The sequence below is a fragment of the Asaia sp. SF2.1 genome, assembly GCF_000505765.1.
Classification (GTDB): domain Bacteria; phylum Pseudomonadota; class Alphaproteobacteria; order Acetobacterales; family Acetobacteraceae; genus Asaia; species Asaia bogorensis.
Genome location: NZ_AYXS01000050.1, coordinates 57,672 through 115,342, shown reverse-complemented (window position 1 = coordinate 115,342; position 57,671 = coordinate 57,672). Strand labels below are relative to the sequence as shown.

Below are 57,671 nucleotides of genomic sequence, written 5' to 3'. Positions count from 1 at the left end.
TGATGAAGAGACGACACAAATTCATTTCGCCTCCATAGCAAAAAATCCGAAGGAATACTTCGTATCAGCGTGTAACCCGGTTATCTTTTCGTCATCTTGTCACAATGACACACTGCAAGGGGGGGCGTGTCGGTGCCCGCCCTGTCTTCAGATGGCCGCATCCGGATGGTCAATCAGGCGGTCTTGGGGGTCGGCGGGGGCATATCCTTGCAGGCCGGATTGTCGATGCCCGGCATGGAGCCCGGTCGGCCTGTTGGCTGATGCAGATAATACAGCTCGGCCAGACGCACGGGCAGCATATCCATGAAGCGCGACCCAAGGACCAGCCAGGAGGGGAAGATGATCCGCCTTTTGCGTCTGGCGAGGCCATGCAGGATATGGGTGGTCGCTTTCTCGACGCGCATCAGCCCGGGCATGGGAAAGCGGTTCTGCGCGACCATGGGGGTCGCTACAAAGCTGCAGCACACGCTTGAGAGATAGATACCGGCACGGCGGCTATAGGCCCCGCTGGCAACAAGAAAACGGTCGAGCGCTGCCTTGGAGGCCGAGTAGGAAGGGGTGCCGGGATAGGAGACCAATCCGGCCACCGAGGCAATGGCACAGATCTGTCCGCGCTGTTTGCGAAACCGCCCCGCCTTGCGCAGGGGCTGTTCGCGCATTCGCGCCATCATGGGCAGGATGGCATTGAGTGCGCCATCCATATTGACCGCCATCATGCGCCTGATCTGGTCGCCTGTCTCAAAAGCCGCGCCGTCCTGGTCCATTGTGCTCACGCCGCCGGTAACTCCGGCGCAGACCAGAACAAGATCGACATCGCGTTCCGGGTCCTGTGCACACCATTGCGTCATCGCCTCGCGATCCGTCACGTCGAGACAGGTGATGTGGGCGGTTGCCCCTTTCTCCATGCAGCCCTGCCGGGTGGCTTGCAGCCCGGTGGCATTGCAATCGGCAAGGTAGAGGACGCAATCGGGCGCAGAGAGCGCAAGGGCAAGGGCACGGCCGATACCCGAGGCCGCGCCGGTGATGAAGATCGTACGATAATCCATGTGCCTCAGCCTATACGCTGTGTCGTGTCGCGCCAAATGAGGCGGCCATGTCAGCCAGATGGGCGTGATGGGTCAGAAACAGGATCTGGTTGCGCTGCGATTGCGCGGCGAGCGTTCTGAAACCGGCCTCGGCACGGGCCTCATCGAAGGTGATGAACAGGTCATCGGCAATGAAAGGCAGGGTGATGCCGCGCGCCTGCGCCTGATCGAGGGCCGCAAGTCGCAGGCTCAGAAAGAGCTGGTCGCGTGTGCCTTCGCTCATGGCACCGGGGCGGATCAGTTTTTCATCTTCCAGCATCGCAGCCAGTTCAGGCGCCTTGCCATCCTCGGCGATGGTAAGCCTGCGATATCGCCCGCAGGTCAGCGCGGTAAATATGGACTCTGCCGATTTCAACAGGGGGTTGGTGTTCTCGTCGCGCTGAAGGCGCGCCACATGGCTCAGGATCATCGACTGGATACGCGCGCTGGCCCAGGCCTCGGCGGCATTAGCCATCTCGGTGCGGCAGGTCTCGATATCCAGGGCGGCATCACGGGCATTATGAGCCTGTTCGATCTGGCGCATGTCATTGGCGAATTCACCCTGACGTTTGAGGTTCTCCTCACGGCGGCGCTCGGTGGCTTCATAGTCACTCGTGAGTTCAGAGAGGCGGAGGCTTACGAAATCGGGCGGCAGGGTTCTGGCCTGTTCCTGAAGCTGATCGAGACCGGGGGCATCGCGCTCCAGAGCGATACGGCGCTCAAGGGCTGTTTTTTCATCCAGCGCTGCCTGCCGGGCTTTTTCATGCGTGATCCGCACGCGAAGCTTTTCGATCATGGCCGCATCCACGCTCGCTGTTGCGGGTTCGTAATCCGGCATCCTGCGGGCGAAAGAGAGGAAGGCCTGCCGCAGCACGTCGCAGGCGTTCCGTGCCTCGTTGAGGGCTGTGAGGTTTCGCGTCAGATCGGCATCATGAGCGGCTGCCTTGTCACGATCCGTCCGGGCAGTGCGCAGCAGGGTGGCAAGACGGTCGAGACAGGCTGCGCTGTCGAGATGGCTGAGTGCTTCATGCCCCGGCAGGTTTTTGGCGAAGGCGGCAATGGCACGGCGGAGCGCGTTATCAGCCTGTTTTTGGGCCTTCAGGGCCTGATGCAATCGGGCCGCTTCGCTTGCAGCACCGCGCAGGGCCGAAAGACGGTCGATGGCTTCTACCGATTGCAGCGGGATGATTGCCGTTGTGCTGCTGTCGGTACCGGCCTGCAATGACCATTCCTCTTTCAGCGCGGCCTGTTCGTCGTGCAGGGATTGGGCTTTTCTGAGTTCGCTCTCCAGGCTGCGCTGTTCCTGCTCGATATCGGTCCGGATGCGGGCCAGACGATCGGCTTCATGCTGCCAGGTCTGGCGGCGTGCCTGAGCCCAGACCAGCGCATCGCTGACAAGGGTGAAGTCTGGCATGTCAGGCAGGACATTGCGCAGGATGTCGAGCGCAGTGCTGTGTTGGGCGGTACGTTCGGTCCAGCGCATGATCACCTGCTGCAGGGCGTCATGGTTCCTGAGTGCCGTGGCACGCAGGGCCAGCCAGCCGCGCAACCGTTCCGGCTCAAGCACCGGCAGGGCACGATTTGCACATTCTTCATGCCAGGATGCGGTCGTCTTTTCGGTTTCCGCCCCAAGGGCATCGCGCTGTGTGACGAGATGCGCACGATCGAGGGAAAGGCGCTCGATCTCCTGTTCGATCTGGGTGAGTTTGGCCGATTCCTCAGCCTCGTCGAAGCGTTTGTCGGCCAGATGATCGGCATGGTCGCGTGCCTCGATGAAGGCACTGCGTGCTGATCTGTCACGGGAATCATGGGCGAAGGCCTCGAACAGGGTGTCGCGCTGGGCTCTCGCTTCTTTCAGAGCGCCGAGCGAGACGATCTGCCGTTGCTCCAGATGGGTTCTGGCGAGATTTTGCCGTGCCAAAGCATGACCGACAGTGTCGAGTGTTTCGCCCAGAGCCGCATCGCGGCTCTTGAAATCACGGAATAAAAGGCTCTGCGCTTCCAGTGAGGGGGCATCGGGGATAGCCATGCCCTGCAGCACGTCGATCGTGCCTTGCCAGGGGGCGAGGTCGCGCCATGACTGGGCGAGGGAGGTCTCTGCGGCCTGTTTCTCACGATCGAGGCTGGCAAGTTCGGCGTCGATGCCATCGCGCCTTTCAGCCTGCTGCAGGGCGATCAGCAGCGAGGAAAGCGGGCGTGTTTCCTCAGCGCCGGCGCGCGATTTTGCCAAGGCGAGACGCTCCTCGGCGGCGAGACGCGCCGTACGGGATTCGGCCTCGCGCTGGATCAGCATGTCGTGACGCAGGGCGAGGGGGCGCAGCCTTGCGAGGTATTCAGGTGTGGGAAGGGCTGAAAGAATTTCCTCGTATTCTCCGCGCAGCCCTTCGCGACGCAGTGAGAAATCGAGATCGGCCAGTGTCTTCTCCTGCTCGGGCCAGCGACGTCTTGCCGGGGCAAGGTCGCGCTCCTGCCTTTCCAGCGCGTCGATTGTCGCTTCATGGGATAGAAGGGCGAGATCGGGAGTGCAGGCCGCCCGCATGGAGATAAGGCTTTCGCGCAGCTCCGCCAGCCGGTCGGCTTTTTGCTGCGCAGCGACAAGACGCCCCAATTGTTCGTCAAACAGGGTGTGATCATTGGGCGAGAAAACCGGGAGTGGTTCAGCTTCCAGCGAGGCTGTCAGGGCAGCATGTCGTTCGAGGTCGCCTCGCAGCCGGGTCAGGCGCTCGAGCCCACTGCGCTCGGCCAGGGTCTCGCGCAACAGGGCCTGGATCTGGCCAAGTGACGCTGCCACCTCATCAGATTCGCGGTTGAGCGCAGTCCAGCGCTGGCTGTCCTTTTCTGCGGCGATCAGGCGTGTGCGGGCATCGGTCAGGCGCGTACGCAGGGCATTGAGCCGTGTGCCGCGTCCGTTCTTCTTCCAAAGAGCACCTGATTCAGCGTCAAGCTGGTCGAGCACAGACTGAACGTTCTCAAGCCCGAACCCCGCGGCCAGAAGCTGCTGGCCCAGATCATCCTCAAAACGTGCCATGGCATCGCCACCAAGGCGCAGGCGCTGATGATCGAGGCTCCACTGGCGCTCGAACGCTGCACGGTCCACGCCGCCGAGACAACGGATGAGCCCGTTTTCATCAAGCGGTGTCGTGCCATCGGGGGCCAGAAGGGTCTGCTTGGTGCCGCGCTTGCGGATCGCGCCGAAAGAGTGCCCGTCATGCTCCATCACACCGCCGATGCGCAGCTGGGCAGCATCGAAACGCCAGTCCTGTGCCTTGTTGTGCGGAAAGCCGAAAAGCAGATCGCCTATCGCCTGTAGTGTCGTGGATTTTCCTGCCTCATTCGCCCCGTACAGCACGTGCAGATCAGTTTGAGACGCCGTGAAATCGTAGTGGCGGTCGGCAAAGCGGCCATAGCGGATCAGATCAAGCTGCGCGATTCTCATGGCGTCTCTCCCTGCGTACCGCCACGCAAGGTGGAGAGGCCCTTGGGATCGTATTCCGCCTCATGGGAGGCCTCGTTCCCCGAATGGCCGGAGAGCTTCTCACAAAGCGCATTTTCCAGCCCCGGCAGGATCGCGGCCCAGTCGCGCCGCTCGATATGATCGAGCAGGGAATCGGGCGCGATCTCACCGAGATTCAGCGTCTTGAGGCACAGATCAAGATCGCGGCTGATATCGTCCAGAAGTGCCGCGTCCTGCGTGGCGCGATGGATCAGGGCAGAAAGGGCGCTGTCATCCGGCAGGACGCCATCGGGAGTACCTGAACCCGGCGCGGTAAGCGGGGCTGTGTCCAGAACGAGTTTTTCCAGCTCGATCTCGCCGCCACTCATGGCCGCAAGATGCTGGATTGTTTCGCGTAGCGACGCCCCCTGACGCCTGAGCGTGTCATGCAGGGCGGTCTGGCCGCACAGGACCAGACGCAGCACGCAAAGATGATCGGGATGAGCGCGGGCGATATCCTGAAACAGGGTCCCGAGATGCTGATGCAGATCAGGCTCATGGGTGAGATTGGCGCAGTCGAAACGCGTTTCGACCCAGCGCACCACATCGCAGGGGAGTGGATCGATCGAGGTCACACGGTGATTCTCGACCGTGACGAGCACGACGCCTTTCTCGCCTGTTTCGCGTATGTGACGCCCCTGAAGCACGCCGGGATAGACGATGGGCGTGCCGTTATCGAGAATCATGCGCTCATGGACGTGGCCCAGCGCCCAGTAATCATAGGCTTTGGCACGCAATCCGTCTGGCGTGCAGGGGGCATAGGTCTCGTGCTCGCCATGACCTGAAAGTGACGTGTGCAGAACCCCGATATTGAAATATCCCTCCACCGGTGCGGGATAGGCAGGGGTCATATCATGCGGGACATGGCGATCGGCAAAACTCTGGCCATGCAGGGCGACGCCAAGGGAATCGATGAGAAAACTGCCCGGTTTGCGCGAGGGAAAACGGTCGATCCCCTGTTGCAATGGCAGGTCGCGCGTCAGGATCGAAGCGGCATCATGATTGCCCTGAAGCAGAAAGACGCGGATGCCGTGCCGGATAAGCCGGCCCAGCGCCTGGGCCATGTAGCGTCCTGTGCTGATCGTTTTCCAGTTGCCGTCATACAGGTCCCCCGCAATGACGACGAACGCCACATCATGGGAGATGGCGATCTCCACCATGTTGTCGAGTGCTCGTCGCGAGGCATCGCGTATGCGCTCCATGGACAAACCGTCATGACGTTCAAGCCCGCGAAGTGGGCTATCGAGATGAAGATCGGCGGCGTGCAGAAAGCGGAACGAGCTCATTACCGCATTGTAGCGCATTCATGGGCGTTGCGCGCCGTCGGAAAGAAGGAAGCGCTGCATGCCGTGCGGCGGGACACCCGGAAGTCGCCTCAGTCATGATTCCTGCCGATAATATCCTGATTCTTCTCCTGTTCGCTGCGGCAAGCAGTCTGCTGGCCAAAGCGCTGAAAACCCGCATTCCCCTGCCGCTCATCCAGATCGTTCTGGGTGTGGCGGCGGCCCTTCTGGGCGTCAGGATCGGCCTGCGCCCTGACCTTTTCATGCTGGTCTTTCTGCCGCCACTGCTTTTTGCCGATGCGTTTCGTATGCCACTGCGTGAATTCCATGAATTGCGCGGCACGATCTTCTTTCTGGCCTTCGGGCTGGTCGTGTTCAGCACCATCTGCTGTGGCTACGCCATTCACTGGCTGATCCCGACGCTCGATCTGCCCTGCTGTTTTGCGCTTGCCGCCGCACTTTCACCCACCGATACGGTGGCGGTGTCGAGCCTTCTGGCGGGAAAGCATGTGCCAGAGCGGATGATCCATGTGCTTTCCGGTGAAGCGTTGTTCAATGATGCTTCCGGGCTGGTCTGTTTCCGCTTCGCCACGGCGGCCGCCATGACGGGGGAATTCTCCTATCGTCAGGCCTTCGATTCATTCCTGCTCGTGGCGTTTGGTGGCCTCGCGATCGGGGCGGTCATTGCCTATGTCTCGGCGCGCCTCAACCGGATTCTGCTACGACGCGGCTTTGATGACCCGCCCTTGCAGATCACGCTCATGATCCTGCTGCCTTTCGTGACCTATATCGTGGCCGAGCGGGTGCATTGCTCCGGTATTCTGGCTTCTGTTGCGGCGTGCATGGTCATCAAGATGATGGGCATGATCGAGGAGACCAATACCGCCACGCGGCTTCAGGCCACCACGGTCTGGGGTATGGTCAATTACATATTCAATGCGCTCATCTTCCTGCTGCTCGGGCTGCAATTGCCGGCGCTGATGCGGGGTGGGGTGCAGATGGCGCATGAGCGGCAGGTTTCCATCCTGCAATTGCTAGCCCTGATCGGCGCGATCTATCTGATCATGACCCTGCTGCGCTTCATCGGTATCTGGTGCTCCATCCTGCGCCGCTGGCTCGTGGCCCGATGGAGCCATACGCCGTTTGTCTGGCCCGATTTTCTGGGATCCGCACTGCTCACCTTTGCAGGGGTGCGCGGGGCCGTGACACTGGCGGCTGTATTGTCATTGCCTGCGCTCGGGAGTGACATGGGGGCGTTTCCCTCACGTGACCTGCTGATCACCATCGCGGCTGGAGTCATTGTAATCTCGCTAGTCGGTGCCGGGCTACTCATGCCGCTTTGTATCCTGTTTCTGCCCAAACGCGGCATGGAGCGCCATGCGGCAGAGGAGAATACGGCCCGTCAGGCCCTGCTCCATACGGCCGTTACCCTTCTGCATGATGAAAAGACGCGTTGCACACAGGACAGCCAGGCGGAGCCAGCCGATAATGCGCTCAGGATTGATGTGCTGGACCGGCTGGAGCAGAATTATCAGAACCGCCTGAGCCAGATCGATGAGGCGCCACAGGCTTCGCTCATGAGTCGCAGCCTGTCATTGCGCCGGGAGAGGCTGGAGCTCGCGACCCGTCTGCTGCTGCTGCGGGCCCAGCGCCAGACCCTGCACCGGCTGTTTGTGGAGCGGGGAATCAACGATCAGACAGAATGGGAACTGCAGCAGGAACTCGATTTCGAGGAACAGCTTCTGCGCTCGCGCGTGCAGCGCCTGCCGAAGGACATCTGACATCCGGCGCGGTACTGGGGTAGGCCGCGCCGGGGGCGTGCATCGTCACATCATGCCGCGTTGGGTCAGTTCCTTGCGCATGGTGCTGAGCATGAAGCGCGTAGAGTCCTCTGCCCTGTCTTCCCAGGCAAACACACAGGAGGAAAGAACCCCGTCAAAACGGATTTCGGCCAGCGTGTCGAAGAACGTAGTCCAGTCGATTTCGCCCTGCCCGATATCGAGATGCTGGTGCACCCGCACCTTTGCGCCCGGCGGGTTGACGATGTAGCGCAGCTCTGACGACTTGCGGTGGTCAAATGTATCGGCCACCCGGATGTGCACCAGAATATCTGCCGCCTCACGCAGCATGGCCGCCATATCCTCACCGTAAAAAAAGGTGTGCGGCACGATGTAGGACATCCTGACCGCGTCCGAGCCGATATTGCGGATGATATCGATGGCCGGATGGAAGGTTTCGACCCAGTCTTCCGGATGCGGTTCGAGAGAGAGCATGATGCCCGAGCGCTCCAGCAGGGGCACCAGATCATCCATAGAGCGCCAGAAAGCGGCTTCGCAGGTTTCGGGCGTGGCGACACCGGGCGGCAGACCGGCTGCGCGTTCGGGTGAGGTGCCGCGACCGAACTCGGACACCATGATCCTGCATTCCATTTCCGAGGCAATCTCGATGGCGCGGCGCCAGTAGCGCATGGCGGCCTGACGTTCTTCCTCGATCGGGCTGGACCAGCGATACATGGGCTGGAGCGTGGTGAGCTCGGTTCCGTTATCGCGCAGCGCTTTCCTGAAGTCGCGTACGCGTTGGGACGTGGCACGCGGCATCACCCACCAGTCCAGAAAATCGGCACGGGGCGAGAGCTCGATGCCATCAAATCCGTATCCCGCCGTCGCACGGGCGATATCGGGCAAAGAGAGATGGCGCTGCATATAGGGGTCGAGAACCAGTTTCACCTTTGGGCTCCTCCTTCAGGACAAACCCGCTCTGGCTGCTTGCTCCCTTGCATACGCAGGCGAGAGGCTTGTGTCAGCGTCGGGTTCGACTGCGAGACCCTAGGCAGAACGTCTGTCGCGGCAGGGTGAAAAACTGATCGAAAACCATCATTTTTCACGCCGGGCCCCGTGAAGAGTGCGTGTTATGCTGGGAAACTGCCGGTGAGGCATGTTGGCCTCACGAAGGATTTATCCCAAGGGCGCCTCGGTGAGCCTTCATCAGGGCCTGTGGCGTGATGATCAGCGCCGCTGATGAAGCGCTGATCCTTATGGAACGCGTGTCTGATCCTGTTCGACGTCAACCAGTGTCGCAGCGGTCAGGGTCAGCGGCGTGTCTGGATATCGGGCCCGTTATACTGGCCACTGCCCATGACGCCGCCCGGACCGGGCCGGTTGACCGGAGGTGATACCAGCGAGTCAGGCCAGGCAGGCTCAGCGGGTGCGCCGGGCACGATAGCCGTCCGGCCACGTGGCAGGGCTTGCGGGAGTTCCTCACGCAGGCGCTTAAGCAGGCGCTCGCGCAGGTCGCAGCAGAGATTCCACATGCCATTGGCGTCAAAAGCACCCGCAATGAGGCGGATGGAGATCACCTGCGCATTGCTGTCAGCCACCTGACAGCCAACCGAACTCATGTCGCGGTCCCAGTCGGGAGATTTCTCAAGCTCTTCGTGAAAGAGGCGACGGACCTCATCGACCGGCGTCTGATAATCGAGCCACAAGAACAGCGAGCCGATGAGCGAAGGAGAGCTGTGCGTCCAGTTCTGGAACGGGTTCTCAAGGAAATAGGCAATGGGGACAATATAGCGTCGGCGATCCCATGTACGCAGCACCACGTAGGTCGCGTTGATCTCTTCCACATAGGCCCAGTCACCATTGAGGATCAGCATATCCTCCATGCGTATGGGCTGGGTGATGGCAATCTGGATGCCTGCAATGAGGTTGGACAGGGCAGGACGGGCCGAGAGACCGACGACCAGTGAGGCGGCACCTGCCGAGGCGAACAGCGACACGCCATACTGACGCACGGATTCGAACACCATGAGCGCGGCACCCACGGTGATCACCCCGCAGGTAATCTCGATCAGGCGGCGCAGGATGCGGATCTGGGTCTGATGCGAGCGAACCGTGATGTCATCCACATGCTCGCGGTTGGCGATGCGATCGAGATATTTGTCAGTGCCGAAGCGGAACGCCTTGATCAGCCCGAAACCGATGGTGATGATCACGGCAAAAGCGAAGAAATGCGCCAGAAACTGGATGGTGGTGGGGGCAAAACCCGTCGTGGCCGGCAGGGCTGCAGAGGCCGCCACGATCATCAGCAGCAGGCGCACATGATTTTGCAGCCTGGCGATTGTCTCGTGAATGAAGGCGATGCGACGCAGTCCCGGCAGACGCGGCAACGCCTCGGTAATCAGGCGACTGAAAAGCAGGGCAATGAGCGCGGCGGCAACCAGCAGGAGTGTTGACGCCACTGATGGCGGGAGCCAGTCGAACCATGCGAGAAGTCTCGACATGGAGTGCACATAGTCTTGCTTGATCACAGGCTTTCCTTCTTCACTCGAAACGACGGGGCGTTTTGCTATCACGTTGCCGTGATGTCGCAAAACCGGCGCATGAGAGGGTTAACCCCTGATGTCGCCAGCGTTTCCCATGAAAGAGCGGTAAGGAAAGGCGTGCGGGTGACGGCGTCCGGATAGGAAGCGCCGCTCCAGCCCTGCGCCTGGTATCTGTGCGTTACGCCTCTGGACGAGAGGCCAGGCGTCGAGCCAGCAACGTGCAAACGAAAAGCTGGATCTGGTGATACATCATGAGGGGCAGCACGACCGTGCCGACCACGGACATCGGAAACAGGATATTGGCCATCGGCACACCGGTGGCGAGCGACTTCTTCGAGCCGCAGAGCATGAGCGAGATGCTGCTTTCTTCCGAAAAGCCAAGAGCACGGCCCATCAGGCGCGACAGGAGCAGAACCAGCCCCAGAAGCACGATATCGAGCCCGGCGGTCAGGGCAAGGTCAGGGAGCGATACGCGATGCCAGATTCCTTCCACCACGGCATGGCTGAACGCCGTATAGACCACCAGCACGATGGAGCCGCGATCGCTGAGCGAGAGCAGTTTCTTGTTGCGGTGCGCCCAGGCCCCAAGGCGCTTGTGCAGCAATTGCCCGATGCCGAAGGGCAGCAGAAGCTGGGTTGCGATATCCACAATGGCGTGGGCCGACCAGATATTGCCTTTCTGCACGATCAGCCCAACCAGAACAGGCGTGGCCACAATACCGAGCAGGTTCGACAACGTGGCTGCACAGATCGAGGCAGGCACATTGCCTCTCGCGATAGAGGTCAGCGCAATCGAGCTCTGCACGGTTGAGGGCAGGCAGCACAGAAAAAGCACCCCATGCCACATATCGGGCTTGAGCAGACCCGGCATGAGGGCATGAAGCACAAGACCCAGCACGGGAAAGAGCAGAAACGTGCAGGACAGCACGCTGCCCTGAAGCCGCCAGTCACGTACGCTTTCCAGCACGGCCTCGGGCTTGAGCCTCGCGCCCTGCAGAAAGAACATCAGGGCGATAAGCAATGTGGTCAGTTTCGAAAGGATGACCGCCACAGGCCCCGAGCAGGGGAGGAAGGTGGCCAGCACGATGGCGGCGATCAGACTGAGCAGAAAGGGGTCGAGTTTGCGCATGGTGAGCGATTTCCACCGCAACACCTGTCTTTGGCAAGAGGGAGAAAACGCCCCGGACATCTGGAGGGAAATGCAGGTCGTGCCTGTTGTGCTTCAGAGTGGCGCCGGATGCCCTCCTCCGAAGCGATTGTCCCAAGCCGGAACCGTGCAACGCGTAAGGCTGGAAGCCTCGAGAATGACGGCTCTGTAAGGTTTGTTCAAAGACAGGAAAGGGTCATTATTATGATTTTGATGTATAAAAATATATTATCTATATTATGATAGTAAAACATAAAATTTATCATGTTTATATTTTGAATATTATTTTCATATCACGCGGGTGATATTACGAAAAGACAACTATTCTGCTGGTGATGTGTCTTTGCGGCTCTGGTAAGAGTGAGGGCTTACTCCTCACCAAGATATTATCGACAGCCCATGATCAAAAGTATCCCCGGTTTCTTCAAGGTCTCAACGCTCTTCGATCTGTTCGAGGAATGCGCCATGCTGATTCTCACGCTCTGCGTCATGGCCGTGGCGACGCTTGGGCTTGTGCATGTCGTCTATGCTGTTTTCGAGATGGTGCGCTCGGCAACGCTGGTTCCATCCAACCCGGCTGTCCTGCAATCGCTGTTCGGCCTTTGCTTTACAGTGCTGATTGCGCTGGAGTTCAAACATTCCATTCTCGTTGCACCGGATACACCCTCTCATAGCCTGGTCAGGATGCGTTCCGTACTGCTGATCGGCATGATGGCGACCGTGCGCAAATTCATCGTGCTCGACCTGAGCGCAGTGGATGTCATGGGGGTTCTGGCGCTGTCGGCCTCGGTCCTGTCTCTCGGTATCTGCTACTGGCTGGTACGCAGCCGCAAACCTGTTGCCGATAGTGCGGCACCCGGCGTCATGCTTCCCGGTGCAGTCGCGACCGTTATGCCACCGGGGGCCGGTCATCCCGGCTCGACGCACGAGACAGTCTGAGCCTTTCCATCGCCGCGATGCGGCCAACCGGCCCTCGATATGCCGCGTCAGACCTGTTTCCTATCCATGCCATGCAGCCCCGAGTTCCCTATGCGAGGCAGGGTGTGCGAAGGTTGTTCTCACCCGGATGTCCGATCCCGGGCAGGGTAGGGGATGTGAGCTTGCGGGCGCAGGCCGTGACACGCAGAGTCGGGCAGAGGGATTGATCGCCATGACAGGAACGCCTCCTGACAAGCCTGATCGCTTTGGTGACGAGGTTGTGCCCGGCAAATGTCCAGATGATCGTATCACGATCCTCTCGACCCGGCTTCTGGCCAATGACTGGGGCGTTTTGACACGTTACACGCTGAGCTATCGACGCAGGAACGGCACGACTCAGGTCTTTACGCGAGAGACGTATGATCGTGGCGATGGGGCCGCGATCCTGCTTTACGATGACGAGAGGCAGGTGGTCCTGCTTACCCGACAGTTCCGATTTCCAGCGTATGTCACAGGGCATCGTGAGGATCTGATTGAGGTTTGCGGTGGCCTGCTCGATCAGGATGACCCGGCCACCGCCATGCGCCGTGAGGTTGGTGAGGAAATGGGAGTCGAGATTGGTGAGATAACCCCCATAGGGTGCTATTATATGAGCCCCGGATCGGTGACCGAGCGCATCCATTTCTTCACCGGGGCTTACAGGCCCGGGATGCGGATCGGGCCGGGCGGCGGCCTGGAGGGAGAGGGTGAGGAAATCGATGTGATGGAAGTCGCGTTCCCTGAAGCCCTGCGCATGATCGATGACGGACGTATTCTGGATGCCAAGACGATCCTGCTGTTACAGCATGCGGCAATCAAGGGGCTTCTGAGCGTTCGAGGCGCAGGGCGATAGGGTGGTTTTCGGCTCAGCGGTTGACCCGATGATAACGGACCAATGTGCATATCCTGACACAAACCTGTGATGGCCCGTCTTAACTGCTGACAAGCAAAAGACGATGACTTACAAAACGAAAGATAGGTTTTCGTTTTGAAAGATTCTTGACCATGTCGATGGGCGTGAACAGCGCGACTCTCAAACGCCGTCTGGGAATTGTCGATGCCGTAAGGCGCGCCGGATTCATACGGACCGAGGCGCTGGCGAGTCAGTTCGACGTTTCCATGGTGACGATAAGGTCAGACCTTGCCTATCTGCAAAGCCAGAATCTCGTCATCAGAACAAATGGTGGTGCTCAGCCGGCTCACGATTATGCTGTCGATGCGCCTCTGGATGAGGGGCCCACCCTGTATGAGGCCCGGGCCCTGGCGCGCGCTGTTGCTTTCAGGCTCAAGCCAGGGCAGTGCGTTTTTCTGGATAACACCCAGGCCGCTTCTTTCGTGCCGGTCTATGCGACGGCCGAAAACCTGCGTTTCGTCGTCAACAGCTTCGAAACCTACCATATGGCGAGCCGGACCAGCGATGCGGCGGTTTCGTTGCTAGGTGGCGAGTATGACCGGCTGGGATACCCGCTGATCAGCCCCGCTGCCGATCATGCCTTGTCTTTCTATGATCTGGATCTTGCGGTCATTTCGGCAGCCCAGATCAGCAAGCGGGGTTTCACCTGTCTCGATCAGACAGGCAGCTGTCTGGAGAGTGCCATCATCCGGGCGCGGCAGGTCTTTTTGCTGACTGACCGTCTCGATCGGTCGGACGAGGATGGTCATGTTCTGGCCTGGCGCAAAACCATGTCGGTTCTGCATGGGGGCACACCGCCCGATGGCGCGGTGCTGTGTGAGGACTGGTCGGTTTTTGCAGATGACACCGCACCCTCCGGCTGAGCACCCCGCTGGGCCCTTTTTCTTACCTTCTGTCTTCCCCTGCGATGGATAACCGATCATGGCATCCAGTTTTCTGATGGACCAGTCCCCGGACGCGCCGCGTTGCATCATCACAATCGGTGAGATTGTGGTCGAGATCATGGCCGAGACCCAGGGGACGGGTTTTCTTGAACCGATGGCCCTCAAGGGGCCTTACCCTTCGGGCGCACCGGCGATCTTCATTGATCAGGTCGCTCGTCTGGGTGTGGAGTGCGGTATTGTCTCGGCGGTCGGGCGTGATGATTTCGGCACGCTCAATATCGAGCGCCTGAGGCGTGATGGTGTCGATGTTTCCGCCATTCTGAGCGTGGACAGTTTTGCAACAGGCAGTGCGTTTGTGCGCTACCGGCCCGATGGCAGTCGCGATTTCGTCTATAACATCCGCCAGTCTGCCTGCTCGCAAACGGGCCTCCACGAGGCAGCGCGTGGACTGCTCAAGCGCGCGACCCATGTCCATGTCATGGGGTCCTCACTGTTTTCCTTCCCGATCATCGATGCCGTGACGACCGCTGTGCATCAGGTCAAGGCGCAGGGTGGAACCGTTTCATTCGACCCGAATATCCGCAAGGAAATGCTCGACATCCCCGATATGCGGGCAGCCCTGCAATTGATGCTTCAGGAATGCGACATCTTCCTGCCAAGCGGTCCCGAGCTGCTCCTGTTCAGCAGTGGCACCACGCAGGAGGCCGCCATTGCCGAGATCCTCGACATGGGTGTTTCTGAAATCGTGCTCAAACAGGGCAGTGAGGGCGCGACCTGCTTTTGCGCCGACAAGACCGTCCATGGTGCGCCGTTTCCAGCGCAGGAAATCGACCCGACAGGCGCGGGTGACTGCTTTGGCGCGACCTATGTCACATGCCGCCTGCTCGGCAAGACGCGCGAAGACTCGTTGCGCTATGCCTGTGCCTCCGGGGCGAGGGCCGTTTCGTTTTTCGGCCCGATGGAAGGTACGTCCGATTTCGCGGCGCTCGATCAGCTTATTGCAGGCCAGAACACGGGAGAAAAAGCATGACCGGTTCGCTCATCTCGACATTGCGGGCGCGTTTCGATCAGGGCGACAAGATAGCTGTCACCTCGGTATGCTCGGCTCATCCGCTTGTCATTGAGGCCGCCCTTCTTCATGCGGCATCGCATGGCAAGGCCGTGCTGATTGAGGCGACCTGCAATCAGGTCAATCAGGAGGGCGGCTATACCGGCATGACGCCTGCCGATTTTCGCGATTACGTATACGGTATCGCCGATCGGCTGGGCTTTGCGCGTGAGCAGATCATTCTGGGCGGGGATCATCTCGGTCCCAATCCGTGGAAGTCGCTTCCGGCAGAACAGGCCCTGCAAAAAGCCTCCGACATGATTGCGGCTTTTGCCGAGGCAGGATTTACCAAGCTGCATCTCGACGCCAGCATGGGTTGCAAGGGTGAGGCCGAGCATCTGCCTGATGCCATTGTGGCAGAGCGGGCCGTGATGCTGGCCAAGCGAGCCGAATCCGTCGCACCGGGGCGGTCCGTCTATGTGATCGGTACGGAAATTCCCACACCGGGCGGGGCGACCGAAGCCCTCGATCACGTTACGCCCACCACACCGGAAGCGGTTCGTGCAACCTATCAGGTGCATGAAAAAGCCTTTCGCGAGGCGGTGCCCGAGGCCTGGTCGCGCGTGATTGGCATCGTGGTGCAGCCCGGTGTGGAGTTTGGCCATGAGGATGTGGTCATTTATCAGCCCGAGCAGGCCAGCGCGCTTGTTGCCACATTGGCTCGTCTGCCGGGTCTGGTTTTCGAGGCACATTCGACCGACTATCAGCCGGGCACGGCGCTGGCACGACTGAAGCAGGACGGGTTCTGTATCCTGAAGGTCGGGCCGGAGCTGAGCTTTGCCTTGCGCGAGACGCTTTACGGGCTGGACGCCATACGTGGCTTCATCGACCCACAGGCGGTCTCGCTGGTCGGGACAATGGAAAAGACCATGCTCGATGCGCCTGCCAACTGGCAGAGCCATTATCATGGCGATGCGATGGAGCAGCGCATCCTGCGCCATTTCAGCTATAGCGACCGAATCCGCTATTACTGGCCCGAACCGGCCGCCGAACAGGCCGTGACAGCGCTGATCCAGTCGCTTGAACAAATATCCATTCCTGAAACCATGATCAGCCAGTATCTGCCCCGGCTTTTCGAGCGCGTGAAATCGGGTGCGCTTGCCGCCGAGCCTCGGGCTCTTCTGATCCGGTCGGTTCGCGACGTGCTCGAACGTTACGAGACGCTTTGAATCGTGTGCCTGGTGCGGGGACCTGGAGAAACAAGGACCCCGCAAGGCCAGCACAGCCTGTCTGACTTTACCTGACTCAACTTACCCATCCGTCATCATCCGATGACCATAGGAATCACGACATGAATGCCACCACCGCCCCTCAGGGCAAGCCATTGCAGGATCGTGTTGCGCTTATTACGGGTGCCGCACGCGGTATCGGCCGCGCTCTTGCCGAGCGCTATGCACGCGAAGGTGCGCACGTTGTTATCGGTGACCTGAACGAGGCAGGTGCGATCGGCGCCGCCGCCGAACTCGGTGCCGATCATCTTGGCGTTGCACTCGATGTAACCCGACAGGAGTCCATCGATGCCGCACTGGCGGCCATTATCGCGCGTTATGGCCGTATCGATATTCTGGTCAATAATGCCGGTCTGTTCGATCTCGCTCCGACGGTCGAGATTACGCGCGAAAGCTACCATCGCGTGTTTGCCGTCAATGTCGAAGGGCTGCTTTTCACGCTTCAGGCGGTCGCACGCCAGATGATCGCGCAGGGTCATGGCGGCAAGATCATCAATTTTGCCTCGCAGGCCGGTCGCCGTGGCGAGCCACTGGTGGCGATCTACTGCGCCTCGAAGGCAGCCGTGATTTCTCTCACCCAGAGCACCGGGCTCGATCTCATCAAATACGGCATCAACGTCAATGCCATTGCACCGGGCGTGGTCGATAACGAGCACTGGGATGACGTGGACCGCCGCTTTGCCCAGTACGAGAACCTGCCTCTTGGTGAAAAGAAGCGGATCGTTGGCGCATCGGTACCGTTCGGACGTATGGCGCGTCCTGACGAGATTGGGGGGCTTGCGGTGTTTCTGGCCTCGAAGGATGCCGATTATATCGTCTCGCAAACCTATAATATCGATGGCGGCAACTGGATGAGCTGAAGCGCGATTGTTCATCGCGCTTTCCTGAGCGCATGGGGGGGCCTTGTGTGCCCCCCTTGTCAGCGTTCAGCCCGGTCTGATTTTTCCGGAATACTGAAACGACATGCTTCGTGTATGCGGGCCGACAAGGCCTGCGCCATGCGGCGGGCTGCGCCCATGCTGTCGAGCCGGTAACGACCCCGATCGTTGCCAGGCCTGGGCATGAAGGATGGCGCGCGCCCGGAAGAAGGGGGAAAAAGAATGAAAAAGCAGCGGCAGCCCGGCATGGGTGATACCGATCGTGCTGGCATCGAGGCGATTGTCGAGCAGACCTCACCGGGGCGGTCCGCATGGCTCATTCTCGCGGTGGCCTCTTTTGCCGCCGCAGTATGCGGTGGGCTTTACGGCTATGATACCGGTGTGATTTCTGGGGCGCTTTTGCTCATGACGCGTGAATTCGGGCTGTCGCACACGCAGCAGGAAATCGTGACGGCCTCCATACTTGCTGGCGCAGTCGTGGGGGCGCTGGTCACGAGCTGGTCATCGGAGCATCTGGGCCGCAAGAAAACCGTCCTTGTCGTGCTGTTCCTGTTCGCCCTGGGGGCGATTTTGTGCTCGATGGCCCCGAGTATCGGCAGCCTTGTCGCTGCACGTTTCCTGCTGGGCATCGCGGTGGGAGGTTCCACGCAGGTTGTGCCCATGTACATTTCCGAATTATCGCCAAGCCGTTATCGCGGCACGCTGGTCACCACCTTCAATGTGGCGATCGGGGTCGGGATCGTTCTGGCGAATATCGTTGGATATTATTACCACGATGTCTGGTCATGGCGCCGTATGGCGTCGGTCGCTTCCATCCCGGCAGGTCTGGTTTTTATGGTCATGCTGTTCATGCCGGCCAGCCCGCGCTGGATTGCCGAAAAGCGGGGCCTGACGGCGGCAGCGCGTATTCTTGAACGGGTGCGACATACGAAGCTCGATATTCAGCAGGAGCTTACCCAGATCGAGCGTATCCGGCAGTCAATCAATCCCGTGAATTCCGGCTGGGCCGGGTTGGCGCAGCCCTGGGCACGCCCCGCGCTGATCGCTGCTCTGGGGGTGGCTTTCTTCACGCAATGTGGCGGGCTGGAGATGATGATCTATTATTCTCCCACCTTCCTGTCCGATGCCGGGTTTGGAAAAAATGCGGCCCTTCTGGCCAGCGTCGGGGTGGCTTTCGTTTATGCCATCGTCACCCTGGCTGGGTGTTTTCTGGTTGATCGCGTCGGGCGTCGTCGTCTGATGCTGATCATGATTCCGGGCTCGGTCATCAGTCTGATCGGGCTTGGCATTTCTTTCATGTCGGGCAGTCATCAGGGTTTTGGCGCGCTCGCCACTGTGGCTTTCCTCCTGCTTTTCATGATGTTTAATTCGGGCGGTATCCAGATCTGTGGCTGGCTGCTGGGGGCAGAGCTGTTTCCGCTTGGTATGCGCGGCCCGGCGACGGCGCTGCATGCGGCGATGCTCTGGGGCAGTAATCTGCTCGTGACCGGAACAGCACTCACTCTGGTGCAGGCAGTTGGCATTGGCGCAACGATGTGGATCTATGCCGGAATCAATTTCCTGTCCTTTGTCTTCGTTTATCGCCTTGTGCCGGAAACGGCCGGTTTGTCGCTGGAGGATATCGAGGGCAATCTGCGGGCGGGCAGTTTCAGCCCGGGTAGAATCCGCAGGATCGACAAGGCTATCGTTACCATTGGTCCGCAGAGATCAACGACTATAAGCGGCAGGGCTTGAGAGCCGGTCCGATTCCATAGGGTCCGGATTTTTCTGGTAGCTTGTCGCACTGGATTATCGTGCAAAGAATTGGGGGCTGTAATGGGTTTTTCGGCGCAAACAGGACGGGTTGTCAGGATATGTGCGGGACTCTGCATGGCGACCTCTCTGCCCTTGAGCGCGCAGGCTGCCGACACAGCTTTCGCGCCTGCCGATCAGGCGAGGCTGGGCCAAATTGAAGCGCAGATAGGCGCTGAGGTCCCGGCGCGGCCTGTCGACCCGGCAGGTTTCACGCATCGTATCTCGACGGTTTCGGCGCTGTTTCTCGGGACGCCCTATATCGCCAATACACTGATTGGTGGTGTCGACACACCGGAGCGTTTGGTCATTCGTTTTGACGGGGTCGATTGCTACACGTTCATCGATCTTGTGCGCGCACTTTCGCTTTCCAGTAACGAGGCCGGGTTTGTCGCAGTGCTTGAGAAAACCCGTTATCGCGATGGTAAGGTTACCTATCTGAACCGGCGGCATTTCCTGACAGACTGGGTGGCGCTTGCACCGCATAATGCCCGTGACATGACGCGCGATTTGTCATCGCAGTCGCATGTCACGCGCAAAAACCTGAATCAGCGTGATGATGGCGGGGTCTATATCAAGGGGCTCGCCATTCACCCGCGTGATATTGCATGGCTGCCGCCTGAGGCGCTTACCCCGCAAATTGCCAGAAAAATCCATACAGGCGATGTGATCGGTATTTATACCGCCCTGCCTGGTCTGGACGTAACCCATACCGGCCTTGCTATCTGGAAAGACGGGACGCTCTGGTTCCGTAATGCCTCATCGCTCAAGGCCAATATGAAAGTCGTGGATACGCCGCTGCAAACCTATCTGAAGGGCAAGCCGGGCTTTCTTGTTCTGCGTATGCCCGAAGCGGAATAACGGGCGTCATATCGTGCGCGAGGGATGGGGCCAGGAGGCCTGATATCTTGTCTTGCAAGACCGTCAGAGCTTCTTGTTTGTCTGTGCGTCAGGCGTGATCAGTTCGCAAATCCAGTCCTCGCCCTGCAGGGGGACGCCAAACAGATCATGCGGTGCGGTCGCAACGCAGGAAAAACCGTTTCTTGCGTAAAGACGACGGGCATTTTCGAGCACAGTATGGGTCCACAGGATAACGCGCCGGTAGTGCTTTTCATGGGCGAAAGCGAGACATTGCTGCACAAGTGCATCGCCAATGCCTCGCCTGCGGGCAAACGGCTCGACATGCAGCAATCGCAAACGGGCAACACCATCGCCTTCATCGGTTAGGAAAACGGCACCGGCCATGACCTGATCGAGATCGGCAACCCAGCAGGCTTCACGTGTCGGGTCGAACCCGCTCAGAAAGCGTGATGCCGTCTCGGCAATCAGACATTCAAGCTTGTGTCCCCAGCCATGGCTTTGTGCATACAGCGCTGATTGACGGGAGGCGATAAGGCTGACTTCCCCGGGTCGGGGGGCACGCAGGGTCAAAGACGCGTCGGCTGATGGTGCCAGCAGAAAACGTGCATGGGTGAGCGATGTCACGAGGTCGTAGCGCGAAAGGGGGTCGAGGGCCGCCAGCGTGGTCCGAATAGCTCCCTGAACGCGCTCCTCAAGGCCCGAGAGCATCTCACGCCCGCCTGGGGTAAGTGTAATCGGGCGTAGACGCCTGTCATGTTCAGGGCAATCGCGATGGATCAGGTTACAGCGGGTCAGGCGGCCGATCATGCGGCTGAGTTGCCCCCGGTCGATCTGCAGGGAGTTTTGCAATGCGGCGGCGGTTACGGGCGTGCCCTGTATGTGTTCCAGACGCGCAATCTCGAAAATCAGACGCGCTTCGGCGAGGGTGATGTCCGACCCTGCAAAATGCGCATCCAGCGCACCGACATGCTGGACAAAAAAGCGGTTGAAACGCCGGACGGCCTCGATTGCGTGATCCATGATGTCTGCCTGAAACGAAATAACCTGAACCTTGCCTGCGCCCCTTCCGATTTCCCGATCCACACGGCCTCGGGGAGAATGCGATTCCAGGGACCGGACTTACCGTAAAGTATGACCCGGGTGTCAGCCAGGCCAGTTGCAATACCGCGATTGAGGTAAGCGTGACAGGTGGATTGATGCATGGTTGGCAAGGGTACTATCGATGCTCAAGGCGACGCGTCGTCGCATGACGTAAGCGGATCGTTGGTTACCGGATTATGAGGATAACGCCTGCTTCTAGCAGGTATCAGGTGTTGATGAGAAGCCAGAGGGCCGCGTGATTGAGTGTATTGGGGAGATCACCGTCGGCGAGCTCAGCTATGCCGGGCTTGCTTATGGTGTTGTAGTTCTCGACGACATATTCGTCTGGATAGGCACCCCTGGCAGCCAAGTCAGCGACCTGTCTCATCAATAGATTCATGAAGGTATCTCGTGAAGCTGCACCCGGGGACAGAATGGCAGTGGTCCACAGATTGGAAGTCTTTGCCCAGATGATCTCATCGGCAATGAACGTTCGATACGCCTCCGGTTGATGGAAATAGAAGTCGACCGGAATATCTGCCGTAACACCGCCGCCGAGGCGGCAGGCTTCTCTGAAAAGACTCCAGTATGGGGCGCTCGAGAGCATACCTCGCACATATTGTCCGTGATTTGGGGTGACAACCGGCGCCAAAGAAATAAAACCGTTTTCGCGGGCAATTGTCGTGTAGTCGCCCCACGTATTCCATTTGTTGATATTGACGTGCCCGCGGCGGGGTTGGAAGCGAAAAGAAGCATAATCCCTTTTCCACTCGTGGTCGAACCAGTGTTTAGGGTCAGGCCAGCCACCTAGCTCAATGTCTGGGCTGACGCCTGCTGCCCCACTATTTGCGATGACGGAACGTCGTTGCGCATCATTCAGCCGGAGCCACGCCGAGTTGTGGATGTAAAGTTTGAAACGAGAATTGCCGCGCAATCTGGCAAGCGACGCGGGATCGGTTAGCTTATCAAACCCGGGGAGACCACCCAAGGCAACGATCGGGTTCTTGCGTGCATTCGTGCGGCCTTGCGCGTTAACTATTCCTGCCAAGCCCGTGCAGGCCGCGCCGCAGAAAAGGGATCGGCGCGGGATCAGGGGGCGGCGTGAAGCGAGTTGCTTCATCATGGCTAGGAACCTGCCGTCAGTATGGTGGCTTTTTGACGTTGCCCCATCGCAGGCGCGTGGAGATCGTGAAACGTACGCCCCTCGCGGGCAAATGCCGGATGGAAGAATGGGTCATGACCCAGAATATTCTTCCAGCGTCGCTTCATGGCGCGTTGTTCCCGGGCAAATCGCGCGATTTTCTTGGGGCTGTCTTCAAGACCGCGACTGATAGATTCATGGTGTTCCGCCACGAAGTCCGGGGTGAGTATGATTTTCCACCCAGCCTGCGTCGCCTTGATACACAAATCAATGTCGTTGAAGGCGACAGTGAGGTCTTTCTCATCGAAGCCCCCAATAGCGTCGAAAATGTCTCGACGAATCAGAAGGCAAGCGGCAGTCACCGCAGAGACCTGATGCGTGATGAAGCCCCGGGCGCCATAGCCCGGGAAATATTCTGATTCATGAGCGAAGGCGTGTCCGGCCACACCTCCAAAACCGAGAATAACGCCGCAATGCTGCACAGTCCGGTTTTCGAACAGATACTTACCCCCGACGATGCCCACTGTAGGATCGATAACCATCTCCCCCATCAGAGTGTCGAGCCAGTCATCATCGCTGACGAACAGGTCGTTGTTCATGAGGATAAGGTTCTCGTATTCTTTCGGTACGATAGATACAGCGAAATTATTGATTGCTGAGTAGTTAAAAGGTCTGTCGTATTCGAGAATTGTTACGCGACAATTAGATTTGACTTCATCTGCAAATTTGGTGGCATCTTGTGTGGTTGAACCGTTATTAACGAGAAAAATATGAATGTCATGGCGTTTGCTATGTCTGAGAAGGCGTTCCACGCATTTGCGCGTGAAGTGCATCTGATCCTTGTAAGGGATGACAATGGCAACTTTCTGCTGCGGCGCGACATCAGCCTGCACTCGATAAAAAGTGCGAGGCCCATAGCTATAAACCGTTGCTGCAATTTTTCGTCGATGAAGGTGGGCTTGAACAGCGCGGACACCAGCTGCGATTGCGTAAGGCTTAGCCTCGATGGAGGATGCGGTTGAAGAACTCGTTTTGCGCCAGTGGTAGAGGACGGCTGGCACATGCACGATGCTGCGTGGTGAGCAGAACTCAATGCAGCGAAGCAGAAAGTCATGGTCCTGTGCACCGTTGAACGCGCTATCAAGTCGCCCAGCTTTATCCAGGATGTCCCTGCGGATCATAGTCAGGTGATTGATGTAATTGACACCAAGCAGATATCGGTAGTTCCAGGCCGGTTTAAGCATCGGCTCAGAGAGGTTTCCCGCATCGTCGATCTTGTCCTCATCTGAATAGATAAGGTTGGCATGGCCTGTACGGTCAGCGGCAACCATGACCTCGATTGCGTGGGGAACAAGCAGATCATCATGATCGAAGAAAGCGACCCATTCACCGGTCGCCATGTCGAGGCAGGTATTGGTCGTCTCGGAGATGCCCCGATTCTCACTATTCACGACGAAGCGAATGCGTGAATCGCTCTGGGCAAGCTCTGCCATGACATCGATTACGGCCTGATCCTTGCCGCCGTCGTCACAAAGAAGAATTTCGATATCCTGATAGGTCTGGTTCATCAGGGACAAGATGGCCGAGCGGAAATGCTCGGGGGCGGGGCGATACACCGGGCAGACAATGGATACCAGTGGGCCGCTGCGACGTCGCCGTCGACTACGTTGTTGGATCGATTGCTGGTGCAGGACGAACCAAGGCTCATAGTTCGTGATACTTAGTCCGCTCGTGGGGATCTGTGCTGTTGCAAAGTCTCGCACAGCTGCGATCTTATCCTAAATCTCTTTGCGGCTTCGACGACCAGCTCTGCGCAGATGCTCCGAGCAGTCATCCAGCATGGCGGAGATGCGTGCGATCACGTTGCCATAACTACTGTTATCCAGGTCGGCGGTGATCGGACTACCGTTTAAATCGATATCTTCGGGCATCAGGCTGATGCGATAGGTTTTTGGAGGTCCTTGGCGAAATTCGAGCGGTATCTCAATCGCGAAGCCGCAGTGGCGATCAATATCGTGCGCGGCAGCGACGTCGGGTCTGGCTATGTTTGCGATGCCGGTTGCCACGATCTGATTGTTGTGTGTGATCTTGATATGCTGGCGGGTCTGGAAATGTCCCGGACGACAATGTGGTGCGGCTGCAACCCAGCCTCGCAGGCAACCATCAGCCGGGCTGTCAATCATGCTGATCACCTCAGGTGCGCCGTTGACCTTGAATCTCTTGGACTCCAGCCGCCGCTGATTGTGAATGAACAGTATTCTCTGGCCATCGGTGTCGGTTACCGTGAGGGTATGTGGGCTGCCATCAAGGTATCGCGACGGCATTAGCATATGGAAGCCAACTTTCTCGCGGCGCAGTTCCGTGGCAGCCACATCCGGTCGAATATCGGTGCAGGAAATTTCCGGTAGGGCTTGGCCATCAATACGAAAGATCAGTCCGGTGGGCTCTTCATGCTGCGGGTTGTATGCCCAGCCCCGAATGACAGTCGCACTTACTTCATCAATCGTACACTGAACTGGCGAGGTGAGCGGGAGGGCACTGCCATCTGTCGGAACCGACCTGTAAGTATAGCCCAGCTCTGTCAGGCGTTGATGAACCTTGCGCGCTGAGGCAAGCGCACGGTAATCAGGTATCTCACTGGCATCGTTGCCCTTAAATGTTTCCCAGTCGCGAGCTTGGCCACCAGGCTGCCTGCGTGCAAGACGGCGTGTCCAGTGCTCCCGACTGCGGATGATATAATGATGGATACGCCAGTCACCCTGTACGATCGTGCCTGGTGCCACCACTCCTTCGGTCATCCATTGAACAGGTCTGCCATCGACCGAAACAGCGGGTTTCTCGGTCACGACATAGTGGGGGTTGAGGACGCGTCCAGCTTTATTCGGGCGGAAAAATATCTTCACGTGTTGATTGACGCCACGATCGCCGGCGCCGCGTCCCGTGAAAGCTTCCAGCACCAACCGGCCTGCGCTACTCTCAAGATTGGATGAACCAAACGTCATCCAGTTAATCGCGAAGGCGTCTTGATCTGCATGTCGGTCAAGCAGATCGTTGAGCTGCGCACCTGGCGGTGGGATGAGGAATTCGTCGCCGTCCAGGAAGCATATCCATTCTGCCCGATCGCGCCATTCTGTGATACAATGCGTATAAGCGGCACCTTGTTTGGTCAGACCCGGTATCGGCGCGCGGTTATTCTGCCAGAGTATCCGCTCAACCGGAAAATGCTTGGCGGCATCCTCAATGACCTCAGCCGTGCCGTCGTCACTCTCGTTGTCATAGATGACGATCCTTTCAAAGCCGATCAGGCAGTGATGCGCAATCAGTTCAAGCAGATCCTGCCGTTCATTCTTGATGATAAGGCAGAGAAGAGAGCGTATGTATGGTGGGGTCGGGGCAGGGGCGGTCATGGAAAGGCGAGCTCCGGTTGAGCTGAAGCGTTGGCTGCGTAATGCCTGCTGAGTGCGATATCTGGGCTTTAGGGGGTTGGTCGTCCGACGCTTTGGTAAAGGAACCCGTGCTTTGCCATGGCCTGCGGATCCCAGATATTGCGCAGGTCGACAATCGTGTTGCCGTGCATGATCGAGCGCAGAGTGCGCGGATCAAGGGCACGGAACTCGTTCCACTCAGTCAGGACAACCAGAGCATCGGCTCCGGTTGCCGTCTCGATAGCATCTTTTCCAAAAATAACATCTGCGGGTAGTAGTGGCTTGGCCGCAGACATGCTGACAGGATCGAATGCCTTGATGGTCAGGCCTTCCTCGTGCAGTCGATGGAGGATCGGGATCGACGGCGCATCTCGCATATCATCGGTGTTTGGTTTGAACGCGAGGCCAAGAATGGCGATGGTACAACCTTGTTGCCTGGTGTGGCCGATGGCTTCCAGGATGCGCTCAGCCATCGAGTTCTTGCGCTCCGTGTTAATCTGAATCGTCGCGTCGACCAGCCGCGATGGCACACCTGCATCGCGAGCTATATGGCTCAGCGCCAAGGTGTCTTTAGGGAAGCACGATCCACCAAACCCAGGACCGGCATGCAAAAATTTAGTGCCGATTCGACCGTCCAGTCCGACGCCACGGGCAATGGCGTGCACATTGGCGCCGGTTTTTTCACACAGATCAGCCATCTCGTTGATGAATGAGATTTTCATCGCGAGAAAGGCGTTGGCTGCATATTTAATGAGCTCGGCCGATTCGAGATCGGTGAAGAGGATTGGCGCCTCAATAAGGTAAAGTGGGCGATATAGGCGTCGCATGATCTCTTCGGCGCGCGACGTGCCTCCTGGTTTGCCGGCCTCAAGGCCGATCACAACGCGATCGGGGCGCATGAAATCGCCGATCGCTGAGCCCTCACGCAGGAACTCCGGATTTGAGGCAATATCGAAATCAAGGTCAGGACGCGCCTCGCGGGCCAGCTTGGCAAGTTTTTTCCCCGTTCCGACAGGAACGGTCGATTTTGTGGTAATGACGATATAGTCGGTGGCAGCATGAACGATCTGCAAGCATGCTTCGATCACTTTAGTAAGGTCAGCCCGCCCGGTATCCTCATCCGGAGGGGTGCCCACAGCGATGAACGCTGCCGCAGCACCGGCTACGGCATCATTCACACTGTTGCCAAAAGAGAGTCTTCCAGCTGCGACGTTTGCGGCCGCCATCGATTGTAATCCAGGCTCGTAAATCGGAATTTGACCGCTCTGAAGCATGGCCAAGCGCTCCGGATGGGTCTCAACAACGCGGACTTCGATACCGAATTCGGCGAAACAGGTAGCGGTTACCAAACCGACGTATCCGCCGCCAATGACTGCCATATGCATTGCAGCCTTCCTTTCTTCTGAGAAGGATCTTACTGGTGCTGGCATGAACATGCTGTCAGTCGCACTGCGCAACAGTGACGCATCATGCCTCGATTTATTGGCGTAGCACTCTAAAACACAGGAAAAGATTTATTTTTGTATAATATACTAATAGTCTTTAGTTGATATATACTTAGCATCATACATATGATCAAACATGCAATGACTTATACAATATATGAATGTGCACTGGATACGCAGTCTTCAATTATTATATACCTCGAAAGCGCAATACAATTATTACTTAGGATATTTTCTGTCTCTTACTCTATTTGCCAAGATAATAACGCATTGATCTCCTTTTGGTAGATTTCTGGCTAGCATACGTTTGATCTTTTGATGGCTGGAGTTAGGCGCAATCTCCAAAGAAGCTCGGTAGGCCTCTTTAAGAAATTTTGGATGTTGGTACTCGTCTTTGGCGTTGCCAAATAATTTGTAAGCCATGAGTGATAGGTGCAAAGACTTCTTATATTTCCTTGCGATGTAGAAACGTTTCACGACTTCATAGACGGAATCGCACGACGCTTTGTGCGGGCAAATAAATTTGTCCAGGTTCAGTCTGACTTTTTTCATCTCGTACCGATTCCAATAAGTTTGGAAACGGATAACATTTTCCCTGTTTGTGTCAACAAGATAAAAAGTTGCCTCTTGGGGATAATTTAAGAAAGAACTGCTAGAATCGTTGATATTTCAGCATCGTTGATAATTAAACATGTGTGAAACCCAAGATGTGGTCTATGTGAAATCATTTGAAGCAAATCTTATTTCATAAGAGCTAACTCTGTTACAGCAAACGGCCTGCGATATTATTTTTTATCCGATTCAATTCGTTTCACGTCTTCAGGTAACACATGTCGAAATGGAAAGAAGGAATCGTCTCATCTGAGCGCGGTGCAGTCTGCATGTCGGGCACGGACTGGTCCTTCACCCAACGTATTCATGTGGTCATTCATGCTGTTCAGTGCTCGAAATGAGAGGCAAGGGGGCATTTATCGAGCTTTGTTCGAGACATGATCTGTGCCCGAGCCGACCGGAATGGATATTGGGAGATCCGGGCTTGCTCGGATCAGGCTGCGACACCTCTGCGTGTAAGCAGTGTGGCTTGTCGGTGTCACCTGACCCGCGAAACCTGACTCACAAGACATTAATGAATTGACAATGATTCGCAATCGCACAAATTCAGCGCCAGTTATTGGCCCACCATTATGATGTTGAATTTGAAACAATGCGCAGGATCACCGGTCTTGTCGCCCTGGCTCTGGCAGGCGCGACCTCTCTTACAACCGCACAGGCAGCAGACACACAGCCGCAATCGATCCTGCGGACAAAACCGACGCCCGCTCAAAAGAAAAAACCTGACGAGATCATTGTCGTCTCGGCCACGGGCCTGTCTCAGGCAGGGGCAACCACCAAGACACGCACCCCCATTATCGAGTCACCGCAGACCATCTCGATCGTCACGCGTGAGGAAATCGAGCTGCGCGCTTCTCCCACCATTGCCGATGCGCTGTCCTATATGGCGGGTGTGCAGGCTGAGCCCTCGGGCGTGGATAATCGCGTGGATGAGGTTTCAGTGCGTGGCTTCGGGGCAGGCGGCTTTTCGTCCAACAACAATTTTGTCGATGGGCTTCGTCTGCCTTCCGGCGGGCAATGGACACGTACATCGTTCGATCCGTTCGCCCTTCAGCAGATCGAGGTGTTGAAAGGGCCGTCTGGGGCGCTTTATGGCCAGACCGCGCCGGGTGGTATCGTCAATCTCACTACCAAGCGTCCGACCGAGAAATCGCATGGCGAATTCTTCCTTCAGACCATCGGCTATACCAAGCTCGGCAACTGGCAGGGTCAGGCCTCGGGTGACGTCTCCGGCAAACTCAACAAATCCGGTACGGTGCGAGGACGGATCGTTGCGGTGGCCCGTTATGGCGGCACGCAGGTCAATGATGTGAATAGCGGGCGGTATTATGTCTCGCCCAGCCTGACATGGGCCTATGGGCCGGGGTCGAGCTGGACGCTGCTGGCGCAGTATCAGCGTGACACTGGCGGCTCGACCTTCCAGTTCCTGCCCATGACCGGCACGCTTGTGCCGTCCAAGGGACGCTATATTCGCAATGACGAAAACATAGGCGAGCCCGACTGGAATACCTTTGATCGCACACAGGTGTTGACGGGGTCATTTCTTGAGCATCGCTTCAACAATATCGTCACGCTGCGCAACAACACGCGCTACACCTATCTGGATAACCTTTACCGCTCGACGGTACTTTCGGGCGATACGCTGACGAAATGCACCGCCAGCATCAAGGGATGCGTGCCCTATCAGACCGTCAATCGACGGGCTGTCGAAGGACGCGGGCGCTCGCAGGGCGTGGCGACAGATACCCAGCTTGAGGTCAGGGCCAGAACAGGCATGGTGCGTCATACGCTGCTGTTCGGCACGGATTATTTCTACACAAACTGGGAAAGCTCGCGCGATCTGGTCAATTCGGCGCTTGTGCTGCCCCTGCTGAATATCTTCGACCCGGTGGCGCGTGGCACGACCGGTTATTCAGCCGGTCTGGCGCCGCAGGTCTATGGCGCCACGGAATCGCAGCAGAACGGTCTGTATTTCCAGGACCAGATGAAGATCGAAAATCTCTACATTACGGTCGGCGGTCGTCAGGACTGGGCGCGTGACAATACCCTCAATATTCTGACCAAAAAGCGCTATCTGAACGATAATGACCGCTTCACCTGGCGTGCTGGCGCGGTCTATCGCACCAAAATCGGTCTGGCGCCCTATTTCAGCTATGCCACGTCCTTCCAGCCGCAGGTGTCAGATCCTTCGACAGCGCTTGATAACAAGCCTTTCAAGCCGACGACAGGCGACCAGTATGAGGCCGGGCTGCGTTACCAGTATGGAAAAAGCATTTACGTTACTTTCGGCGGGTATCAGATCACGCAGCAGAATGTGACGACCCCTGCGCCGAACGGTCAGCTTTGCGGCACGGCGACATGCCTTGTGCAGACGGGTGAGATGCGTGTGCGTGGTCTTGAACTTGAAGGCCGTGCGACCTTGCCCTGGGATATGGCGGTTATTTTCACCGGCACGCGCAGCGCTGCCAAAATTACGGAATCGAACACGGCTTCGCAGATTGGCAATTATATGCCTCAAGCCCCGAAATGGATGGCCTCCCTTTTTGTCGATCAGCGCCTGCTGCATGGACCGATGCGCGGTGCCGGTTTTGGCGGCGGCGTGCGCTATACGGGCCATTCCTATGGCGATACGGCCAATACGCTCTCCATACCCGGCTATACGCTCTATGACATGTTCCTGCGCTATGATTTCGGCGCGGCGCGACCCCGCTATAATGGCCTCTCTTTCTCGCTCAACATGCGCAATATCGCCAATAAGCGCTTCGTGGCGACCTGCACGGCGGTCTCTGCCTGCTATTATGGTCAGGGCAGAAGCCTGACCATGCGTCTGGAATATCGCTGGTGAGCGGGGCAAGCCTGTCGGGCCTTGCAGGATTTTACCCGCCCTGCCTGGTCCTGGCCGGGTTTTGTCTGGCCGTAGCCGCTGGCGCTGCTTTCTACCTCGCCAGTGGGCAACAGCAATGGTGTCGGGTGCGCCCCCCATCGCGCCCCTGCCTTGGGGCGGGCGCATTGTTCTCGGTGCTCTCGCTGGTCGGGTTTGTGGCAGCGACTGACTGGCTTGTCGGGGTTTTCATGACGGTGGCGATGCTGATGCTTGTGCTCAGCCTGCTCCCCCTTGGGGTTGCGCTTCATGCGCGAAAGGGCGCGCGCCCATGAAGGGAGCGAAACTCGATAACCGCCGCTGGCTCGCCAAGACGCTGGCCGGTTTGATTCCCGGTGCTGCACTGGCACTGGGGGCGATGGTTCTGGCCGGGCATCTCTGTGGTGCCACAGGCAATCCGATGATGCTCTCATCGCAATTTCTCATGTGGGGGGCGGCGCTGCTCTGGGTGATCTGCCTCAGCCTGTGCTTCCTGTTTCGCTCAGGCCTGGGGGCATGGTTTGGCCTTGGCTGGATTGCCTGTCTGCTATGGCTGGCCAACACGCTGCTTGCCGGGTTTTTCGGGGGTGAGCAGCCATGAAACTGCGCGCTGATATCGTGGCGGTCTATCGTGAGGTTCATAGCTGGGTCGGTGTGGTGGCAGGGCTCTTCCTGTTCATCGCCTTTTACGCGGGTGCCATCAGCATGTTCGAGCCAGCGCTCGAATCCTGGCTGACACCCCGGCCCGACCTGCCCGCCCCCGTTTCCATCGAGCATGTGCCGGATCTGCTCGACAAGGCTTTTGCCGTCTATCCTGAGGCTCGGCGCCAGTACAGCATTGTTGTCAGCCCCGATGCCACCCATCCGGCGCGTCTGGTATGGCCACTGGGCCAAGGGCATCATGGCCACGGGTCATCGGCCATGATGCTGGCGGCGCTCGATGCGCAGGGCGGTCTTGTAACCACAACGCATAAACCCTCGCCCGTCGCCCAGCTGATTGACACGATTCATCAGCGCATGGGGCTACCCTTGCCGCATGAGCCCGCCATGATCGTGATGGGGTTTATCGCGCTGGCCTATGCGCTGGCTCTGGTGTCAGGGACCATCGTTTTCATCCCGGCCCTGGCACGGGCGCTTTTTGCCGTGCGGCTGGTGGGGAGCGTCAGACGCAAATGGCTGGACCTGCATAATCTGCTCGGGTTCTGCTCCTTGCCGTTTCACATCGTCATGGCCCTGACATCCGTTGTCTTTGCTTTCCACGACGTGATTTTTACGGTGCAGGGTGAGTTTCTCTCCCATGCCCAGAGTTCAAGCGCGCATGGTCGTCATGGTGCGGGGCATGGCGGTGGGCGGGGCATGGGTGGCATGGTTGCACCGCTTCACGCGGGAGAGGGGGCCGTGTTGTTGGCTCCGGCAGAGATATTGCGGCATTTGGCCCAGACCGCACCGGGTTTTGTGCCTGACACGCTCGATTATTCCACGCGCCCTGGTGGGCCGCCCGGTTCAGGCCCGGTCTTGCGCGTTTCAGGGCATGATCCCGCCCATGTCATGCGGGGTCCCACCAGCGGGTTTGCAACATTCGACCCCTATACGGGCCAAATCCTGTGGAGCGCTTATCTGCCGGGGTACCAGTCGGCAGGGTTTGCAGCGCTGACCAGTTTCTTTGCCCTGCATTTTGGCAGCTACGGGGGGGCGCCGATACGCTGGACCTATCTCGTTCTCGGTTTCGCCGGCGCGTTTCTGTTCTATACGGGCAGCAAGCTCTGGATTGCGGTGCGCCGACGTAAGGAGAAGGCGACGGGGTGCCTGACAGATACGCGCGGAACCCGCTTTCTGTCCCGCCTGACGACCGGTTGCTGCACGGGCTGCATGACAGCCATTGCCCTTCTGCTTTGTGTCTCGCTGGTGCTTCCCCACCCCTTGAGTGAGGGCGGAGCATTCCGGCTTTATCACGGTGTGTTCTGGGTGATGATGCTGGGTGCGTTGCCCTTCGCATGGGGTGAGGCCCTCATGCTCTGGCTGGCTACATTCGCTCATGCTGCGCTGGTAGCCATCGTTCTGTTCAGGGGCGGACAGACCGATGCCGTCAACTGGGGCGTTGCTCTTGTAGCGCTCGGCCTGACAATCGTGTTGATGCGGCTGGCCCGCCAGGGGAGCGCGGTGCGCCCTGCCTAACAGGGATAGCGCCCTTGGGCTCGCGGCGCCTTGTTACAGGGCTTATTTGTCGAGTGAGGCGATCTTGCGTTCAACCCAGTCGCGCGCAGGATCCCCGCCCCAGAGAAGCCACGCGATATAGCCGGCAGAGGGGTCGCTATCCGATCCCCATTCATGGGTCTTGGTTTTCTGGTCCGATTTATGGCGGGCGAAGAAACTGTGCATGGATTTGAGGTCGCTCTCATCCAGATCCTTCTGTTCGGCCAGTTGCTCGGCGCGTTTGACACCGGCTTCTGTCCCGCCGCGATTGAATTTCTCGCGCAATTTGAGACCGTGGCGCGCCGCCGAGGCCATTTCCTTGGTCGGGTGAAAACTGCTTTGCGTCATGATCAAGATCCCTCCTGCCGGACGGGCGAAACGCCTGCCCGCTGGCAAGAGAGAACTCGTCCGGCGGGGAGGAAGTTGCGCCTTTGCGTGGTCCAGCCCGATGCGGGGCGTGCAAGGCTCAGCCTCGGCGCCTTTGCCGAGCTGGATGGGGGGATGTTTCGCAAGCGACTACGAAAAAAGGCCCGGATTGTGGGTCCGGGCCTTTTTCAACGTGATGTCATGCCTGCACTGATGACTGGCGCCGACCGCCGGTATCAAGGGTTCGGCGCCTCGTGATCGGCGGTGACAATTCAGGCTGTGGCAGCGCTCGTCAGCATGGCGGTCAGGCGCTGCGCAAAACCGGCGGCATCGGGCAAGGTCTCGCCATCCTGAATACGGGCGACATCCAGCAGAACGCGGGCGAAATCGGCCACGCTCTCACCTTTCTCCACCCGTGCTGCGAGATCACGGATGAGCGGGTGATGCGGGTTGATCTCCATGATGGGCGCTGCGGGGGGCATGCCCTGACCCGAGCGACGCATCAGGCGCTGCATCATCAGATCGGGACCGCCTTCGCTCGTGATCACCACGGCGCTGCCAACCAGACGCACCGTGCCGCGCACATCCTTCACGTCCTCGCCGAGGGCTTCCTTGAGCGCAGGGATCAGTTTCTCAAGATCCGCAGCCTCGCCTTCCGGCGTCGGGGCTTCGAACTTCTCAAGATCGCCGTGAGCCTGATTGATGGATTTCAGGGTCTTGTCTTCATAGGAAGATAGACGATCGGGCCAGAAACCATCCACCTGATCGGAGAGCAGCAACACCTCGATGCCACGGGCACGGAACCCTTCAAGCTGTGGCGAGGCAGCCAGCGCCTCGGCGTTTTCACCCGTCAGGTAGTAGATCGATTCCTGACCCGGCTTCATGCGCGTCAGATAGGCATCGAGCGTGGTCGGATCGTCAGACGCCGTGGAACGGAAGCGCGACAGGGCAGCGAGCTCCTGACGATGCTCGGAATCCTCCCAGATACCTTCCTTGATGATCGGGCCGAAATTTTCCCAGAACGTGCCGAAGGATTCGGCATTTTCCGTGTCCTTGGCGCGGTTCTTGATTTCGGTCATCACGCGCTTGGTCACGGCCTTGCGGATGCGCTGCAACACGGGGGTCGATTGCAGCATTTCACGAGAGACGTTCAGCGGCAGGTCTTCGGTATCGACAACGCCCTTCACGAAGCGCAGCCAGGCCGGCAGAAGCTCGGCCTCGTCGGTGATGAACATGCGGCGCACATGGAGATGCACCTTGCTCTCACGCGACTGCTCCATGAAGTCGAACGGGCGCGCACCGGGAATGAACAGCAGCGCCGTAAATTCGGTCGTGCCTTCCGCGCTCCAGTGCAGGGTTGCATAGGGCTCGTCGAACTGATGGGCAACGTGGCGATAGAACTCGGTGTACTGCTCGGGCGTGATGTCGGATTTCGACTTGCGCCACAGGGCCGTGCCTTCATTGGCCGATTTGTCTTCCTCACCCTCGCGCAGCGTGATCGGCCATGAAATATGGTCGGCCCATTTGCGGATGATCGAGCGCAGGCGCCAGGCGTCGAGGAATTCGTCGGCATCGGTTTTGACGTGCAGGATGATGTCCGTGCCGGGCTGCTCGCGCGTAGCAGGCGCAATGGTGTAGGCACCCTTGCCATCAGACGACCACTGCCACGCCTGCTCGGAGCCTGGCTGGCGCGAAATCACGTCCACCTTGTCGGCCACCATGAAGGCGGCATAGAAGCCGACGCCGAACTGGCCAATCAGGCTGGGGCGGTCCTCCGGCTTTGCGCTGTTCAGCTTCTCGCCAAAAGCGCGTGTGCCGGAGCGTGCGATCGTGCCGAGATTGCTCGCCAGATCCTCGCGGCTCATGCCTGCGCCATTATCGCTGATGGTCAGCAGGCGGGCATCCTTGTCGGGGTGGATGCGAATGGCAGCGTCGGCCGGAAGAGCCTTGGCGGCATCGGTCAGCGCCTCGAAACGACGCTTGTCGGAAGCATCGGCGGCGTTGGCCACCAGCTCACGCAAAAAGATCTCGCGCTCGGAGTAAAGGGCATGAACCACGAGATCGAGCAGACGCCCGACTTCTGCGCTGAATTCATGCTTTTCGGCGCCCTGGACCTGATCTTTTTCGGTGTTTTCGGTCATGGAGATCCCTCAAGACTGTGATGGTGCCGCAAGGGCACCGATTTGCAGGGAGAAGTAGAAATGCTGCCGTCTTTTTTCAAGAGAGGCTGGCATGGAGAGGCAGGACGTATTCACGCGTGAGAGGCGCCAGAATCAGGCCTTGTGCTTCTTCGGGGGTGACCCAGCACGCCTCCTCGATCTCGGCGGCGATGATGATGGGGCCGGACCAGGGCAGGGCGAACAGATTGGCGCGTACGACATGGCCTGGCTCGTTGGCCGCCGGGGCTTCGATCTGCCTGATGAAGTGGCACGAACGCGCCTCTGGCTGGATGCCCAGCTCCTCGTCGATTTCGCGTAAAAGCGCCGCCAACGGGGTCTCACCTGGCTCGATCTTGCCGCCTGGCTGCATGAAGGCCTGCGTACCCCGTTTACGTACCAGCAGAAGACGGCCCGCCCCGTCATGCAACAGGGCGGCGGCGATGGTGATGACAGACATGGTTGTTTCCCGACTGCCTCAGCCGGCGTTGTCGCCCAGAATGGACAGGCGGCCATCGGGCAGACGATGGGCCTTGAGGGCCTCGTAACCCGGCACAGTGGGATGGGGCACATCCACTTCATGGGTATGGGTGGCTGTGATTACCACCACACTGGCGCCTGCGGCCTCGCCTGCCTTGATCCCGGCAGGGGCATCCTCGAATACAGCGCAGTCTTTGGCATCGAAGCCCAGACGTTGCGCGCCGAGCAGGAAGCAGTCAGGGGCCGGTTTGCCATTGGGGGCGTCTTCCGCCGTGATCAGGATTTTCGGCAAGGGCAGTCCGGCAATCTCGATGCGTTTGAGCGCAAGCTCACGCGAGGCTGAGGTGACGATGGCCCAGCGATCGGCGGGCAGGCTGTTCAGAAATGCCGTGGCACCCGGAATGGGGTCGATGCCATGCGTGTCTTCCAGTTCGCGGCTGGTAATCCAGTGCGCTTCGGCGACCGGATCGACGCCCGGCAGTTTCTGACGGCGTATGGTTTCGACGGTCTGAACGCCATGAATCGTGGGAAGAAATTTCTCGACATCCAGACCGTGCTTCTGGGCCCAGAGGGTCCATACGCGCTCTGCTGCGATGATGGAGGTCAGAATTGTGCCATCCATGTCGAACAGGAAGGCGTCGAAGGCTTTACCGGGAAACAGATCGTGCGCGGCCAAGGGAGCTCTCCATCGTGAGGGCAGGATATACAGGGCGCAAACCCTGCATGACCTGTCCAACGCAGGCAAGTTTGCGCCGGATCAACTTATCGGCTCATCCCGCCGTATCGACTGCCAGTCGGCCAAGGGCCGGGTCATCCGTGAAGAAGCCGTCCAGTCCCATATCGAGATAGCGCTTCACCTCTGCAATCATGCCTTGCGGGTTGCGGGCGTTCAGCGCGCCCCCATCGCGCAGTTCCTTCGGCAGGAAATAGTTCTCAGGGCGCGCCGTGTAGGAATGAACCAGCAGCCCGGCTTCATGAGCGTCGGTGATCAACGATGTGGGCGTACCCCACGAGCCGTCCGGTTTGCGCGGGATCAGATCGGTATTGGACGGGCCGATCACATCGGCAAAGTGGCGTATCTCGCGCAGGCCTTCCGGCTTCATGAAATCGCCAAAGCTTTTTGCATCGCTTTTGCCCAGCAGATCGGGCGGTGTCTGGTCAGGGCCACCCATCAGGAACATGACCCGCGCCTGGGGGTTGATGGCGCGCGTCTTGTCACTGATCGCTCGCAGATTGGTGGTCTCGAAAGACTGGAGTTCCAGAGGGGCCTGGCGGGTATATTCATGCGCTGCGAGGGTGCGCAGGAATGTGGTTTCCGGGTCCAGACCGAGGCTGTGGAAATGGGTGGAGTTCTTGATTTCGGGGATGAGTCCGAACACCTTGCCACGCGCGGCGGATTCACCGGCCACGAAATCGATCACTTCTTCAAAGGTCGGCACATCGAAATGCCCGTCATAGCGCGTGTTATGCGGGCGAAGCTGCGGCAGGCGCTCTTTTGCCCGCAGGGTCTTGAGTTCGGCGAGGGTGAAATCGGTGGTGAACCAACCGGTCTCTTTCTGCCCGTCAATGGTCAGGCTGCGCTTGCGGGCAGCAAATTCGGGGCGCGAGCCAACATCGGTGGTATCGGCAATATTGCTCTCATGGCGCACGATCAGCACGCCGTCTTTCGTCATGACCAGATCGGGTTCGATATAATCTGCATCGTCTTCCATTGCCTTGGCGTAAGAGGCCAGCGTGTGCTCGGGCCGCAAGGCAGAAGCCCCGCGATGAGAAAAGACGAGTGGTTTTGGCGCCAGAGACGGGGCCGCGAAGGAGCGCGAGGCAAAGGCCGGCGCGCAGAATCCCGCAGCACCAAGAGTGAGAGCGTGACGACGTGACAGCAAATCGAACCTCCTCAGGCCCGCTCCCGCAAAAGACAGGCGCGGGAGGAGGCATTGTGAAAGAAGGACGACGCGGCCCTCTTGATCGGGCAGCGTCGTTCCTGTGTCGGGCTATGTTACCAGTTGGCGCTCAGCGTCAGGAAATACATCCGCGGTGCGATGGGATAGGCCGTGAACTGACCTGAAGTCTGCGTTGTGCTGACCGTGGACCAGCCACGCGTATTGGTCAGGTTGGTGATGTTTCCCTGAACGCGCAAGGCAGGAATATGGGGGATACCGTGAATGGTGTAGCCCGCATTCATGCTGAACTGTGCGGTCGGCGAGGCCCAGAGGTCATTGGTATAGGTGGTGTAGCGCTTACCCATGACGTCACCGATGAACTGGCCGTAGAAATTGCCCCAGTTCGTGGTGGCAACGAATTTCTCGGTCCAGTCCGGCTGACCCGCCACATTGCGCCCGGCAATGCGGATGGTGGACGTGCCGGAGTTGTAATTGTCGTTATAGACCGACTTGTTATAGCTCAGCCCGTTATAGATCGAGAAATGTGGGCCGAACTGCGCGGTGAAGGAGAAATCCATGCCATCCGTTGTGACCGAGCCCACATTGGCGAGCGTGGTGGCCGAACCGATGATGGAGGACAGCGATTGCGTGGTGGCAATGGCGACCAGACGGTTCGAGAAATGCACATGATAATATTCAGCCTGTGCCGAGATATCGGTCAGCGGGCCGAGATTGACATGGTGATGGGTACGCAGGCCGGTCTCATAGGTCCATGAGGTCTCGACCTTGCCGTTCTTCTTGAAATCCTCGAAAGCGGCCTGGCTTGTGGCACCCCAGGGGGTGGCATTGCCGTAACCGGCGCTCTGATAGGAGCGCATATTTTCCTGAATATTGGCGAACCACTGCTCGTTGGGCGTGATGTTCCACAGCGCACCGAAAGACGGCAGGAACGGCTTGACCGCGGCGATCGTGCCGCCCGGTACGGTCACGGCTGTTGCCGGTGAGAGCGATCCTGGCTTGCCAGCTACGGGCAGGGTGCCGTTTGTGTAGACCAGCTCGGATTTGAAGCCTGCCGAGAGGGTAAAGTTTTTCGTCACCTTCCAGCTGTCCTGCAGGTGGGTGGTGAAGGTGTTGGTATAAAAATAGTTGGTGTACTGCTTGATCAGGGCATCCTGCTGGCGGTCATAAGGTGTGGTCGGGTTGTTTGCGTCCAGCGGATACCAGCGACGGGCCTGCGTGTTGTTGTTGCGCTCGTACCAGCCCCCGACCTCAAGGTCGTGATGGCCCAGCTTGTAGCGCAGCGTGGTGATCAGGCCGCCGCGATTATCCCAGTATTCGGTCGTGCGCGTGGCGTAGCCCGAGCCGCCGAACACGTTGCTGAGCTGGCTGGCGCTCTGGTTCGGGAAATAGGCGCTGAACAGTGTGGGCAGACCTGCCGCCGTGATCGGCCCTGCCACAACGCCCTCACCCAGATTGTGATGGTAATAGAGCTTGTTGTCCCAATGCAGGTTGGCGTTGAAGTCGTGCTGCCAGCCCAGATAGGTCAGAAAATCCTCGCGCTGGGCGGCGGAATAATAGTTGCGGTAGTTCAGCCCGGCATTCTTGTAGGCCGCAGAGTTCAGATAGGATTTGGCGTAGTTGAAATCCGGATAGGTGAAGGGGCGCACATAGGTGCCATAGCCGTTGGGCAGCACGATGCCGTCTTCATTGGGTTCGACCTTGTCAGACCAGTCGAAGAAATAGGTGATCTTGTCCTTGCTGCCCTTGTGCACGAACTTCGCATTGACCTGATTGCCGCCCTGATGGCCGGCAAAGTCCCAGGCGCGGGCATCCTGCCGCGCCCATGAGATATAGGCCGAATTGCCATTGCCGAAATTGCCAGTATCGAACCGGGCAAAAGTGCGGAAGGTCGAGAAGCTGCCGAATGTCTGATCGAGCTGACCACCCATTTTCTGCTTGGGGTCGAGCGAGGAGAACAGCAGCGTCCCGCCCAGATTGGAGGTCGAGGCCGTGCCAAGGGCGCCGGAACCGGTCGCGACCGTGGCGTTGCCCACGTTCTCGCTGATCACGGCGCGCTGTGGCGACAGGCCGTTATAGTTGCCATAGGCCTGATCACCCAGCGGAATGCCATCGAGCGTATAGCCAAGCTGGTTCTGGTTGAAGCCGTGAATGAACAGCGAAGAATTCTGTTCGTTATTGCCCCAGGGGTCGGCATTGTTGAACACCACGCCCGGCAGGATCTGCAACGCCTTGAGCGGGCTCAGGCCGGGCAGGATGCGTTGCAGCTGCGTATGGCCCACACTCTGCTCAGAACGCGTGCGACGCGCGGTTGCAATGACTTCTTCCGCCGGCGCGGTGGAGGTCAGGGCCTTTGCCTTGCGCGAAGCGTTCTGGGCATGCAGCTGCGAAACGGGTGCCGTATTGTGATGAACGGGAAGCTTCGCATCTGCGGCGTGAGCGGTGGCGCTCAGCAGGGCGAGGGGAGAGCAGAAGAGAGACAGCGTAAGGGCATGGCGCTGCTTGCGAAGCTTCATCAGTAAACTTTCCTTTAAGGCGGGCTTGAACGCGGCGCACCCTATTCGGAGAGTTCGTTACGGTGTGTGAAGCTTCGGTGATTTGGCCATTACAGAATTATGAAGGCAGCACTGGCTGCTTCTGATCATGGTTCGAAGATGAATTAGCTGCATATCTGTGATGTCTTGCGCTCTGGCAGCGTTGCTTTCAGAACGTCGATGACATGACGCACACGTGAGGGCAGACGGCAGGTTGCGGGCCAGATCAGGTTGACCGGAATGGTCAGGCTCAGGGCGGGAAGAAGAGGAACCAGGGTCCCGGCGGCGATCGCCTGATTTACCATGAATTCAGGAAGCTGGCACAGGCCACATCCCGCCAGTGCTGCCTGAAGGATTGCGTCGCCGTCGCCGATCTGATGATTGGCAAGGGGACTGTAATAGCCCCTCGTTCCGTTTTCCGTCCTGACGGCCCAGCGTGGCGAAGCGTGGTCCGAAAATCCTACAAGACAACGATGCCTGTCCAGATCGGCAATTGTGGCAGGCATACCGTAATTTGCGAGATAGGACGGGCTCGCGCACAAGATCAGTGCCTGTGTGGTCATGCGTCTCGCTACCAGGTCATGCGTATCCCGGATAAGACCGAACCGCAGGGTCAGATGACTGCTCCCCTGCAGGGGATCAATGATCCTGTCATTGAAAGTCGCGATAATTCGTAGACCGGGATGCGTGTTCATCTGGTCGATCAGTATCGGCATGACCACATTCCGCCCATAGGAAGCCGGCATGTCGATGCGTACCGTGCCTGTCGGGCCACAGGTCTTGATCAGGAGTTCCATCTCGCCCTGTTCGAGTTCGTCATGAGCGACCTTGCAGCGATTATAGAAAATCTCGCCATCCCCGGTGAGTGAAACGCCTCTTGAGGAGCGGTAAAACAGCTCGGTGTTGAGACGCGTCTCAAGTCTCTGAAGGCTTTTGCCTATGGCAGATTTGGTCAGGCCAAGGCGTGTCGCTGCTTTGGCAAAACTTCCCTCCTGAACGGTCGCAATGAAAATGCGTATACCCGAGAAGGGATCACCTGAAGGTTTCGGGGACAAATTCTCTACACCCTGTCGAATAATACGAGACTTACCGTCTGGAGCCGGACACTTAAGTTCCACCCATACATGTCTTGACCATGTTGGAGGAACTCATGACCAGTCTTTTCTCGCCATTACAGCTCGGCACGCTCTCATTGCCAAACCGTATTATCATGGCCCCCCTGACGCGGTGTCGCGCTGATGAGCAGCGCGTACCCACGGCGTTGATGGCTGAATATTATGCGCAACGCGCCACAGCTGGCCTGATCATAAGTGAGGCGACAAGTATCTCTTCCCAAGGTGTCGGTTATCCGCGGACGCCAGGTTTGTGGGATGAGGATCAGATTGCCGGATGGAGAACAGTAACGGACGCGGTTCATGATGCTGGTGGGCGTATTATGGCTCAGCTTTGGCATGTTGGCCGTATCTCGGACCCCGAATATCTGGATGGTGCCTTGCCGGTCGCACCGAGTGCTCTGGCGGCTCAGGGGCATGTGCGCCTGCTCCGGCCCAAGAGGCCCTATCCGACGCCGCGCGCGTTGCATCAGGATGAGATCGCCTCGATCGTCCATGATTATCGCCGGGCGGCTGACAATGCGAGAAAGGCCGGATTCGATGGTGTGCATATCCACGCAGCGAATGGTTATCTGGTTGACCAGTTCCTGCAGGACAGTACGAATCACCGGAGCGATCAATATGGTGGTTCCATTGAGAACCGGGCCAGATTCCTTCTGCAAGTCGTTGATGCGGTGACGTCTGTCTGGGGGCCAAACAGCGTTGGCATCCATCTTCGCCCGCGCGGCGAGGAGCATGATATGGGCGATAGCGACCCCGTGACGCTTTTCGAATATGTCGTGTCTCAGCTCAGGGCGCGCGAGGCAGGCTATCTGTTCATTCGTGAAAGCCAGGGCGCAGACAGTCAGTTCTCGCGGCTCAGAACTCTGTTTGATGGCCCTGTCATCGCAAATGACTCGTTCACACCGGCAGATGCCGCACAATACGTTGCGCAGGGAAAAGCTGATGCGGCGGGGTTTGGGCGTCTTTTTATTGCCAATCCCGATCTTGTGCGTCGTCTGCGCGAAGATTTGCCGCTCAACACGCCTGACCCTCAGACCTTCTATGTGGGCGGCGTTGAAGGCTACACAGACTATCCGGACTGGTCCTGAACTTTTTCCATCAAAGAGGAACAGCCAGGCATGGGGCAGTCTGCCTGGCGTGACATCCACGAGAGTCAATCATGACAGGACAGGGAATGGGGGGAAACGCCTCCCTTTCAACGGTCAGCACGATATTTTTCGTGTTGGCACTGGGTACCTTTACCCTTGGAACGGCCGAGTTCGCCGCGATGAGTCTGGTCCCTATGATAGCGCGAGGTTTCGGCATCTCCGAGCCTCAGGCGGGTCATATCATTGTGGCTTATGCTGCAGGCGTAAGTGTTGGGGCGCCGCTTTTCGCTCTGTTCGGTGCCCGGTTCAGCCGTAAACATCTGCTTGTTGGCATGATGCTTTTCTATGCGCTGGGCAATGCGCTGAGTGCACTGTGTTCCGGGGCGGATTGGCTGTTGGTCTGCCGCTTCGTCACAGGCTTGCCTCATGGCGCCTATTTTGGTGTTGCAGGTCTGGTCGCCTCCTGCCTCGTTCCACCAGAAAGAAGATCACGTGCTGTCAGTCGTGTGATTCTCGGCCTGACGATTGCAACGATTGCAGGCGTACCTGCAGCGGACATCATCGGCCAGACTCTTGGATGGCGATGGACATTCGCAGTGATTGCCTTGCTTTCACTGATCACGGCGGGCCTTGTCGGCTGGTTTGTGCCCCGAGACAGGCCACGCATGGGGGCATCGATAGGCAACGAACTGCGCGCCCTGCGGATGGTACAGGTCTGGTTGACACTGGGTGTGGGGGTGATCGGCTTCGGTGGTATTTTCTGCGTCTACACCTATCTTGCCTCGATCATGGATCATGTTACGCATGTTCCAGCGGGTTATGTCCCGCCGATGTTTGCGCTTTTTGGTCTAGGAATGACAGCCGGAACACTGGTTTGTGGCTGGCTGGCCGATCGCTGGATGATGCCTACCATGGGAGGCGTTCTCATTGTCGGTGCTGTAGCCATGGCCTTTTCCCCGATGGCTGCCCATGCCTTTCTACCTCTGGCCATTGTTGTATTCATGATCGGGGCAAGCGGTGGATTGTCTACCGTTGTTCAGTCACGTCTTCTCGAAGTGGCCGATGGTGCCGAAGGGCTTGTGGCAGCGTTCAACCAGAGCGCGTTCAATACCGCCAATGCGATTGGTCCCTATCTTGGGGGACTCGCGATTTCAGCGGGTGCGGGCTGGACATCTGTCGGGTGGGTCGGGCTGGTCTTGACGCTGGGCGGAGGGGTCTTCTTCCTCATCAGCCTTCGTGTGCAGACGAGACAGGCGGGATCTTCACAGAGCTGAAAAGACGAAAGGCTGCCCGATAACGGGCAGCCTTTCTGTTCCGATGTTCCCGGGGAGGGGAATATCAGAAGCGGTATTCGATACCGGCTGCGACCGTGGTGGGGTCGAGCGAGTCATGGGCCTTGATGAAGGCGCCCGACCCACGGTCATTGGCCCAGGCATGCATACGCATGAACATCTGCTTGGCATCCATGTTGAAGAACCAGTTGCCAACCAGCTGATAGTCAAAGCCGACATTGACCGACGGGCCGCCCGTCACGCCAACATTGAGCTTCTGCACGAGGCCGCCGGCGGGCGACACATTGTGGAACCATGCCAGCGTTGCACCGACGCCCACATAGGGGTTGAAGCGCTTGTGGGGGCGGAAATGCCAGGCCAGCGTGATGGTGGGCGGAAGAGCCCAGGCGCTACCGACATCAATACCACCCAGCGGGGTGTCCTTGGCAGCCACTTCATGACGGGTGCTGGCGGCAATCAGGTCGATCGAGATATTATCCGTGAAGAAGTATTCGAACGTCAGTTCCGGCATGACCTGATTGGTGGTCTTGACGCGGCCTGGAATGGCGGCGCCATTGAGCCAGAGCTTGCTGTCACGATCCTGCGGAATGACGCCGAGGGCAGACAGGCGGATGATGAAGTCACCCTTGCCAAGGCCGATCTTGGTGCTGGAGCAGGTCTTGAACAGGCCACATTCATCGCTGGAGGATGAGCGGGGTGCAGCAACGGCCTGAGCCTGGGGTGCGAGCACCATGTTCGTTGAAACCGGCGTGTTGACGACGGGGGGCGTCTGGGCCTGCGCGACGGGTGCTGCAACAGCGGCAACAAAACCGGTCAGAAGAGCGGTGGAAATCTTGAAAGAGGTCTTCATCAACGTCATCCGTGATTAAACAGTGACGTTCTCTCACCATGCGCTATGATGCAGCGCCTTGATCCATGTCAAAGATGCAACAACGTTGTTAACGACCGTGGGGAATTGGCAACAGTATATGACGTATTGTTAACCGAACAAGAACAAAAATAAAAAAGATGAGGATCGTTGACGCCATGGACGCGCAGACGAGGGACAGTATCAGTGCGCTTGGACCTTGCGGCAGTTGCGGGCAATGCCTTCACTGCGAGGCGCGTACGCGGAGTATTTGTTCCGTTATCGATCCGGATAATATGGCGCGACTTGCGCAGTATTCCCACCGCCTGTCCGTCGCGCCCGGCAAGACGTTCATCCAGGAGGGTGAGGCGGCCGCCGATTTCTATATCGTGACGGCGGGGCACGTTAAGATTTTTACCCTCATGCCTGATGGAAGGCGTCAGATCACGGGCTTTGGGCAATCAGGCGATTTTCTCGGGCTTGCGAGCGGTGCCACCTATGCCTTCAGTGCAGAGGCCCTTGGTCCATTGTCGCTCTGCCGTTTCTCCCGCACCGGGCTTGGCCTGTTGCGCCGTGAATTTCCGGAGCTTGAGTTGCGCCTGATGGAAGAGGCCTCGCGCGAGCTGGTTCAGGCGCAACGCCGTATGCTGCTGCTGGGACGCAAGACGGCGCGCGAGCGTCTGGCCAGCTTTCTTCTGGAGCAGCATCATCTCTCCCCTACGAAAGAGATCGTCATTCACCTGCCCATGAGCCGTACCGGGATTGCCGATTATCTTGGTCTTACCATCGAGACAGTCAGCCGCACCCTCAATGCCCTGCAACGTGAAATGATGATCACCATCACCCAGGTCACGCAGATCACTTTGCTCAATCTTCCTGCGCTGGAACACCTCGCCAGAGGGGGATAGGCGCCTCATTGTGGGCCGGGGGCAGGATTGCCCAATTGATGCCTTGACGAAGCCATGATGACGGGGGAGAGAGAACCCTTTCCCGCGTGAGCCTCATCCTTCAGGAGCGACAGATCATGGACCGTTTCATCATACGTGGCGGCAGACGTCTTGAAGGCGAGATCGTGATTGGCGGCGCCAAGAATGCCGGTCTCAAGCTCATGGTCGCGGGACTTCTGACGTCTGAGCGACTCGTCCTCTCCAACGTACCGAAGATCGCCGATATCGAGACCATGCAGGTGTTGCTGCGCCAGCATGGCATTGCCGTCGAGCCGGTCGATGCTGAGGGGCGTACACTGTCGATTGGTGGCCCGATCACATCCGTCGAGGCACCGTACGATATCGTTTCGAAAATGCGGGCATCCATTCTGGTGCTCGGGCCACTGCTTGCCCGTGCTCACGAGGCTCGTGTCTCGTTGCCGGGTGGTTGCGCCATTGGGACGCGCCCTGTCGATCTGCATCTCAAGGGTCTGGAAACACTCGGTGCGACCATCCGCCTCGAAAACGGCTATATCAATGCCAGTGCACCCGGCGGTCTGGTGGGCGATCGCATTTTGCTGCCTTTCGCGTCTGTTGGTGCAACCGAAAACCTGCTGATGGCCGCGACCCTTGCCAAGGGACGCACCGAGATCGTCAATGCGGCGCGCGAGCCGGAAATCAGCGATCTGGTCGAGTGCCTCAACCGCATGGGCGCGCGGATCAGCGGGGCCGGCACCGGTACCCTCGTCATCGACGGTGTCGAGGCGCTGACCGGGGCAGAGCACGCGATCATGGCCGATCGTATCGAATGTGGCACTTATGCCTGCGCAGCTGGCATTACCGGGGGTGATTTGCGTCTGATCGGGGGTCGCGTTCGCGATCTCGGGGCGGTCGTGCGTACGCTGGAAGAAGCGGGCGTTGAGGTCCTGGAAGAGGAAAACGCCATCCGTGTGCGTCGTACAGGGGCACTCAAGGGCGTCGACATCATGACCGAGCCCTATCCGGGTTTCCCGACCGACATGCAGGCCCAGTTCATGGCCATGCTGGCGGTTGCCGAAGGTGCGTCAATGGTGACGGAAACGATCTTCGAAAATCGTTTCATGCATGTGCCCGAGCTCAACCGCATGGGCGCTCGTATCAACGTTCACGGTTCTTCTGCGATCATCCGCGGGGTCGATCAACTTTCCGGCGCGCCCGTTATGGCGACCGATCTGCGTGCGTCGTTCTCCCTGATCCTCGCAGGTCTGGGTGCACGTGGGGAAACCTCACTCAGCCGCATCTATCATCTGGATCGCGGGTATGAAGCGGTGGATCGCAAGCTTTCCGCGGTCGGGGCCGATATCGAGCGTATCCGCGACTGATTGACGCGACGCCCCCTGTCTTTCAGGGGGCTGACGCGCGACAGGGAGCGTTGCCCCGTACCCCGCCAGGCCGGTCACCCTTCTGGCGGGGGTATTTTATCCTTCAGAGCGCCTCTCAGTGCCCTTCCTTGATCGCTGCCGCAGTCCGCAGGCTCAGGGCCATAATGGCAAGAGCCGGATTGGCGGCCGTGGCGCTCGGGAAAATCGAGTGATCGCTGATCCAGAGATTGTCGATGTCATGGCTGCGACCAAACGGATCCACGACGGAATCATCCGGATCGGTCCCCATACGACACGTGCCGATCATATGCGCAGCGCGGTCCATCGACCAGATATCTCTGGCCCCCGCGGCTTCCCAGATCGACGTCATGGTGCGCGCCATGTGCTCATGCATGGCCTGCTCGTTCGGGCCATAGCTGAAGGTGATCTTGGGCTTGGGCACACCGGCCCTACCGGTTTCATCGGACAAGGTCACACGGTTATCGTCGCTGGGCAGGCAGTCGCCATGCGCGCCCAGCCCGGCCATGTGGTTATAGCCGCGCAGATAACGCGTAAGGTCATCGCCCCATAGGCCGCGCCCACGGGCCACGCCTGTTGCCCAGGTGAGGGGCATCATGCCGAGCGACTGGATCAAGTACCCCCCGGCGAAATCGGCGTCCTTGGGGCGCATCATGTCTTCAGTGATGGTGAGAGACGGATAGCCCTTATTGGGACGTATGATCTCGTCGAACGTGCCCCAGACCTGCGTGGATATGTGAGCCATATAGTTGCGCCCGACCTGACCACTGCGATTGGCGAGTCCGGTATGAAGCAGCAATCTGGCGGTCTCCACGGCCCCTGCCGCAAGGACGAGATTGGCGCATTTCTGTATCCGGTCGTTCCCCTCCTCGCGATACACGACGCCAGTGACGCGCCCTGTCGTATCGCGCTCAATGCCGTGCACGAAGCAGTTCGGCCTGATTTCGGCGCCTGCCGAAACGGCGAGAGGAAGGTATGTGACATCGGTGCCTGATTTGGCGCCGTTACGGCATCCCTGATGGCAGGCGCCACATCCGGTACAGGCTTTTCTGTCACCCCAATCGCGCGTGATCAGCGCCGTAGGGCCATCGGCACTGCGTATGCCCAGAGCATCGCATCCACGCGCCATCGCCTGTGCGGCCCCATTGCGCTGCGGCGGCGGGTAGGCATAACGCCGACTTGGTTCCCAGGGGTAATTCTCTGGCCCCGAAACGCCGATCTCGCGTTCGACCCGCTCGATATAGGGCAGCATGGTTCCGAAATCGAACGGCCAGTCGACGCCCTTGCCGGTTTCGCTATGCAGTTTCATGTCGCGCGGATCGATGCGCGGCATGAAGGCGCCGAAATGCAGCATGGAGCCGCCTACGCCCGTGCCGCTGTTGTTACCGCCAAACGCCATCGGGTTGGCACCACCCGAAAGACGCTCTTCAAGCCAGTAGATCTCGGAAGCCGTTGCCTCGTCTGGCGTATGTTGCTTGGGGTCGAAGCGCGGTCCGGCTTCGAGCGCCACAACCTTCATGCCTGCGCGCGCAAGCTCGGCCAGCAGTGGGGCGCCACCAGCCCCCGTGCCGACGACGACCACATCGACGATATCGTTATCTGCGAAACGGCGTGACTTCATGATCCTGCGCCTTTCTGAGCTGGCTCCCACGCTTCTTCCACACCTTCTCCCATTTCCGAGAAACCCTGGAAGAAACCGTCGCCGCCGTTGAAGATCGCGTCGATGCCAAGCTGAGCCTGGACCGCCGGATGCGAAATGAAAATCTGCACGCAATCGGCGCGCAGGTCTGCAAACCAGGCGCGCATCTGCGTGGCATCCAGCTGCGCGGTTTCGAGCGCGCCCTCGGCCATGGCGTGGATGACCTGATCCTGCTCGGCTGCACCGAGTGCTGCAAAGGCCTTGCCCTTGGTGGAACGTGCATGGACGTCCAGTCCGCTCAGGGCCTGTTCGTAGGCTTCCTGATCGGGCGGCAAGGTCGCAAAGCGCCAGCCATCGCCTGGTGTTCCAAGGCGTGCGTCGATCCGGGCCGCCAGATTGATGCTGGCATCACTCAGGACGGATTGCTGAGGAAGTACGCGGGCCGTTACTGCAACGAGCGTCTCATACGCACCGGCCGATAAATGACGCGGTACGTAATTGGCATCGCTGGTCTGGGCCCGCTCCTCCATGATCTGACGCGTACGGCCCGAGATGCGATCGGAATCAAGCAGAGCCAGATAATCCGGGTCGATAGCGGGGGGGAGAGATGTCTGGCTCATGGTGCGTTCCCAAAACCGTGATGACGCCTCTAACATGCCCGCAGTGTCGAAAGTTGCCAAGCAATGGCTGTGCCAAGTTATTGAGAACGCTTCGCAAAAGGAATTTTATAGCTCTAGCCCGGGTCGCCGTTGAGCGGAATCACGGGTGATCGGCAGGCATATCGAGGGGCGATATCTGGCGCCCGGCAGAAGGGACGCGTTCTCTCTTCATGCCTTGGCCGGACAGGACACGCAGGAGCGGTCCGGTGCGGGCAAGGCCTGAGGCAGGGCCCCTTATGAGGGCCGGGGAATCAGAGACGTGGGGTCGTGACCCCAAGCTGCTTCATGTACTTGCCAGCGCGATCGGCATAGCTCGTTTCGCAGGGCGAGGCGCCCTGGAAGAACAGGAACTGGCAGATACCCTCGTTGGCATAGATACGTGCGGGCAGCTTGGTCGTGTTGCTGATCTCGATAGTGACCTGACCTTCCCATTCGGGTTCGAGCGGGGTCACGTTCACGATGATGCCGCAGCGGGCATAGGTGGATTTGCCAAGGCAGACCACAAGCACATCGCGCGGGATGCGGAAATATTCGACCGTGTGGGCGAGGGCGAAGCTGTTCGGCGGGATGGTGATATCGCCCGTGCGCGTGACGAAGCTGTTTGCCGCAAATTTCTTGGGGTCCACCACAGCGTTGTCGACATCGGTGAAGATCTTGAAATCCTCGCCAACGCGGGCGTCATACCCATAGGAGGAGAGGCCGTAAGAAATGACGCCCTCGCGCTTCTGGGCTTCAACGAAGGGCTCAATCATGCCCTTTTCCTGGGCCATCTGGCGGATCCAGCTATCTGGCATGATGGGCATCGTGAATCTCTCGATCTGTGGGGAATGAACGGGTTTGCAGGTCTAGCCGCGCAGCGTTGGTCCTGCAAACCGGGGAGGACGGGCGAGGAACCCGGACGCCCGAAATCAGGCGATATGGGTCAGGAATACGACCTGCGACGCACCACCCTCGACGAGGGTCTTGATGGCGTTGTTGAACACCTTGCCATGTTCCATGCCCATATGGGCCTTGAAGGCATCGTCGTCACGATAGGTCTCTTCGACATGGAAGAAATCGGGGTCGGATTCGAGGGTATAGACCACGAAGCGTTTATTGCCGGGTTCGCCGCGCACGTCATCGGCCAGGGCCGTGAGCAGACGGGCGACTTCCTCGCGCTTGCCGGGCAGGGCGCGCATGGTGGCGTAGAGAGCCTTGGACATAAATGGTTCCTTTCAGGAAGAAGAAGTCTCGGTAGAGGGTGCCGGCATGTCCTGGTCCTCAGGCGCCTTGACTGCGCGGTTGCGCACCTGGGCCTTGCGGCGCAGCAGGTTGGCGCGCAGGGCTGCGGCCTCACGCGCCAGACGCTTGTCGAGATCAGCCTGCGTTTTTTCGGACAGGCTCGGGCGGGATGGTGTGGTCATGGGCAGTATTCCCGAAAATTGTCCGACAGGCAGCTACCGAGCAGCTCATCATAGACGGCGAGCGTGGCCGATTGCATCTGCCGCGTCGTGTAGTTTTCCGCAATGTGATGACGTGCCGTTTCCGATAGCAGAGAGCGGGCGCCCTCGGACAGGGTGAGGATCTGAAACAGCGCTTCGGCCAGTGCCTGGGCATCGTCGGGCGGGATGAGCAGCCCGGTCTGATAAGGCAGAACAGTTTCCATGGCACCACCCTGCGCTGTCACGACCACGGGCCGTCCCATAGCCTGTGCCTCGATAACCACGCGGCCAAAAGGCTCGGGGCGAAGAGAGGGAACGGTTACGACATCGGCCAGGGCATAGGCTGCGGGCATGTCCTGACAGAGCCCCGCGAAACGCAGGCGCTCGCGTAGACCGAGCTGCGCGGCGGTTGCCTCGATCTCCCTAACATAACTGTCTTTCGGATCGGCAGGGCCGACAAGCACGGCAAGCCAGGGACCGGGTAGCAGATGTTGCAGTCGCGCCATCGCGCGCAGGAGAAACAACTGTCCCTTCCAGCGCGTGAGACGGCCCGGCAACATGATGACGGGCGTACCGGGAGGAACCTGCCATCTTTCGGCAAGGGCCTGGATACGGGCACCATTGACGAGGTCGGGATCAAAGCGGGCCATGTCGGCCCCGCGTGGGATCAGGCGCAGCCGGTCCTCGCCTACCTGATAGTCATCACGCAGGCGGGTGGCGATATAGGTGCTGATGGCAATGACGCGCGCCCCGCGCGCCAGCACCGCATTATAGCGTTTCTTGCCCGGGAAACTGGCCTTGTGCACACCATGCCACGTCGTGACGAAGGGCGTACGGGTGCGACGCGTGGCGCGCCACGCCGCCCAGGCGGGTGCTCTGGAACGCGCATGGACCAGATCGATCCCCTCATCACGGATCAGCTGCGACAGGGTGCGGGCATTACGCAAAATGGCGAGAGGGGATTTCTGACCAAGCGGCAGCTCGATATGGCGGGCGCCGATCGAGAGAAGGCGTGGCACGAGGGCTCCGCGCGCACTCGCCACAACGGCACGACCACCAGCGGCAATAATGGCCTCTGCCATTTCCACAGTCCCCTGCTCGATCCCCCCCGTGCCGAGGGCCGGGAGAACCTGAAGGATATGGGGACGAAGGCGTGACATGGGTTGCCGGTAGCATGAAGCGTGCGTCGCAGGGAGGGGAAAGACATGGCACCAGCCAAAAAACCCTACGTTGCGGGCGTTGTGCCACAGATCAGGCAATCAGGCGCTGCGGGTTGTCGTGCGCTGCGCGAGGCGCGGGCAAAAGAAAAAGGCCGGAGAATACCTCCGGCCTTTCCCTCAGTCTGTCAGGGCCCAGGCGATGACGCGCCTGAGCTTTGTTTTAAAAACAGAACTCAGTGCTTGGCCTCAGCCTCATCAGGCAGGGCATAGACAACGAGTTGGTCAGTGACAGGTGTCATCATGAAGTGATGACCACCGGCCATGATGGCGACATATTGCTTGCCGTTGACTTCATAGGTCATCGGGTTGGCCTGACCGCCGCCGGGGAGTACGTCGGACCACACATCCTTGCCGGTCTTGATGTCGATGGCGCGGATCTGGTTGTCGGTTGCCGCCGCCACAAAGACGAGACCGCCCTTGGTGATGACCGAGCCACCGTTATTCGGCGTGCCGATATTCAGCGGCAGGCCGGTCGGCATGTTCCACGGACCATTGGCGCGAGCCGTGCCGAGGGGGCGCGACCACAGGACCTTCTTGGTCTTGATGTCGATGGCCTCGATCATGCCGTAAGGCGGCTTGTTGCACATCATGCCCGTGTAGTGGTTCCAGAACGGGGTCACGACAATGCCGTAAGGCGTGTCGGCTTGGGCGCCATTACCTTCGGCACCACCACCAGCCGGGTTGTAGGTGGGGTTGTCGATCGGCTTCAGGCCCAGCGCATCAGCCTTCTTGCGGGTGATGAGCTGATCGTACATCGGGGTGGAGTTCCAGTTGGCAATGACGATGCCCGATTGCGGGTCATAGGCCATGCTGCCCCAGTCGCTGCCACCGTTATAGCCGGGATATTCGATATTCGGCTTGTCGAGTGCAGGCGGGGTGAACTCACCAACATAACGTGCCTTGCGGAACATGATGCGGCAATAAAGCTGATCGATGGGCGACATGCCCCACATGTCGCTTTCCTTCAGGTCAGGGAAAGCAAGGCGCGGGAAGGCGGTCGACCAGGGCTGCGTCGGGCTGCGCGGATCATCCGACATGGTGCTGGCGGGCGCAGGCTTTTCAACCACCGGGAATTCCGGCAACGGCTTGCCTGTCGCACGGTCGAGCACGAAAGTCTGGCCACGCTTGGTGGGTACCAGCAGGGCGGGCGTGACCGAGCCATCGGCATGATGATAGTCGAACTTGGTCGCCTGTGAGCCGATGTCGTAGTCCCAAACATCCTTGTGCGCCGTCTGGAAGACCCAGCGCGGCTCGCCTGTCTTGACGTCGAGTGCGACGATGGAGGACGAGACAGCGTTCTCCTTGTCGGTACGCATGGCGCTGTAATAATCGGCGGCCGAGTTGCCGGTCGGGACATAGACCAGGCCAAGCTCGTTATCACCGGTCATGGCAGCCCATGAATTGGGCGTGCCGCGGCTGTAGAACTTGCCGGGCTCGGGCTGGTGATGGTTGTCGGGGTTGTTGACGTCCCAGGCCCAGACGAACTTGCCGCTTTCAGCGTCGTAGCCACGGATCACGCCCGAAGGCGCCCAGCGGCGCTGACCATCGAGAACCTCGTGGTTCACGACAGCGATCCCGTTGATGACCGGGGGCGGGGTGGTCATGGACACAAAACCGGGCACCGATTCACCCATGCCCTGCATCAGGTTGACCTGACCGCCAAAGCCGAAGCCCTCGCACAGCTTTCCCGTCTCGGCATCGACCTGAATCAGGCGCATGTCGAGCGTGGCTTCCATGATGCGGTTATGGCAGGGCTGGCCCTCAGGGATGGTCGAGGAGGTGTAGTAGGTCACGCCCTTGCACGCAGCGGTGTAGGGAATGGACTGGTACTTCACCCCGGCATCATGGCGCCAGATTTCCTTGCCGGTGGCGGCATCGATACGCATCATGTCGTTCATGGCTGAACACATGTAGAGCGAGTTGCCAACCTTGATGGGGGTGGTTTCGGCGGCCCATTTATTGGCTTGCCCCGGACCGGGCTTGCTGCCGGTGTGATAGACGAAGGCGCGCTTGAGCTTGCCGACATTTTCCGGCGTCAGCTGATCCAGCGGCGAAAAGCGCGACTGGTTGGAGTCACGGCCATAAGCGGGCCAGTCCTCACGCGCAGGGGTGCTGTCGATCTGCGGTACAGCAGCCGGGACATCGGCAATGCCGATCTCGGAAATATCGGGCAGATTGGCGGCGTTTACGCCAGGAGCCTGCGGCGCGGAGGGAGCGGGACCACCAAAGCGGCCGGGACCCTGCTTGCGGGCTTCTCCAGGCGCCGTGTGATCTTCACCGGGTGTCGAGTTCGACGGCGGGATCTGTGCGAAAGCCACGGTTGCGGAAATGAGGCCACCAAGGATGGTGGCGGTCATGAGGGCTGGTTTACGCATCAGACAGCTCCGCGGGAAACTGGACGAACCGTATCCTGACGACGCAGGACAGGCAGGCTGAGCACGACGAGAATGGCAATCAGCGTCGGGCCGAACAGGCGCGGCAGCCAGCCCCACCAGTCAAAGCCACATTCGGCAATGGTCCAGACCAGCGTACCAGCCCAGGCGAGAAGGAACAGATAGCCACCCAGAAGGCGGCCCATGGCCATGAAAAGGCCTGAGGCCAGCAGCACGATGCCGCAGATCAGATAATAGGCTGAGCCACCGAGGCTGAGCAGATAGCCGCCACCGCCGACAAAGATCAGTCCGAACAGGACAATGAATATGGCGAGCGCCAATGTCCCCCAGTCGCTGATGCGTCTGGGTCTGGTACGAGACGTCATGAAACCTCCTTGAGACGAACTGCGGAGACTATCCTGAAGGCAAACAGAACAGGGCAACACATATCGGTGAAAATCATGATACGTTCGATGGGATGGCAAGTTTTCTGACCCGAGAACATCTCTTGCCGGATCTTGGCTAGGTGTGTCTGAACCGCACCTGTCAGCAGGGCGTATTCGGATTGTCCTGTAAGGACTCCGTCTTGTTCCGCAGGGCTTTGACCACGGATTGTACTGTTGTGAGAATGGTCTCGCGAAGCCACCTGTGAACCGGGTCGTTGTCCAGCCGCGGATGCCACGCCTGAAAACTGACAAGATCGGGAAGTGGAAACGGAAAAGCGAAAGCTCGGGCCCCGATAGCTTCAAGCGGCAGGCGCCGGATGATGATTTCCGGCAAAGGCAGGATCATGTCTGTTTCACGCATGGTCTCGATCATGGCGTAATCGCTGGGAACCACCAGAGCGATGCGTCTCTCCAGACCGAATTTCTCCGCAAGGACCGCATCAATCGGACCGTGAGCACGCCCCTTGCGGGAGGTGCTGATGTGATCGTAGGCGACCAGCGTCTGTGGTGTGATTTCCTGATCGAGGATCGGGTGTCCCGCGCGGACTACGGCCTCGAACCGGGTCTGGAACAGGGTCTGCTTCTTGATTTCCGGCAGGAGATCCTCGGTGGCACCGATATAGAGGTCTATCGTGCCACGCCTGAGCGCGTCTCCGATGGAATCCTCTGTCTCGGGTGAGAAAACGAGCTGGCAGCGCGGGCAGGACTCCCTGAGTTTCTCGGCGATGGCGCTACCGAAAGCCCCAATAAAAAGGTCACGTGCACGGATCGTGAAATGTGGCGCGATCTGCGACAGATCCAGCTGAGCGCGTGCGCTGACAAGCGCCTCTGCCTCGGCCAGAACCGTCTGCACTCTGCCTAGTAGATCGGCGGCGAAGGGTGTCGGAACCAGTTGTCTGCCAGAGAGTACCAGCAGGGGATCTCCGAAAAGGGTGCGCAGTGAGGCGAGGTGGCGGCTTGCGGCGGCTTCGCTCACCCTGAGCCTTCTGGCGGCGCGCGTAACGCTTTCCTCTTCCAGCAGAACCTGAAGCCAGCGGAGATGATCGAGCGAATAACCGCGTTTGGCTGGCAGGTTTCTGGTCATGGGGGCCGGCCCTCCAGGGATTGCATGGAATGAAAAGGATCTGCCTGACCCTTACGCTAACTGGAAGAATTCTTTTCACGGATTAAGGGTTATTCAGGCTGAGGGGCGAGGCTAGAGACCGGGCGGAGAGGATGTCGCCCCATGATTGCACCCATTAGGCAGACCGCGATGGTTCTGCCATCTCCTGCTGTTACGCCCCTCTTCGGGTTCAGAACAATCATCGGGTGTCTGGGCATGTTGTTGGCCGTGCATGTCGCGGGGTTCAATGAACATGTGACAGAACTTGGCCTGTCCGATCTTCGCGGCGCCATGCATCTGGGTCACGACGAGGGGACGTGGTTCATCTCGATCTACGAGGCCTTCAATATTGCGGCGATGGCCTTCACGCCGTGGTTCTATATCACATTCTCGATCTACCGCTTTGCGCTGTTCATGACGGCAGCGCTGGCCCTGTTGTCCCTGCCGTTGCCTTTCATGACCGATATGGTCCCGATCGGTATTCTTCGTGCCATGCAGGGGCTGAGCGCCGGGTGTCTTCCGCCCATCCTCATGACCGTCATGCTCAAATATCTTCCGCCGCCGCTCAAGGTTTTTGGCATTGGCGGTTACGCCATGAGTGCGACCTTTGGCCCTAATCTGGGCATTCCTTTCGAAGCCCTGCTCTTCGAACGGTTCGGCTGGCACTGGCTTTACTGGGAGGTGTTACCGCTCGGTGCGGTCGCGCTCGCCATGATCGCCTGGGGATTGCCGCAGGACCCCGTCCAGCTTTCGCGTTTTCGCAGCTTCAACTGGCGCGGATTTCTGATTGGCGCGCCCTCCATCCTGTGCGTCGTGACTGTGCTCTATCAGGGGGACCGGCTCGACTGGTTCCGCTCACCTCTCATCACCCATCTGACATTCTGGGGTGGGGCGTTCTTCATCGGGTTTCTGATCCATGAATGGCATCATCATAGCCCGTTCTTTCGTCTGCAATACTGGAAGAGCCGCAATATCACGATGTCCCTGCTGTCACTCGTGGCGGTACTGATCGTGTGTGCTTTGATGAATGAAGTCACGACGACATTTCTTGAGGAGATCAAGGGATATCGCCCCATTCAGGCCGCTCCAGTTTCCCTGACCGTGGCCCTGCCCCAGCTTGTCGTGCTGCCGCTGGTTGCGGCGCTGTGCAACATGCGTCGGGTGGATTGCCGGTGGGTGCTCGGGATCGGCATGGCGCTCCTCGGGCTTTCTGCCTGGCTTGGACTAGACCTGACATCCGAATGGGTGCGCGACAATTTCTATCTTATTCAGGCGCTTCAAATTTTTGGTCAGCCTATGGTGGTCATTCCGGTTCTGATGCTGGCCACTCTCGCGCTCGGCCCGAGCGACGGCCCGTTTATTTCGGGCATGGTCAACATGCTCAAGGGCATGGCCAATGCTCTCGCATTCGCCCTGTTCTCGATCCTGCTGCGCCGCCGCGAGCACTATCATTCGACCATGCTGCTGGATCATCCCCACATGACGCAGGGCTTCGACGGGGCCGATGCGCTGCACAGCTTGCATGAAATGCTTTCAGCGCAGGCGCTGGTGCTCTCCCTGGTCGATATCCTGCTCGTGGTGGTCGTGATCTGCGCCGTTTTCGTGGTGCTGACAGCCATTCTGCCCGGTCGCGTCTATCCCCCAGGGAAGGCGCCAGCCGATTGCAAGCCCACGCAGCCAGACGCCGCCGCGCGGCAGCTCGTGAACTCACCTCTCGCAGCACAGTAACGGAAATCTCCTCATGGCTTACAAGAAACCGCTCCTGTTTGCGGGATGCACTGCGCTTGTCCTGACCGGTCTCGCCTGGAGCGCAGATCGCTTTTTCGTCGGGGATGGGCGTCATCAATCGACCAATGATGCGTATATCACCGCCGATTTCACGCGGGTGGCGCCCAAGGTCGCCGGGCGGATAGACAGCGTGCCTGTTGCGGACAATCAGAAGGTGCGGGCGGGAGACGTTCTGGCGCACATCGAAGACGATGATTATCGTACGGCCCTCGATACGGCTCGGGGCAAGCACCGTGCCGCGCAGGCCGATATCGCCAA

48 protein-coding genes (2 of these 48 cut by a window edge) are annotated in these 57,671 nt (G+C 59.0%); 19 read left to right on the top strand and 29 right to left on the bottom strand.

What is annotated here, in order from left to right; genetic code table 11:
* From P792_RS34860 to P792_RS34845, 4 genes are all read right to left on the bottom strand, one after another.
* Positions 1 to 25: the 5' portion of an efflux RND transporter permease subunit gene (locus P792_RS34860; RefSeq protein WP_023979918.1), read on the bottom strand. 3,284 nt of this gene lie to the left of the window's left edge; only the first 25 of its 3,309 coding nucleotides appear in the window; it begins with the start codon at positions 23 to 25; the stop codon falls past the left edge of the window.
* A gap of 148 nt (positions 26 to 173) precedes the next feature.
* Entirely contained in the window at positions 174 to 1,046 is an 873-nt protein-coding gene (locus tag P792_RS34855; protein WP_023979917.1) for an SDR family oxidoreductase, read from the bottom strand.
* A gap of 10 nt (positions 1,047 to 1,056) precedes the next feature.
* Entirely contained in the window at positions 1,057 to 4,500 is a 3,444-nt protein-coding gene (locus P792_RS34850; RefSeq protein WP_023979916.1) for a YhaN family protein, read from the bottom strand.
* A complete protein-coding gene (locus tag P792_RS34845) occupies positions 4,497 to 5,843 on the bottom strand; it encodes a DNA repair exonuclease (RefSeq protein WP_023979915.1) in 1,347 nt (448 codons plus the stop codon). Before P792_RS34845 ends, P792_RS34850 begins: the two co-directional genes overlap by 4 nt.
* 95 nt (positions 5,844 to 5,938) lie before the next feature.
* On the opposite strand from P792_RS34845, the gene P792_RS34840 reads away from it, so the two are divergent.
* A complete protein-coding gene (locus P792_RS34840; protein WP_023979914.1) occupies positions 5,939 to 7,621 on the top strand; it encodes a Na+/H+ antiporter in 1,683 nt (560 codons plus the stop codon).
* A gap of 45 nt (positions 7,622 to 7,666) precedes the next feature.
* Here the strand turns inward: P792_RS34840 and P792_RS34835 are convergent, their stop codons facing one another.
* From P792_RS34835 to P792_RS34825, 3 genes are all read right to left on the bottom strand, one after another.
* Complete coding sequence (locus P792_RS34835; RefSeq protein ID WP_023979913.1) at positions 7,667 to 8,566, bottom strand: sugar phosphate isomerase/epimerase family protein; 900 nt, start codon at positions 8,564 to 8,566, stop codon at positions 7,667 to 7,669.
* A 362-nt stretch (positions 8,567 to 8,928) separates the two neighbouring features.
* A complete protein-coding gene (locus P792_RS34830) occupies positions 8,929 to 10,119 on the bottom strand; it encodes a mechanosensitive ion channel family protein (protein WP_031241656.1) in 1,191 nt (396 codons plus the stop codon).
* Positions 10,120 to 10,339: 220 nt separating this feature from the next.
* Positions 10,340 to 11,290, bottom strand: coding sequence for a bile acid:sodium symporter family protein (locus P792_RS34825; protein WP_023979911.1), 951 nt, complete (start codon positions 11,288 to 11,290; stop codon positions 10,340 to 10,342).
* 417 nt (positions 11,291 to 11,707) lie between these two features.
* Between P792_RS34825 and P792_RS34820 the strand changes: the two genes are divergently transcribed.
* From P792_RS34820 to P792_RS34785, 8 genes are all read left to right on the top strand, one after another.
* Entirely contained in the window at positions 11,708 to 12,247 is a 540-nt protein-coding gene (locus P792_RS34820; RefSeq protein WP_023979910.1) for a phosphate-starvation-inducible PsiE family protein, read from the top strand.
* A 211-nt stretch (positions 12,248 to 12,458) separates the two neighbouring features.
* A complete protein-coding gene (locus P792_RS34815; protein ID WP_023979909.1) occupies positions 12,459 to 13,118 on the top strand; it encodes an NUDIX domain-containing protein in 660 nt (219 codons plus the stop codon).
* Between the two features lie 152 nt (positions 13,119 to 13,270).
* Positions 13,271 to 14,041, top strand: a complete 771-nt coding sequence (locus tag P792_RS36245; RefSeq protein WP_023979908.1) for a DeoR/GlpR family DNA-binding transcription regulator — start codon at positions 13,271 to 13,273, stop codon at positions 14,039 to 14,041.
* A 58-nt stretch (positions 14,042 to 14,099) separates the two neighbouring features.
* Complete coding sequence (locus P792_RS34805) at positions 14,100 to 15,092, top strand: sugar kinase (RefSeq protein ID WP_081866880.1); 993 nt, start codon at positions 14,100 to 14,102, stop codon at positions 15,090 to 15,092.
* Positions 15,089 to 16,339: a D-tagatose-bisphosphate aldolase, class II, non-catalytic subunit gene (locus P792_RS34800; RefSeq protein WP_023979906.1), complete on the top strand. Its 1,251-nt coding sequence runs from the start codon at positions 15,089 to 15,091 to the stop codon at positions 16,337 to 16,339. The genes P792_RS34805 and P792_RS34800 overlap by 4 nt, the downstream gene beginning before the upstream one ends.
* 122 nt (positions 16,340 to 16,461) lie before the next feature.
* Positions 16,462 to 17,259 (top strand): L-iditol 2-dehydrogenase, encoded by a 798-nt coding sequence (locus tag P792_RS34795; protein WP_023979905.1) that lies wholly within the window; start codon positions 16,462 to 16,464, stop codon positions 17,257 to 17,259.
* A 240-nt stretch (positions 17,260 to 17,499) separates the two neighbouring features.
* Positions 17,500 to 19,011 (top strand): sugar porter family MFS transporter, encoded by a 1,512-nt coding sequence (locus tag P792_RS34790; protein WP_051395968.1) that lies wholly within the window; start codon positions 17,500 to 17,502, stop codon positions 19,009 to 19,011.
* A 135-nt stretch (positions 19,012 to 19,146) separates the two neighbouring features.
* Entirely contained in the window at positions 19,147 to 19,929 is a 783-nt protein-coding gene (locus tag P792_RS34785) for a DUF1460 domain-containing protein (protein ID WP_023979903.1), read from the top strand.
* Between the two features lie 63 nt (positions 19,930 to 19,992).
* On the opposite strand, the gene P792_RS34780 is transcribed toward P792_RS34785, so the two are convergent.
* The 5 genes from P792_RS34780 to P792_RS34765 form a co-directional block, all read right to left on the bottom strand.
* Positions 19,993 to 20,949 carry a bifunctional helix-turn-helix transcriptional regulator/GNAT family N-acetyltransferase gene (locus P792_RS34780; RefSeq protein ID WP_023979902.1) on the bottom strand — a complete coding sequence of 319 codons (957 nt, stop codon included), beginning with the start codon at positions 20,947 to 20,949 and terminating at the stop codon, positions 19,993 to 19,995.
* Between the two features lie 286 nt (positions 20,950 to 21,235).
* Positions 21,236 to 22,132: a hypothetical protein gene (locus P792_RS34775; RefSeq protein WP_023979901.1), complete on the bottom strand. Its 897-nt coding sequence runs from the start codon at positions 22,130 to 22,132 to the stop codon at positions 21,236 to 21,238.
* A gap of 2 nt (positions 22,133 to 22,134) precedes the next feature.
* Positions 22,135 to 23,913, bottom strand: coding sequence for a glycosyltransferase (locus P792_RS34770; protein WP_023979900.1), 1,779 nt, complete (start codon positions 23,911 to 23,913; stop codon positions 22,135 to 22,137).
* 15 nt (positions 23,914 to 23,928) lie between these two features.
* A complete protein-coding gene (locus P792_RS36240) occupies positions 23,929 to 25,557 on the bottom strand; it encodes a glycosyltransferase family 2 protein (protein ID WP_023979899.1) in 1,629 nt (542 codons plus the stop codon).
* 68 nt (positions 25,558 to 25,625) lie between these two features.
* Positions 25,626 to 26,960: a UDP-glucose/GDP-mannose dehydrogenase family protein gene (locus P792_RS34765; RefSeq protein WP_023979898.1), complete on the bottom strand. Its 1,335-nt coding sequence runs from the start codon at positions 26,958 to 26,960 to the stop codon at positions 25,626 to 25,628.
* A gap of 1,264 nt (positions 26,961 to 28,224) precedes the next feature.
* Between P792_RS34765 and P792_RS34760 the strand changes: the two genes are divergently transcribed.
* The 4 genes from P792_RS34760 to P792_RS34745 are packed head-to-tail and all read left to right on the top strand — an operon-like array spanning position 28,225 to position 32,667.
* The gene (locus tag P792_RS34760; RefSeq protein WP_031241647.1) at positions 28,225 to 30,477 is read left to right on the top strand and encodes a TonB-dependent siderophore receptor; all 2,253 of its coding nucleotides are present in this window, start codon (positions 28,225 to 28,227) and stop codon (positions 30,475 to 30,477) included.
* Positions 30,474 to 30,788, top strand: a complete 315-nt coding sequence (locus P792_RS34755; protein WP_023979896.1) for a hypothetical protein — start codon at positions 30,474 to 30,476, stop codon at positions 30,786 to 30,788. Before P792_RS34760 ends, P792_RS34755 begins: the two co-directional genes overlap by 4 nt.
* Entirely contained in the window at positions 30,785 to 31,093 is a 309-nt protein-coding gene (locus P792_RS34750; RefSeq protein WP_023979895.1) for a hypothetical protein, read from the top strand. Before P792_RS34755 ends, P792_RS34750 begins: the two co-directional genes overlap by 4 nt.
* Complete coding sequence (locus P792_RS34745; RefSeq protein WP_023979894.1) at positions 31,090 to 32,667, top strand: PepSY domain-containing protein; 1,578 nt, start codon at positions 31,090 to 31,092, stop codon at positions 32,665 to 32,667. The genes P792_RS34750 and P792_RS34745 overlap by 4 nt, the downstream gene beginning before the upstream one ends.
* A gap of 42 nt (positions 32,668 to 32,709) precedes the next feature.
* On the opposite strand, the gene P792_RS34740 is transcribed toward P792_RS34745, so the two are convergent.
* From P792_RS34740 to P792_RS34705, 7 genes are all read right to left on the bottom strand, one after another.
* A complete protein-coding gene (locus tag P792_RS34740; protein ID WP_023979893.1) occupies positions 32,710 to 33,033 on the bottom strand; it encodes a hypothetical protein in 324 nt (107 codons plus the stop codon).
* A gap of 290 nt (positions 33,034 to 33,323) precedes the next feature.
* Positions 33,324 to 35,192, bottom strand: a complete 1,869-nt coding sequence (gene htpG / locus P792_RS34730) for a molecular chaperone HtpG (RefSeq protein ID WP_023979891.1) — start codon at positions 35,190 to 35,192, stop codon at positions 33,324 to 33,326.
* 76 nt (positions 35,193 to 35,268) lie between these two features.
* Entirely contained in the window at positions 35,269 to 35,667 is a 399-nt protein-coding gene (locus P792_RS34725) for an NUDIX domain-containing protein (RefSeq protein WP_031241644.1), read from the bottom strand.
* An 18-nt stretch (positions 35,668 to 35,685) separates the two neighbouring features.
* Positions 35,686 to 36,363 carry an HAD family hydrolase gene (locus P792_RS34720; protein WP_035440870.1) on the bottom strand — a complete coding sequence of 226 codons (678 nt, stop codon included), beginning with the start codon at positions 36,361 to 36,363 and terminating at the stop codon, positions 35,686 to 35,688.
* A gap of 94 nt (positions 36,364 to 36,457) precedes the next feature.
* The gene (locus P792_RS34715) at positions 36,458 to 37,570 is read right to left on the bottom strand and encodes a glycerophosphodiester phosphodiesterase family protein (RefSeq protein ID WP_023979888.1); all 1,113 of its coding nucleotides are present in this window, start codon (positions 37,568 to 37,570) and stop codon (positions 36,458 to 36,460) included.
* Between the two features lie 113 nt (positions 37,571 to 37,683).
* Positions 37,684 to 40,101 carry a TonB-dependent receptor gene (locus P792_RS34710; protein ID WP_023979887.1) on the bottom strand — a complete coding sequence of 806 codons (2,418 nt, stop codon included), beginning with the start codon at positions 40,099 to 40,101 and terminating at the stop codon, positions 37,684 to 37,686.
* 143 nt (positions 40,102 to 40,244) lie between these two features.
* Positions 40,245 to 41,174, bottom strand: a complete 930-nt coding sequence (locus P792_RS34705; protein WP_023979886.1) for a LysR family transcriptional regulator — start codon at positions 41,172 to 41,174, stop codon at positions 40,245 to 40,247.
* A 95-nt stretch (positions 41,175 to 41,269) separates the two neighbouring features.
* On the opposite strand from P792_RS34705, the gene P792_RS34700 reads away from it, so the two are divergent.
* Together P792_RS34700 and P792_RS34695 are read left to right on the top strand one after the other, a co-directional pair.
* Positions 41,270 to 42,322, top strand: a complete 1,053-nt coding sequence (locus tag P792_RS34700; protein ID WP_023979885.1) for an alkene reductase — start codon at positions 41,270 to 41,272, stop codon at positions 42,320 to 42,322.
* Positions 42,323 to 42,393: 71 nt separating this feature from the next.
* Positions 42,394 to 43,596 (top strand): MFS transporter, encoded by a 1,203-nt coding sequence (locus P792_RS34695; protein WP_031241640.1) that lies wholly within the window; start codon positions 42,394 to 42,396, stop codon positions 43,594 to 43,596.
* 64 nt (positions 43,597 to 43,660) lie between these two features.
* Here P792_RS34695 and P792_RS34690 read toward each other — a convergent pair whose 3' ends face one another.
* A complete protein-coding gene (locus tag P792_RS34690; RefSeq protein ID WP_023979883.1) occupies positions 43,661 to 44,464 on the bottom strand; it encodes an OmpW family protein in 804 nt (267 codons plus the stop codon).
* 293 nt (positions 44,465 to 44,757) lie between these two features.
* On the opposite strand from P792_RS34690, the gene P792_RS34685 reads away from it, so the two are divergent.
* Both P792_RS34685 and murA read left to right on the top strand, forming a co-directional pair.
* Entirely contained in the window at positions 44,758 to 45,369 is a 612-nt protein-coding gene (locus P792_RS34685) for a Crp/Fnr family transcriptional regulator (protein WP_235075544.1), read from the top strand.
* Between the two features lie 116 nt (positions 45,370 to 45,485).
* Positions 45,486 to 46,748: a UDP-N-acetylglucosamine 1-carboxyvinyltransferase gene (murA, locus tag P792_RS34680; RefSeq protein WP_023979881.1), complete on the top strand. Its 1,263-nt coding sequence runs from the start codon at positions 45,486 to 45,488 to the stop codon at positions 46,746 to 46,748.
* Positions 46,749 to 46,863: 115 nt separating this feature from the next.
* Here murA and P792_RS34675 read toward each other — a convergent pair whose 3' ends face one another.
* The 9 genes from P792_RS34675 to P792_RS34635 form a co-directional block, all read right to left on the bottom strand.
* The gene (locus P792_RS34675; RefSeq protein ID WP_023979880.1) at positions 46,864 to 48,387 is read right to left on the bottom strand and encodes a GMC family oxidoreductase; all 1,524 of its coding nucleotides are present in this window, start codon (positions 48,385 to 48,387) and stop codon (positions 46,864 to 46,866) included.
* Positions 48,384 to 49,025, bottom strand: a complete 642-nt coding sequence (locus P792_RS34670) for a gluconate 2-dehydrogenase subunit 3 family protein (protein ID WP_023979879.1) — start codon at positions 49,023 to 49,025, stop codon at positions 48,384 to 48,386. Before P792_RS34670 ends, P792_RS34675 begins: the two co-directional genes overlap by 4 nt.
* A gap of 290 nt (positions 49,026 to 49,315) precedes the next feature.
* The gene (dcd, locus tag P792_RS34665; protein ID WP_023979878.1) at positions 49,316 to 49,867 is read right to left on the bottom strand and encodes a dCTP deaminase; all 552 of its coding nucleotides are present in this window, start codon (positions 49,865 to 49,867) and stop codon (positions 49,316 to 49,318) included.
* A 105-nt stretch (positions 49,868 to 49,972) separates the two neighbouring features.
* The gene (locus P792_RS34660; RefSeq protein ID WP_023979877.1) at positions 49,973 to 50,266 is read right to left on the bottom strand and encodes a putative quinol monooxygenase; all 294 of its coding nucleotides are present in this window, start codon (positions 50,264 to 50,266) and stop codon (positions 49,973 to 49,975) included.
* A 12-nt stretch (positions 50,267 to 50,278) separates the two neighbouring features.
* Positions 50,279 to 50,467 (bottom strand): hypothetical protein, encoded by a 189-nt coding sequence (locus P792_RS34655; RefSeq protein ID WP_023979876.1) that lies wholly within the window; start codon positions 50,465 to 50,467, stop codon positions 50,279 to 50,281.
* Positions 50,464 to 51,645 carry a glycosyltransferase family 4 protein gene (locus P792_RS34650; protein ID WP_023979875.1) on the bottom strand — a complete coding sequence of 394 codons (1,182 nt, stop codon included), beginning with the start codon at positions 51,643 to 51,645 and terminating at the stop codon, positions 50,464 to 50,466. The genes P792_RS34655 and P792_RS34650 overlap by 4 nt, the downstream gene beginning before the upstream one ends.
* A gap of 233 nt (positions 51,646 to 51,878) precedes the next feature.
* Positions 51,879 to 54,080, bottom strand: a complete 2,202-nt coding sequence (locus P792_RS34645; protein ID WP_023979874.1) for a pyrroloquinoline quinone-dependent dehydrogenase — start codon at positions 54,078 to 54,080, stop codon at positions 51,879 to 51,881.
* On the bottom strand, positions 54,080 to 54,463 hold the full coding sequence (locus P792_RS34640; protein ID WP_023979873.1) for a hypothetical protein: 384 nt from the start codon (positions 54,461 to 54,463) through the stop codon (positions 54,080 to 54,082). The genes P792_RS34645 and P792_RS34640 overlap by 1 nt, the downstream gene beginning before the upstream one ends.
* Positions 54,464 to 54,623: 160 nt before the next feature.
* Complete coding sequence (locus P792_RS34635; protein WP_023979871.1) at positions 54,624 to 55,607, bottom strand: LysR family transcriptional regulator; 984 nt, start codon at positions 55,605 to 55,607, stop codon at positions 54,624 to 54,626.
* Positions 55,608 to 55,748: 141 nt separating this feature from the next.
* On the opposite strand from P792_RS34635, the gene P792_RS34630 reads away from it, so the two are divergent.
* Together P792_RS34630 and P792_RS34625 are read left to right on the top strand one after the other, a co-directional pair.
* Entirely contained in the window at positions 55,749 to 57,353 is a 1,605-nt protein-coding gene (locus P792_RS34630; protein ID WP_023979870.1) for an MFS transporter, read from the top strand.
* Positions 57,354 to 57,366: 13 nt separating this feature from the next.
* A protein-coding gene (locus P792_RS34625; protein WP_023979869.1) for an HlyD family secretion protein crosses the window boundary here: on the top strand, positions 57,367 to 57,671 show its start. It continues 772 nt past the right edge of the window; only the first 305 of its 1,077 coding nucleotides appear in the window; it begins with the start codon at positions 57,367 to 57,369; its stop codon lies beyond the right edge, outside the window.

Excerpts from the sequence above, each read along its gene's own strand:
- P792_RS34855 (WP_023979917.1), bottom strand. The coding sequence starts at position 1,046 with ATGGATTATCGTACGATCTTCATCACCGGCGCGGCCTCGGGTATCGGC.
- P792_RS34850 (WP_023979916.1), bottom strand. The coding sequence starts at position 4,500 with ATGAGAATCGCGCAGCTTGATCTGATCCGCTATGGCCGCTTTGCCGAC.
- P792_RS34845 (WP_023979915.1), bottom strand. The coding sequence starts at position 5,843 with ATGAGCTCGTTCCGCTTTCTGCACGCCGCCGATCTTCATCTCGATAGC.
- P792_RS34840 (WP_023979914.1), top strand. The coding sequence starts at position 5,939 with ATGATTCCTGCCGATAATATCCTGATTCTTCTCCTGTTCGCTGCGGCA.
- P792_RS34830 (WP_031241656.1), bottom strand. The coding sequence starts at position 10,119 with ATGTCGAGACTTCTCGCATGGTTCGACTGGCTCCCGCCATCAGTGGCG.
- P792_RS34825 (WP_023979911.1), bottom strand. The coding sequence starts at position 11,290 with ATGCGCAAACTCGACCCCTTTCTGCTCAGTCTGATCGCCGCCATCGTG.
- P792_RS34820 (WP_023979910.1), top strand. The coding sequence starts at position 11,708 with ATGATCAAAAGTATCCCCGGTTTCTTCAAGGTCTCAACGCTCTTCGAT.
- P792_RS34815 (WP_023979909.1), top strand. The coding sequence starts at position 12,459 with ATGACAGGAACGCCTCCTGACAAGCCTGATCGCTTTGGTGACGAGGTT.
- P792_RS36245 (WP_023979908.1), top strand. The coding sequence starts at position 13,271 with ATGTCGATGGGCGTGAACAGCGCGACTCTCAAACGCCGTCTGGGAATT.
- P792_RS34805 (WP_081866880.1), top strand. The coding sequence starts at position 14,100 with ATGGCATCCAGTTTTCTGATGGACCAGTCCCCGGACGCGCCGCGTTGC.
- P792_RS34800 (WP_023979906.1), top strand. The coding sequence starts at position 15,089 with ATGACCGGTTCGCTCATCTCGACATTGCGGGCGCGTTTCGATCAGGGC.
- P792_RS34795 (WP_023979905.1), top strand. The coding sequence starts at position 16,462 with ATGAATGCCACCACCGCCCCTCAGGGCAAGCCATTGCAGGATCGTGTT.
- P792_RS34790 (WP_051395968.1), top strand. The coding sequence starts at position 17,500 with ATGAAAAAGCAGCGGCAGCCCGGCATGGGTGATACCGATCGTGCTGGC.
- P792_RS34785 (WP_023979903.1), top strand. The coding sequence starts at position 19,147 with ATGGCGACCTCTCTGCCCTTGAGCGCGCAGGCTGCCGACACAGCTTTC.
- P792_RS34780 (WP_023979902.1), bottom strand. The coding sequence starts at position 20,949 with ATGGATCACGCAATCGAGGCCGTCCGGCGTTTCAACCGCTTTTTTGTC.
- P792_RS34775 (WP_023979901.1), bottom strand. The coding sequence starts at position 22,132 with ATGATGAAGCAACTCGCTTCACGCCGCCCCCTGATCCCGCGCCGATCC.
- P792_RS36240 (WP_023979899.1), bottom strand. The coding sequence starts at position 25,557 with ATGACCGCCCCTGCCCCGACCCCACCATACATACGCTCTCTTCTCTGC.
- P792_RS34765 (WP_023979898.1), bottom strand. The coding sequence starts at position 26,960 with ATGCATATGGCAGTCATTGGCGGCGGATACGTCGGTTTGGTAACCGCT.
- P792_RS34760 (WP_031241647.1), top strand. The coding sequence starts at position 28,225 with ATGCGCAGGATCACCGGTCTTGTCGCCCTGGCTCTGGCAGGCGCGACC.
- P792_RS34750 (WP_023979895.1), top strand. The coding sequence starts at position 30,785 with ATGAAGGGAGCGAAACTCGATAACCGCCGCTGGCTCGCCAAGACGCTG.
- P792_RS34745 (WP_023979894.1), top strand. The coding sequence starts at position 31,090 with ATGAAACTGCGCGCTGATATCGTGGCGGTCTATCGTGAGGTTCATAGC.
- P792_RS34740 (WP_023979893.1), bottom strand. The coding sequence starts at position 33,033 with ATGACGCAAAGCAGTTTTCACCCGACCAAGGAAATGGCCTCGGCGGCG.
- htpG (WP_023979891.1), bottom strand. The coding sequence starts at position 35,192 with ATGACCGAAAACACCGAAAAAGATCAGGTCCAGGGCGCCGAAAAGCAT.
- P792_RS34725 (WP_031241644.1), bottom strand. The coding sequence starts at position 35,667 with ATGTCTGTCATCACCATCGCCGCCGCCCTGTTGCATGACGGGGCGGGC.
- P792_RS34710 (WP_023979887.1), bottom strand. The coding sequence starts at position 40,101 with ATGAAGCTTCGCAAGCAGCGCCATGCCCTTACGCTGTCTCTCTTCTGC.
- P792_RS34700 (WP_023979885.1), top strand. The coding sequence starts at position 41,270 with ATGACCAGTCTTTTCTCGCCATTACAGCTCGGCACGCTCTCATTGCCA.
- P792_RS34695 (WP_031241640.1), top strand. The coding sequence starts at position 42,394 with ATGACAGGACAGGGAATGGGGGGAAACGCCTCCCTTTCAACGGTCAGC.
- P792_RS34690 (WP_023979883.1), bottom strand. The coding sequence starts at position 44,464 with ATGAAGACCTCTTTCAAGATTTCCACCGCTCTTCTGACCGGTTTTGTT.
- P792_RS34685 (WP_235075544.1), top strand. The coding sequence starts at position 44,758 with ATGGCGCGACTTGCGCAGTATTCCCACCGCCTGTCCGTCGCGCCCGGC.
- murA (WP_023979881.1), top strand. The coding sequence starts at position 45,486 with ATGGACCGTTTCATCATACGTGGCGGCAGACGTCTTGAAGGCGAGATC.
- P792_RS34675 (WP_023979880.1), bottom strand. The coding sequence starts at position 48,387 with ATGAAGTCACGCCGTTTCGCAGATAACGATATCGTCGATGTGGTCGTC.
- P792_RS34670 (WP_023979879.1), bottom strand. The coding sequence starts at position 49,025 with ATGAGCCAGACATCTCTCCCCCCCGCTATCGACCCGGATTATCTGGCT.
- dcd (WP_023979878.1), bottom strand. The coding sequence starts at position 49,867 with ATGCCCATCATGCCAGATAGCTGGATCCGCCAGATGGCCCAGGAAAAG.
- P792_RS34660 (WP_023979877.1), bottom strand. The coding sequence starts at position 50,266 with ATGTCCAAGGCTCTCTACGCCACCATGCGCGCCCTGCCCGGCAAGCGC.
- P792_RS34655 (WP_023979876.1), bottom strand. The coding sequence starts at position 50,467 with ATGACCACACCATCCCGCCCGAGCCTGTCCGAAAAAACGCAGGCTGAT.
- P792_RS34650 (WP_023979875.1), bottom strand. The coding sequence starts at position 51,645 with ATGTCACGCCTTCGTCCCCATATCCTTCAGGTTCTCCCGGCCCTCGGC.
- P792_RS34645 (WP_023979874.1), bottom strand. The coding sequence starts at position 54,080 with ATGCGTAAACCAGCCCTCATGACCGCCACCATCCTTGGTGGCCTCATT.
- P792_RS34640 (WP_023979873.1), bottom strand. The coding sequence starts at position 54,463 with ATGACGTCTCGTACCAGACCCAGACGCATCAGCGACTGGGGGACATTG.
- P792_RS34635 (WP_023979871.1), bottom strand. The coding sequence starts at position 55,607 with ATGACCAGAAACCTGCCAGCCAAACGCGGTTATTCGCTCGATCATCTC.
- P792_RS34630 (WP_023979870.1), top strand. The coding sequence starts at position 55,749 with ATGATTGCACCCATTAGGCAGACCGCGATGGTTCTGCCATCTCCTGCT.